General features: G+C 69.4%; 64 protein-coding genes and 3 tRNA genes (1 of these 67 only partly in view). 43 read left to right on the forward strand and 24 right to left on the reverse strand.

Translation table 11 applies throughout. The features are described from left to right. Positions 1-197 precede the first annotated feature (197 nt). Positions 198-980: a carbonic anhydrase family protein gene (locus tag ACYQ78_RS33245; protein ID WP_459804919.1), complete on the reverse strand. Its 783-nt coding sequence runs from the start codon at positions 978-980 to the stop codon at positions 198-200. Between the two features lie 1,296 nt (positions 981-2,276). Here ACYQ78_RS33245 and thpR point away from each other — a divergent pair. The 3 genes from thpR (at position 2,277) to ACYQ78_RS33260 (ending at position 5,328) form a co-directional block, all read left to right on the forward strand. After that, positions 2,277-2,828: an RNA 2',3'-cyclic phosphodiesterase gene (gene thpR / locus ACYQ78_RS33250; protein WP_459804920.1), complete on the forward strand. Its 552-nt coding sequence runs from the start codon at positions 2,277-2,279 to the stop codon at positions 2,826-2,828. Between the two features lie 232 nt (positions 2,829-3,060). Further along, the gene (locus tag ACYQ78_RS33255) at positions 3,061-4,608 is read left to right on the forward strand and encodes a condensation domain-containing protein (protein WP_459804921.1); all 1,548 of its coding nucleotides are present in this window, start codon (positions 3,061-3,063) and stop codon (positions 4,606-4,608) included. 84 nt (positions 4,609-4,692) lie between these two features. Continuing rightward, entirely contained in the window at positions 4,693-5,328 is a 636-nt protein-coding gene (locus ACYQ78_RS33260; protein ID WP_459804922.1) for a DedA family protein, read from the forward strand. A 44-nt stretch (positions 5,329-5,372) separates the two neighbouring features. On the opposite strand, the gene ACYQ78_RS33265 is transcribed toward ACYQ78_RS33260, so the two are convergent. Further along, positions 5,373-6,839, reverse strand: a complete 1,467-nt coding sequence (locus tag ACYQ78_RS33265; RefSeq protein ID WP_459804923.1) for an alkaline phosphatase PhoX — start codon at positions 6,837-6,839, stop codon at positions 5,373-5,375. A gap of 133 nt (positions 6,840-6,972) precedes the next feature. Then, positions 6,973-7,806 (reverse strand): helix-turn-helix transcriptional regulator, encoded by an 834-nt coding sequence (locus ACYQ78_RS33270; protein WP_459804924.1) that lies wholly within the window; start codon positions 7,804-7,806, stop codon positions 6,973-6,975. Between the two features lie 150 nt (positions 7,807-7,956). Here ACYQ78_RS33270 and ACYQ78_RS33275 point away from each other — a divergent pair, with 150 nt between their 5' ends. Further along, a complete protein-coding gene (locus ACYQ78_RS33275) occupies positions 7,957-8,727 on the forward strand; it encodes an SDR family oxidoreductase (RefSeq protein ID WP_459804925.1) in 771 nt (256 codons plus the stop codon). A 3-nt stretch (positions 8,728-8,730) separates the two neighbouring features. On the opposite strand, the gene ACYQ78_RS33280 is transcribed toward ACYQ78_RS33275, so the two are convergent. The 3 genes from ACYQ78_RS33280 to ACYQ78_RS33290 all read right to left on the reverse strand — a co-directional run bounded on the left by ACYQ78_RS33280 (position 8,731) and on the right by ACYQ78_RS33290 (position 13,089). Beyond that, positions 8,731-11,796, reverse strand: coding sequence for a hypothetical protein (locus ACYQ78_RS33280; protein WP_459804926.1), 3,066 nt, complete (start codon positions 11,794-11,796; stop codon positions 8,731-8,733). Positions 11,797-11,878: 82 nt separating this feature from the next. Next, on the reverse strand, positions 11,879-12,850 hold the full coding sequence (locus ACYQ78_RS33285) for an NAD-dependent epimerase/dehydratase family protein (RefSeq protein WP_459804927.1): 972 nt from the start codon (positions 12,848-12,850) through the stop codon (positions 11,879-11,881). A gap of 95 nt (positions 12,851-12,945) precedes the next feature. After that, positions 12,946-13,089: a hypothetical protein gene (locus ACYQ78_RS33290; protein ID WP_459804928.1), complete on the reverse strand. Its 144-nt coding sequence runs from the start codon at positions 13,087-13,089 to the stop codon at positions 12,946-12,948. 162 nt (positions 13,090-13,251) lie between these two features. On the opposite strand from ACYQ78_RS33290, the gene ACYQ78_RS33295 reads away from it, so the two are divergent. Beyond that, a complete protein-coding gene (locus tag ACYQ78_RS33295; protein ID WP_459804929.1) occupies positions 13,252-13,809 on the forward strand; it encodes a hypothetical protein in 558 nt (185 codons plus the stop codon). Between the two features lie 51 nt (positions 13,810-13,860). Here the strand turns inward: ACYQ78_RS33295 and ACYQ78_RS33300 are convergent, their stop codons facing one another. Beyond that, on the reverse strand, positions 13,861-14,634 hold the full coding sequence (locus ACYQ78_RS33300) for a hypothetical protein (RefSeq protein WP_459804930.1): 774 nt from the start codon (positions 14,632-14,634) through the stop codon (positions 13,861-13,863). 11 nt (positions 14,635-14,645) lie between these two features. Continuing rightward, positions 14,646-16,310, reverse strand: coding sequence for an aminotransferase class I/II-fold pyridoxal phosphate-dependent enzyme (locus tag ACYQ78_RS33305; protein ID WP_459804931.1), 1,665 nt, complete (start codon positions 16,308-16,310; stop codon positions 14,646-14,648). A 46-nt stretch (positions 16,311-16,356) separates the two neighbouring features. Here ACYQ78_RS33305 and ACYQ78_RS33310 point away from each other — a divergent pair, with 46 nt between their 5' ends. Continuing rightward, the gene (locus ACYQ78_RS33310) at positions 16,357-16,911 is read left to right on the forward strand and encodes a CGNR zinc finger domain-containing protein (RefSeq protein ID WP_459804932.1); all 555 of its coding nucleotides are present in this window, start codon (positions 16,357-16,359) and stop codon (positions 16,909-16,911) included. Here ACYQ78_RS33310 and ACYQ78_RS33315 read toward each other — a convergent pair. Further along, positions 16,891-18,135, reverse strand: coding sequence for an ROK family transcriptional regulator (locus ACYQ78_RS33315; RefSeq protein WP_459804933.1), 1,245 nt, complete (start codon positions 18,133-18,135; stop codon positions 16,891-16,893). The two genes, ACYQ78_RS33310 and ACYQ78_RS33315, sit on opposite strands and share 21 nt — an antisense overlap. A gap of 125 nt (positions 18,136-18,260) precedes the next feature. On the opposite strand from ACYQ78_RS33315, the gene mmsA reads away from it, so the two are divergent. From mmsA to ACYQ78_RS33330, 3 genes are read left to right on the forward strand one after another with little or no spacing between them, the layout of a single operon-like run. Then, positions 18,261-19,781, forward strand: coding sequence for a multiple monosaccharide ABC transporter ATP-binding protein (mmsA, locus tag ACYQ78_RS33320; RefSeq protein WP_459805080.1), 1,521 nt, complete (start codon positions 18,261-18,263; stop codon positions 19,779-19,781). Then, entirely contained in the window at positions 19,778-21,085 is a 1,308-nt protein-coding gene (gene mmsB, locus ACYQ78_RS33325) for a multiple monosaccharide ABC transporter permease (RefSeq protein WP_459804934.1), read from the forward strand. Before mmsA ends, mmsB begins: the two co-directional genes overlap by 4 nt. Positions 21,086-21,092: 7 nt before the next feature. Beyond that, on the forward strand, positions 21,093-22,202 hold the full coding sequence (locus tag ACYQ78_RS33330; RefSeq protein WP_459804935.1) for a substrate-binding domain-containing protein: 1,110 nt from the start codon (positions 21,093-21,095) through the stop codon (positions 22,200-22,202). A gap of 253 nt (positions 22,203-22,455) precedes the next feature. On the opposite strand, the gene ACYQ78_RS33335 is transcribed toward ACYQ78_RS33330, so the two are convergent. Next, entirely contained in the window at positions 22,456-22,578 is a 123-nt protein-coding gene (locus ACYQ78_RS33335) for a hypothetical protein (RefSeq protein ID WP_459804936.1), read from the reverse strand. Positions 22,579-22,918: 340 nt separating this feature from the next. After that, positions 22,919-23,317 (reverse strand): hypothetical protein, encoded by a 399-nt coding sequence (locus ACYQ78_RS33340; RefSeq protein ID WP_459804937.1) that lies wholly within the window; start codon positions 23,315-23,317, stop codon positions 22,919-22,921. 92 nt (positions 23,318-23,409) lie between these two features. Here ACYQ78_RS33340 and ACYQ78_RS33345 point away from each other — a divergent pair, with 92 nt between their 5' ends. Further along, the gene (locus ACYQ78_RS33345; RefSeq protein ID WP_459804938.1) at positions 23,410-24,546 is read left to right on the forward strand and encodes a hypothetical protein; all 1,137 of its coding nucleotides are present in this window, start codon (positions 23,410-23,412) and stop codon (positions 24,544-24,546) included. Continuing rightward, positions 24,540-26,078: a vWA domain-containing protein gene (locus ACYQ78_RS33350; protein ID WP_459804939.1), complete on the forward strand. Its 1,539-nt coding sequence runs from the start codon at positions 24,540-24,542 to the stop codon at positions 26,076-26,078. The genes ACYQ78_RS33345 and ACYQ78_RS33350 overlap by 7 nt, the downstream gene beginning before the upstream one ends. 297 nt (positions 26,079-26,375) lie before the next feature. Here the strand turns inward: ACYQ78_RS33350 and ACYQ78_RS33355 are convergent. Continuing rightward, a tRNA-Val gene (locus ACYQ78_RS33355) sits at positions 26,376-26,450 on the reverse strand. Positions 26,451-26,463: 13 nt separating this feature from the next. After that, positions 26,464-26,535 (reverse strand) — tRNA-Gly (locus ACYQ78_RS33360). A 121-nt stretch (positions 26,536-26,656) separates the two neighbouring features. On the opposite strand from ACYQ78_RS33360, the gene hutH reads away from it, so the two are divergent. Continuing rightward, positions 26,657-28,198: a histidine ammonia-lyase gene (gene hutH / locus ACYQ78_RS33365; protein WP_459804940.1), complete on the forward strand. Its 1,542-nt coding sequence runs from the start codon at positions 26,657-26,659 to the stop codon at positions 28,196-28,198. Between the two features lie 86 nt (positions 28,199-28,284). Here the strand turns inward: hutH and ACYQ78_RS33370 are convergent, their stop codons facing one another. Next, positions 28,285-28,668 carry a RidA family protein gene (locus tag ACYQ78_RS33370; protein ID WP_459804941.1) on the reverse strand — a complete coding sequence of 128 codons (384 nt, stop codon included), beginning with the start codon at positions 28,666-28,668 and terminating at the stop codon, positions 28,285-28,287. Then, entirely contained in the window at positions 28,665-29,486 is an 822-nt protein-coding gene (locus ACYQ78_RS33375) for an NAD(P)-dependent oxidoreductase (RefSeq protein ID WP_459804942.1), read from the reverse strand. The genes ACYQ78_RS33370 and ACYQ78_RS33375 overlap by 4 nt, the downstream gene beginning before the upstream one ends. Before the next feature lie 89 nt (positions 29,487-29,575). Here ACYQ78_RS33375 and ACYQ78_RS33380 point away from each other — a divergent pair, with 89 nt between their 5' ends. The 4 genes from ACYQ78_RS33380 to ACYQ78_RS33395 are packed head-to-tail and all read left to right on the forward strand — an operon-like array spanning position 29,576 to position 32,936. After that, positions 29,576-30,517 carry a LysR family transcriptional regulator gene (locus ACYQ78_RS33380; RefSeq protein WP_459804943.1) on the forward strand — a complete coding sequence of 314 codons (942 nt, stop codon included), beginning with the start codon at positions 29,576-29,578 and terminating at the stop codon, positions 30,515-30,517. Beyond that, positions 30,469-31,467 carry a chorismate-binding protein gene (locus ACYQ78_RS33385; protein WP_459804944.1) on the forward strand — a complete coding sequence of 333 codons (999 nt, stop codon included), beginning with the start codon at positions 30,469-30,471 and terminating at the stop codon, positions 31,465-31,467. Before ACYQ78_RS33380 ends, ACYQ78_RS33385 begins: the two co-directional genes overlap by 49 nt. A gap of 9 nt (positions 31,468-31,476) precedes the next feature. Continuing rightward, positions 31,477-32,310 (forward strand): aminotransferase class IV, encoded by an 834-nt coding sequence (locus tag ACYQ78_RS33390; protein ID WP_459804945.1) that lies wholly within the window; start codon positions 31,477-31,479, stop codon positions 32,308-32,310. Then, positions 32,307-32,936 carry a DUF305 domain-containing protein gene (locus tag ACYQ78_RS33395; protein ID WP_459804946.1) on the forward strand — a complete coding sequence of 210 codons (630 nt, stop codon included), beginning with the start codon at positions 32,307-32,309 and terminating at the stop codon, positions 32,934-32,936. The genes ACYQ78_RS33390 and ACYQ78_RS33395 overlap by 4 nt, the downstream gene beginning before the upstream one ends. On the opposite strand, the gene ACYQ78_RS33400 is transcribed toward ACYQ78_RS33395, so the two are convergent. The 3 genes from ACYQ78_RS33400 to ACYQ78_RS33410 are packed head-to-tail and all read right to left on the reverse strand — an operon-like array spanning position 32,920 to position 35,390. After that, positions 32,920-33,591, reverse strand: a complete 672-nt coding sequence (locus tag ACYQ78_RS33400) for a sulfotransferase family protein (RefSeq protein WP_459804947.1) — start codon at positions 33,589-33,591, stop codon at positions 32,920-32,922. The two genes, ACYQ78_RS33395 and ACYQ78_RS33400, sit on opposite strands and share 17 nt — an antisense overlap. After that, positions 33,530-34,726 carry a sensor histidine kinase gene (locus tag ACYQ78_RS33405; RefSeq protein ID WP_459804948.1) on the reverse strand — a complete coding sequence of 399 codons (1,197 nt, stop codon included), beginning with the start codon at positions 34,724-34,726 and terminating at the stop codon, positions 33,530-33,532. The genes ACYQ78_RS33400 and ACYQ78_RS33405 overlap by 62 nt, the downstream gene beginning before the upstream one ends. Continuing rightward, positions 34,719-35,390, reverse strand: coding sequence for a response regulator transcription factor (locus ACYQ78_RS33410; RefSeq protein WP_459804949.1), 672 nt, complete (start codon positions 35,388-35,390; stop codon positions 34,719-34,721). Before ACYQ78_RS33410 ends, ACYQ78_RS33405 begins: the two co-directional genes overlap by 8 nt. A gap of 87 nt (positions 35,391-35,477) precedes the next feature. Between ACYQ78_RS33410 and ACYQ78_RS33415 the strand changes: the two genes are divergently transcribed. Continuing rightward, complete coding sequence (locus ACYQ78_RS33415; protein ID WP_459804950.1) at positions 35,478-36,008, forward strand: M15 family metallopeptidase; 531 nt, start codon at positions 35,478-35,480, stop codon at positions 36,006-36,008. Next, positions 35,957-36,985, forward strand: coding sequence for an endonuclease/exonuclease/phosphatase family protein (locus ACYQ78_RS33420; protein ID WP_459804951.1), 1,029 nt, complete (start codon positions 35,957-35,959; stop codon positions 36,983-36,985). Before ACYQ78_RS33415 ends, ACYQ78_RS33420 begins: the two co-directional genes overlap by 52 nt. On the opposite strand, the gene ACYQ78_RS33425 is transcribed toward ACYQ78_RS33420, so the two are convergent. The 3 genes from ACYQ78_RS33425 to ACYQ78_RS33435 all read right to left on the reverse strand — a co-directional run bounded on the left by ACYQ78_RS33425 (position 36,982) and on the right by ACYQ78_RS33435 (position 39,235). Continuing rightward, entirely contained in the window at positions 36,982-37,281 is a 300-nt protein-coding gene (locus ACYQ78_RS33425) for a hypothetical protein (RefSeq protein ID WP_459804952.1), read from the reverse strand. The two genes, ACYQ78_RS33420 and ACYQ78_RS33425, sit on opposite strands and share 4 nt — an antisense overlap. Positions 37,282-37,355: 74 nt before the next feature. Then, positions 37,356-38,765 carry an LVIVD repeat-containing protein gene (locus ACYQ78_RS33430; RefSeq protein WP_459804953.1) on the reverse strand — a complete coding sequence of 470 codons (1,410 nt, stop codon included), beginning with the start codon at positions 38,763-38,765 and terminating at the stop codon, positions 37,356-37,358. Between the two features lie 53 nt (positions 38,766-38,818). Beyond that, positions 38,819-39,235 carry an SsgA family sporulation/cell division regulator gene (locus tag ACYQ78_RS33435; RefSeq protein ID WP_061295511.1) on the reverse strand — a complete coding sequence of 139 codons (417 nt, stop codon included), beginning with the start codon at positions 39,233-39,235 and terminating at the stop codon, positions 38,819-38,821. 447 nt (positions 39,236-39,682) lie between these two features. Here ACYQ78_RS33435 and ACYQ78_RS33440 point away from each other — a divergent pair. The 3 genes from ACYQ78_RS33440 to ACYQ78_RS33450 all read left to right on the forward strand — a co-directional run bounded on the left by ACYQ78_RS33440 (position 39,683) and on the right by ACYQ78_RS33450 (position 40,558). Beyond that, positions 39,683-39,757: transfer RNA gene (locus ACYQ78_RS33440), tRNA-Val, on the forward strand. A gap of 108 nt (positions 39,758-39,865) precedes the next feature. Next, on the forward strand, positions 39,866-40,303 hold the full coding sequence (locus ACYQ78_RS33445) for a DUF6247 family protein (protein ID WP_459804954.1): 438 nt from the start codon (positions 39,866-39,868) through the stop codon (positions 40,301-40,303). A gap of 9 nt (positions 40,304-40,312) precedes the next feature. Continuing rightward, entirely contained in the window at positions 40,313-40,558 is a 246-nt protein-coding gene (locus ACYQ78_RS33450) for a hypothetical protein (RefSeq protein ID WP_459804955.1), read from the forward strand. On the opposite strand, the gene ACYQ78_RS33455 is transcribed toward ACYQ78_RS33450, so the two are convergent. From ACYQ78_RS33455 to ACYQ78_RS33465, 3 genes are all read right to left on the reverse strand, one after another. After that, positions 40,559-42,130: a hypothetical protein gene (locus tag ACYQ78_RS33455; RefSeq protein ID WP_459804956.1), complete on the reverse strand. Its 1,572-nt coding sequence runs from the start codon at positions 42,128-42,130 to the stop codon at positions 40,559-40,561. Positions 42,131-42,137: 7 nt separating this feature from the next. Continuing rightward, the gene (locus ACYQ78_RS33460; RefSeq protein WP_459804957.1) at positions 42,138-42,518 is read right to left on the reverse strand and encodes a hypothetical protein; all 381 of its coding nucleotides are present in this window, start codon (positions 42,516-42,518) and stop codon (positions 42,138-42,140) included. A gap of 187 nt (positions 42,519-42,705) precedes the next feature. After that, positions 42,706-43,188 carry a helix-turn-helix domain-containing protein gene (locus tag ACYQ78_RS33465; protein ID WP_459804958.1) on the reverse strand — a complete coding sequence of 161 codons (483 nt, stop codon included), beginning with the start codon at positions 43,186-43,188 and terminating at the stop codon, positions 42,706-42,708. A gap of 170 nt (positions 43,189-43,358) precedes the next feature. On the opposite strand from ACYQ78_RS33465, the gene ACYQ78_RS33470 reads away from it, so the two are divergent. The 22 genes from ACYQ78_RS33470 to ACYQ78_RS33575 all read left to right on the forward strand — a co-directional run. Beyond that, positions 43,359-43,583 carry a helix-turn-helix domain-containing protein gene (locus ACYQ78_RS33470; protein WP_459804959.1) on the forward strand — a complete coding sequence of 75 codons (225 nt, stop codon included), beginning with the start codon at positions 43,359-43,361 and terminating at the stop codon, positions 43,581-43,583. After that, on the forward strand, positions 43,580-43,918 hold the full coding sequence (locus ACYQ78_RS33475; protein WP_459804960.1) for a hypothetical protein: 339 nt from the start codon (positions 43,580-43,582) through the stop codon (positions 43,916-43,918). The genes ACYQ78_RS33470 and ACYQ78_RS33475 overlap by 4 nt, the downstream gene beginning before the upstream one ends. Positions 43,919-43,928: 10 nt before the next feature. Further along, positions 43,929-44,507: a DUF6197 family protein gene (locus tag ACYQ78_RS33480; RefSeq protein ID WP_459804961.1), complete on the forward strand. Its 579-nt coding sequence runs from the start codon at positions 43,929-43,931 to the stop codon at positions 44,505-44,507. Continuing rightward, positions 44,504-44,869 carry a hypothetical protein gene (locus ACYQ78_RS33485; protein WP_459804962.1) on the forward strand — a complete coding sequence of 122 codons (366 nt, stop codon included), beginning with the start codon at positions 44,504-44,506 and terminating at the stop codon, positions 44,867-44,869. The genes ACYQ78_RS33480 and ACYQ78_RS33485 overlap by 4 nt, the downstream gene beginning before the upstream one ends. A gap of 55 nt (positions 44,870-44,924) precedes the next feature. Further along, positions 44,925-45,170 (forward strand): hypothetical protein, encoded by a 246-nt coding sequence (locus tag ACYQ78_RS33490; protein ID WP_459804963.1) that lies wholly within the window; start codon positions 44,925-44,927, stop codon positions 45,168-45,170. A gap of 154 nt (positions 45,171-45,324) precedes the next feature. After that, positions 45,325-45,495: a hypothetical protein gene (locus tag ACYQ78_RS33495; protein WP_459804964.1), complete on the forward strand. Its 171-nt coding sequence runs from the start codon at positions 45,325-45,327 to the stop codon at positions 45,493-45,495. Beyond that, positions 45,495-45,752, forward strand: a complete 258-nt coding sequence (locus ACYQ78_RS33500; RefSeq protein ID WP_459804965.1) for a hypothetical protein — start codon at positions 45,495-45,497, stop codon at positions 45,750-45,752. The genes ACYQ78_RS33495 and ACYQ78_RS33500 overlap by 1 nt, the downstream gene beginning before the upstream one ends. Beyond that, a complete protein-coding gene (locus ACYQ78_RS33505) occupies positions 45,749-46,342 on the forward strand; it encodes a hypothetical protein (protein WP_459804966.1) in 594 nt (197 codons plus the stop codon). Before ACYQ78_RS33500 ends, ACYQ78_RS33505 begins: the two co-directional genes overlap by 4 nt. Continuing rightward, positions 46,339-46,785, forward strand: coding sequence for a hypothetical protein (locus ACYQ78_RS33510; protein WP_459804967.1), 447 nt, complete (start codon positions 46,339-46,341; stop codon positions 46,783-46,785). The genes ACYQ78_RS33505 and ACYQ78_RS33510 overlap by 4 nt, the downstream gene beginning before the upstream one ends. Positions 46,786-46,953: 168 nt before the next feature. Next, positions 46,954-47,649: a hypothetical protein gene (locus ACYQ78_RS33515; protein ID WP_459804968.1), complete on the forward strand. Its 696-nt coding sequence runs from the start codon at positions 46,954-46,956 to the stop codon at positions 47,647-47,649. A gap of 124 nt (positions 47,650-47,773) precedes the next feature. After that, on the forward strand, positions 47,774-48,064 hold the full coding sequence (locus tag ACYQ78_RS33520) for a hypothetical protein (protein WP_459804969.1): 291 nt from the start codon (positions 47,774-47,776) through the stop codon (positions 48,062-48,064). Next, positions 48,064-48,207 carry a hypothetical protein gene (locus ACYQ78_RS33525; protein WP_459804970.1) on the forward strand — a complete coding sequence of 48 codons (144 nt, stop codon included), beginning with the start codon at positions 48,064-48,066 and terminating at the stop codon, positions 48,205-48,207. Before ACYQ78_RS33520 ends, ACYQ78_RS33525 begins: the two co-directional genes overlap by 1 nt. Next, positions 48,204-48,767 carry a hypothetical protein gene (locus ACYQ78_RS33530; protein WP_459804971.1) on the forward strand — a complete coding sequence of 188 codons (564 nt, stop codon included), beginning with the start codon at positions 48,204-48,206 and terminating at the stop codon, positions 48,765-48,767. The genes ACYQ78_RS33525 and ACYQ78_RS33530 overlap by 4 nt, the downstream gene beginning before the upstream one ends. A gap of 83 nt (positions 48,768-48,850) precedes the next feature. Then, positions 48,851-49,813, forward strand: a complete 963-nt coding sequence (locus ACYQ78_RS33535) for a hypothetical protein (RefSeq protein WP_459804972.1) — start codon at positions 48,851-48,853, stop codon at positions 49,811-49,813. Further along, entirely contained in the window at positions 49,810-50,133 is a 324-nt protein-coding gene (locus ACYQ78_RS33540) for a hypothetical protein (RefSeq protein WP_459804973.1), read from the forward strand. The genes ACYQ78_RS33535 and ACYQ78_RS33540 overlap by 4 nt, the downstream gene beginning before the upstream one ends. After that, a complete protein-coding gene (locus tag ACYQ78_RS33545; protein ID WP_459804974.1) occupies positions 50,130-50,378 on the forward strand; it encodes a hypothetical protein in 249 nt (82 codons plus the stop codon). Before ACYQ78_RS33540 ends, ACYQ78_RS33545 begins: the two co-directional genes overlap by 4 nt. Further along, a complete protein-coding gene (locus ACYQ78_RS33550; protein ID WP_459804975.1) occupies positions 50,375-50,680 on the forward strand; it encodes a hypothetical protein in 306 nt (101 codons plus the stop codon). Before ACYQ78_RS33545 ends, ACYQ78_RS33550 begins: the two co-directional genes overlap by 4 nt. 156 nt (positions 50,681-50,836) lie before the next feature. Continuing rightward, positions 50,837-51,211: a hypothetical protein gene (locus ACYQ78_RS33555; protein ID WP_459804976.1), complete on the forward strand. Its 375-nt coding sequence runs from the start codon at positions 50,837-50,839 to the stop codon at positions 51,209-51,211. Between the two features lie 13 nt (positions 51,212-51,224). Continuing rightward, the gene (locus ACYQ78_RS33560; protein WP_459804977.1) at positions 51,225-51,689 is read left to right on the forward strand and encodes a hypothetical protein; all 465 of its coding nucleotides are present in this window, start codon (positions 51,225-51,227) and stop codon (positions 51,687-51,689) included. After that, positions 51,682-52,074 (forward strand): hypothetical protein, encoded by a 393-nt coding sequence (locus tag ACYQ78_RS33565; protein ID WP_459804978.1) that lies wholly within the window; start codon positions 51,682-51,684, stop codon positions 52,072-52,074. Before ACYQ78_RS33560 ends, ACYQ78_RS33565 begins: the two co-directional genes overlap by 8 nt. Then, the gene (locus ACYQ78_RS33570; protein ID WP_459804979.1) at positions 52,071-52,286 is read left to right on the forward strand and encodes a hypothetical protein; all 216 of its coding nucleotides are present in this window, start codon (positions 52,071-52,073) and stop codon (positions 52,284-52,286) included. Before ACYQ78_RS33565 ends, ACYQ78_RS33570 begins: the two co-directional genes overlap by 4 nt. Continuing rightward, positions 52,283-52,507, forward strand: partial view of a hypothetical protein gene (locus ACYQ78_RS33575; protein ID WP_459804980.1) — the 5' portion only. It continues 12 nt past the right edge of the window; 225 of the gene's 237 nt are visible here — the first part of the coding sequence; the start codon lies at positions 52,283-52,285; its stop codon lies beyond the right edge, outside the window. Before ACYQ78_RS33570 ends, ACYQ78_RS33575 begins: the two co-directional genes overlap by 4 nt.

Raw genomic sequence — 52,507 nt, forward strand, 5'->3', positions numbered from 1 at the left:
CGTGGTCAGCCGGGCACGTGGGTACTCGGTCACGCGGTCAGCCGGGCACTCGGGCACTCGGGCGCTCGGGCAAGGCGGCCAGATCGGCATGATCGCCGGATTTCTCCGGGCCGACGATGGCGGCTCCGTCAGGGGCCGGAAAACGGCCACGCCGGCCGGGGCGGACCCCGGCCGGCGTGTACTTGGAACCGCTGCGATTAGTGGTACGAGTAGATGTTCGCGGCGGGGTGGTTCTCCTGCAGCTCGCGGAAGTTGCCCTCCGCGCCCCACAGCGCCCGGTAGCCGAGCACGTTGAGGCGGTGCGCCTTCGCGTGCTGGTCGAAGACGACCCAGTTGACCGGCTGGAAGTAGTTGCCGACCTCGTCCGGGGTGGTGAGCGAGCCGGTGTAGCGGAAGGTGTCGCGGTTCGCGGGCAGCATGTCGTTCAGGTGGATGCCCGTGATGGCCTTCGACGCGCCGAGGGCCGGGGGGTTCTTGATGAGCTTGTCGTGCTCGGTCTGGCCGAGGAAGGTCTTGGCGTCGATCATCACGCCGAAGACGACGTAGCCGGTGCCGGTGGCCTTGGTGTGCACGAAGTGCGCCTCGAGCGGAGCGGTCGCCTGGCCGGCGAACTTGTGCTCGGCGTGCCCGTGGAAGTGCACGTTGTTCAGGTTGTAGCGCTCGCCGCCGTAGGTGATGTACGGCTGGGTGCCGCCGGTGCCGATGAGGAACCGGACGTCGTCGTGCTCGCTGATGTCGCCCAGGGGAGCCTTGTCCTGGAAGAGCAGCGTCCCGTTGACCGAGGCCGGGTAGTGGATCACGATCGCCGGGCCGGAGCCGGGGCACGACTTCGAGCGGTCGATCTCGATCGGGCTCTGGACGGCGGCGTCGGTCCCGGTGCCGTGGCACGGCTTGACCTGGGCCTGAGCCGGAACCGACTGAGCGATTAACGGAAGGGAGAGAACTGCAGCAGCCGCAAGGGGCGCAAGACGGTAACGCACCGATCGCCTTTCATACGAGGGATGCCCGGGGTACGCCGCCAACGGACTGCCAAGGGGGCTATGTCCGCTTTAAGGGCGACATAAAGGCATTCGCGAGGATAGCCGAAAGAAGTGAACCGTCAGCCTGCGGGGTGGTGGCCAAAATGACCAAAAGCGAAACTTTGGTACGAGGAGACAGGTTGACCTGGAACTCCAACTCATCAACGTGAGGAACGCTCAGAACATCGCAGCGCGAACGGGAGATGGCCTTAATTCACCCGCCACTCGTGGGGCGTGCCGGCTATCGGGTGTGCCGAGCGGTCGACGAGGTTCGCCCGGTGCGACGGGAGCTGGAAATTCATCCACGGGACTTGCCGCACTCCGGCTCCGCAGGCCATCGATCGGCATCCATCGATGAGGCCAACGCGACCATGGCGGCGTCCGGCCCGCGGAGTCGCTCTTGAAGTCCTGCCGGGTCACACCTTTGAAGTCCTGCCGGGGCACGACTTGTAGAAGTGCGGTTGGGATCGCGGCAGCTCTCTGACGTGGCGAGGAAACAACTGGTCCTCTCGTGGCGAATGACCGCGCGAGAGACCTGTGGAGAGCCGGCACGCCCCCGTGGTGGCAGCGGGTTGTCGTCGTGGTGACGGTTCGCCGTGAGGCGGAGGTCGGGAAATCGGCTGAGAGGTCCTGACAAATGACCCCGACACTCGGGCTGCTCGCCGTTGCCTTGCGCCGACCATGTAGGTGACGCACCCCGCCGCATCGGCGCCGAGACCGGTGATGCTCATTTTGTTAGGGGCTCTTAAGAGGCCGGTACGTCCGTGCTCCAGGTCAATGGGTTGCGAGCGTGCGCTTCATGGGGCGGGTCGGCCGGTCGGTGAGGCGGGTTCGGTCGGTGGAAACTCCGTCGTTGGCCTATGGGGTGGCTCGGCGGAGGCGGGTGGGTCCGGTGTTCCAGGTCGAGGGGTTGCGGGCGTGTGCTTCGTGGGGCGGGTCGGTCGGTCGGTGAGGCGGGTTCGGTCGGCGGAGACTCCGTGGTCGGCCTATGGGGTGGCTCGGCGGAGGCCGGTGTGTCCGTGTTCCAGGTCGAGGGGTTGCGAGCGTGTGCTTCGTGGGGCGGGTCGGCCGGTCGGTGAGGCGGGTTCGGTCGGTGGAAACTCCGTCGTCGGCCTATCAGGTGGCTCGGCGGAGGGAGGCCGACGGCGGCTGGTCACCGCACCTGGTCGCTGCAAACGGTCACCACCGTCGATCACGGCGCTGGTGACTGCTGTTGGTCACTGCGGCCGGGAGCCGGGAGACCGGGATACTGCGGAGATGAGCCGGATGTTCGTCGCGTTGGTCCCGCCGCCCGAAGTGCTGGCCGAGGTCTCAGACGCCGTGAGGCCCCTCCGTGCCGCCTGGCCGGACCTCACCTGGGTCGAGCCCGCCAACTGGCACATCACCCTGGCCTTCCTCGGCGAGGTCCCCGACCACACCCGACCCGACCTGAGCACCCGCCTGGCCCGCGCCGCCACCCACCACGCCCCGCTCCCACTGGCTCTAAGCCACCCGGGCACCTTCACCGGCCGAGGCCGCACGAACGTCCTGTGGCTGGCCATAAGGGAACCCGGCAGGTTGGGCCGGCTGGCAGGGTCGATCACAGCGGGTGCGCGCCGGGCCGGGGCGGGGGAGCCCGACACGCGCCCCTACCGGCCCCACTTCACCCTCGTCCGCAGCGGCAAGGGCGCCGACCTGACCCCGCTGGCGGAAGCGCTGAGCGGCTTCGCGTCCGCCTTCTGGACCGCCGACCGGGCCGAGCTGTTCGTCAGCCACCTGGGCCCGCCCCTCCGGTACGAATCCGTCGAGACCTTCCCCCTCGGAAATTGAACAGAAGCCTGTCGAATTTCCTGACCTCAACGTCAAGAATGACGAAGTCCGTCCGTAAACATTCCCACCGAATAAACGCCATTATGGACGACACCAAGTCACCCACCAGCCCAAATGGCCAGCGCCACCGTGAAAGTTACACGGCACCTTGACGCCCCTAATTGTGCTCCTTACCCTGCTCCCACCGATATCGGGAGAAAACTCTTAGCCGATTTCTCCAGAGGGAGTGGGCTTGAATCAGCCGTTCGGCCACCGTGTTCCGTGCGACGACCTCAAGATCCGCTTCTCGGGCCCCAGGTCCGGCCGATGGCCCCTCACGGTAGGCCAGAAGAACGTCCTCGAATGGATCAGGCCGGACACCCCCGGCCCCGCCGACATCCTCTCCGCCACCGTGAGAGCGCCGAAGGGAAGCACCGTCGACTCGGTGGGAGCCGCCCTGAGCGAGCTGATCGGCCGTCACGAGGCGTTGCGAACGGTGCTGAAAGATGGTGAGCAGGTCGTCCACGCGGAAGGGACGTTGCTCGCCGAGGTGGTCGAGGCGACCGGCACCGATCACGACTGGCAGCTGTCGGGTGGGCGGCCGTTCGATCCGGCCGTCGATCTGCCGATCAGGGCGCGGGTGGTCACCCGGTCGGGGGCGCCGTTCCTCGTCGTGCTCCACGTCTCCCACGTCGCCGCCGACCTGTCGGCCATGACGGTACTGCGGGCCGAACTGACCGCGTTGCTGGCGGGGCGCCCGCTTCCGCCCGCCGCCTACCATCCGGCCGACCGCGCCACCTACGAACACGGTCCAACCGGTCAGCGGCAGCTCGACGCGTCGGTCAGGTACTGGGTCCGGCAGACGGTCGAGCGGCCCCTCTGCTCGCTCGGGCTGCCGTTCCGGTTCCCCGAGGCCACGGGCCACCACCACCTCCTCCTCGGGTCCCGCGTCGCGGCGGGGGCGCTGGCGACGGTCGCGGAGAAGACGGGGGCGCGGCCGCTGTCCGTCGTGATGGCCGCGTTCGCCGCCCTCCTGACCCGCTGGACCGGCGCGCCCGGATGCCTGCTCAACTGCCTGTGCAGCAACCGGTTCTCGCCGGAGCTGCGCGACTACGTCGGCACCATCTCGCAGGAGACCTGGATCCCGTTCACCGCTTCGCCGTCGTTCCCCGAGGCGGTCGCGCGGCTCAACTCGGCCGCGCTGGCCGCCTACAAATACGGGCGGTACGACTCCGCGAAGCTCAACGCCGCCATGCGCGCCGCCGAACGGGCCCGGGGGATGGCCTGCCACCGTGACGTCGTCGTCAACAACACGACCGGGCACACCCGCGCGATCCTGCCCTCCAGCGGGCTGGAGCCCGGCGCGGGTGACCGGACCTTCGACGCCCCCGTCGAGTTCGACGTCTACCGTCTCGACGGCAAGCTCGGCTGCGGGCTCGGCCTCGACGCCCGGCTGGCCTCCGCCGACGAGACGGCCGAACTGCTCGGCGGGGTCGAGCGGCTCATCGTGGCCGCCGCCGACGGTGACGTCGACCCGGCCGGGTTCGGCCCACCGCCGGTGATCCGGGGACCGGGGTGGGTGCGGGCGCGGTCGTGCTGGGTGGACCTGCCTGCCGTACAGACCGTCGCAGATCTGGTGCTCGGGCCCGGCGGCGCGCTGATCGAGGCGGCCGGCGACCGGCTCGTCGCCCGGCTCGCGCCGGGGGCCGACGCCGCCACCGCGGAGGAGGCCATGGTCACGGCCGTGGTTCGGCAGACGCGCCATGGGGTAGTCGCCCCGGGCCACTACGTCGAAGGTTAGCGCCCGGTTAACGCACGTCTCATCGGACGCTGATCTTCAACCGCCTAGCGTGGACGGAGCCGAATTCCGAGGGGGATCTTCCGAATGAGCAGCGACCTCGGCGGCCTCGCCGGGTGGGTCACCGGCCTGATGGAGACGCTCGGGGCACCCGGCGCCGGCATCGCCATCGCTCTGGAGAACCTCTTCCCGCCGCTGCCCAGCGAGGTGATCCTGCCCCTCGCCGGCTTCGCCGCCGCTCGGGGCGACCTGTCCCTGGTGGCGGTCATCGTCTGGACGACCATCGGTTCGGTCGTGGGAGCCACGGCCCTCTACGGCCTGGGCGCGCTCCTCGGCCTCGACCGCCTGACCCGGATCGCGGCGAAGATGCCGCTGATCAACCCGGCCGACATCGAACGCACCCATGCCTGGTTCGGCAGGCACGGCCGCAAGACCGTGTTCTTCGGGCGCATGATCCCGCTGTTCCGGAGCCTGATCTCCATCCCGGCCGGCGTCGACCGGATGCCGCTCCCGGTGTTCCTCGTCCTCACCACGCTCGGCAGCCTGATCTGGAACACGATCTTCGTGCTGGCCGGATACTTCCTCGGCGAGAACTGGGCCGTCGTCGAGCAGTACGCGGGCATCGCGTCCAACGCCGTCATCGTGGTGGTCGTCGTGGCCGTGGCCTGGTTCATCGTCTCGCGCCTGCTCAGAAGGCGCCGGGCGAAGGAGATGGCGGAATAGGAGAAGGCCCCGAGGCGGTACGCCCCGGGGCCTTCTCACGGGCTTTAGCGCAGGTAGTCCTGCCACGGGCCGGTGATGGCCAGCGTGATGCCGGGGGTCTGGATGTTCACGAAGAGGATCTTGCCGTCGGGCGAGAAGGTCGGGCCGGTGAACTCCGAGTAGGTCGGCTGGCCGTTGCTGGTGCCGATCTGGAGCTGGTTGCGGGCGATCGCGTAGGTCGGGCCGCCGGGGACCGAGCTGAGCACGTGGGAGGCGCGGACGCCGTCTTCGGCCAGGACCAGGGTGCCCCACGGGGTGACGGTGACGTTGTCGGGACCGTCGAAGGTCATGTCGGTGTACTTCGGAGCCGCGCCCTCGCCCTCGGCGAACGGGTTGTGCGGGAAGTACGTGACCAGGGTGATTGTCTCGTCCTTGTAGTTGTAGAACCAGACCATGCCGTCGTGCTTGGCGGCGTCCGGGGGCAGGTCGGCGGTGGCGAAGGCGAAGCTGTTGACGATGTAGCAGCCCTCGCCGTTGCTCCAGACACCCTCGAACTTCTTGCCGCGGGTGACGGTGCCCTCGGCGAACTGCTGGCGCGTCGGCACGGTCTTCGCGTCACGGTCGGGGACGTTGATCCAGGTCACCTGGAACGGGCGGCCGAGCTGGGCCGAGGTGATGTAGGAGACGTCGGTGATGATGCTGCCGTCGTCGGCGCGGATCTGCATCGCCTCGAGGGTGCCCTCGGTGTCACCGAGCTCCTCGGCGAAGCCCTTCTCGAGCTTGCCCTGGGCGGCGGTCCAGCGGTAGAACAGCCCGTTCGGGCCGCTGGCGTCCTCGGAGAGGTAGACGCGGCGCTGCTTCGGCTCGACCGCGAGGGCCTCGTGGTCGTAGCGGCCGAACGCCTTGATCGGCTTGGGGAGCTGCGAGCCCGAGGCGTCGGGGTAGACCTCGAAGACGTAGCCGTGGTCCTTCTGGTAGACGCCCGACTGGCCGCCGCCCGACCAGGAGGTGCCGGCCTTGTTCGAGGCCTCCTCGCAGGTCAGCCAGGTGCCCCACGGGGTCACGCCGCCCGCGCAGTTGCGGACCGTTCCCGAGATGCCGACCCACTGGCTCACGAGGGCGCCGTTGGGGTCGGTGTTGACGACGGTGCAGCCGCCGGCCAGGGGCGCGCCCGGGTCGTAGACGGTGCCGGGGATGTGCGGGACGCCGTTGGCCGAGCCCGGGCCGAGCTCGTGGTTCAGGATCAGGGTGTAGCCGGCGTGCTTCTGGCCGACGACGCCGGTGCCGTCGTGGAGGCCGGGGGTCTTGCCCTGGCCGAACGACATGTCGGTCTGGCCCTCACGGGTGACGATCTTGTAGGAGAAGCCGTCGGGAAGGGCGAGGATCCCGTTGGGGTCGTCCTTCAGCGGCGGGAACGGGCGCAGCGGGCGCCCGGCGGTCCCCGTGGAGGAGACGGCGGCGGAGGCCGGGGTCGCGCCGAGCGTCGGCAGCACTCCGCCGACAGCCAGCCCAACGGCCGTGCTTCCGAGCATTTGACGACGAGAGAGGCTCATTCTTAACTCCTGCGGTACGCCCGTAGGCGGTGGTTCCCCGACCGGAAGAGTGTTTGAGCTTCACCTTAACCGGAGGCCAACAACCCGTGGCCACAGAATGTTCATCGGACGATCACTTTGTGGAGGAGAGCAGCCGCAGTCTCCGCTCGCTGGGCGACCCCGGTTCGACGTTGAAAACGCACATCGACTGATCGGGGTCGCCGGGCGCCTGGAGGCACTCGTAGAAGAACTCCAGCTCCCCGGCGACCGGATGGTTGAACCGCTTGGTGCCGTGGGTGCGCCGGAGCACGGGGTGGTCCTTCCACCAGCCGGTGAACTCGGGGCACTCGGCGCTCAGCTCGGCCACCAGGTCGGCCAGGATCGGGTCGTCGGGGTGGCGCCCGGCCTCCAGCCGCAGCATGCCCACGGTCTCGATGGCGCACCGCTCCCAGTCGATCAGCCGCTCCCGCGCCTCCGGGTCGAGCAGGCAGTGGCGGGCGATGTTCCGCCGACGCACCGGCAGGGCGTCGAAGTCGGTGATGACCAGGCGGGCCAGCCGGTTCGAGGCCAGGACGTCGGTGCGGCGTCCCATCACGAACGCCGGAACCTGGTCGAGCGTCTCCAGCATCATGTGCAGCCCCGGCCGCACCCGCTGCGGCGCGACCACGACCCGGCGGGGCGCCGACACCCGGGTCAGCAGCAGGTCGGTGAGGTGCTCCTGCTCGGCCGGGTCGAGCCGGAGCGCCCGGCCCAGCGCCGCGACCACCTCGGGCGAGGGGTGGCCGCCGCGTCCCTGCTCCAGCCGGGTGTAGTACTCCGTGCTGACCCCGGCCAGCCGGGCCACCTCGTCGCGGCGGAGCCCCGGCACCCGCCGGATCCGCCCGTCGCCGGGCACCCCGGCCGTGTCGGGCCGGAGCCTGGCCCGGCGGTTGCGCAGGAAGTCGGCGGTCTCGTGACTGCGGTCCATCCCCCCAGTGTCACCGCGCCCGGCCGATGCCCGGACCGCCAGGGTGGCCCTGCCGGTACCAGCCGGGGCAGACCCAGGTGTACGCCTCCCGCGCCCCGTCCGGCCTGGTGGGCTGGAGGCACGAGTTCCTCCGTGAGAAGGCAGACGATCATGTCAGTGAACCCCCTCGGCCTCGACGGCCGGATCGCCGTGATCACCGGCGCCTCCAGCGGCATCGGCGAGGCGACCGCGGAACACCTGGCCGCCCGGGGCGCCAAAGTCGCCCTGCTGGCCCGCCGCCCCGACCGCCTCGACGACCTGGCCACCCGCATCGCCAAGAACGGCGGACAGGCGATCGCCATCGTGACCGACGTGACCGACGCCGAGGCGGTGACCGCCGCCGCCGACCGGGTCAGGTCGGAGTGGGGCCCCGCCGACCTGCTCTTCAACAACGCCGGAGTGATGCTGCCCGGCCCCGTGGAGTCGCTGCCGGTCGGCCAGTGGCGCCACCAGATCGACCTCAACATCGGCGGCCTGATGAACGCCATCGCGGCGTTCGTCCCCCAGCTCGTCGAGGCCGCCGCGGCCAAGGGCGTCGCCGACCTGGTCAACACCTCGTCGATCGCGGCCCGGAGCCTCATGCCCACCTTCGCCGTCTACTCCGGCACCAAGGCCTACGTCACCCACCTGTCCCGGCACCTGCGCGCCGAGCTCGGCGCCAAGGACGTCCGGGTCTCGGCGATCGAGCCCGGCATCGTCGGCACCGAGCTCATGGACCACGTCACCGATGAGGACGTCCAGGCCAGGCTGGCGGGCTTCCAGGAGATGATGACCTTCCTGGAGCCGCAGGACGTGGCCGAGACGGTGGGCTTCCTCGCCGCCCTGCCGCCCCGGGCCAACCTCCAGCAGGTCACGATCATGCCGACCCGCCAGCCCGGCTGATGGTCAGTAACGCTCGCTCAGGCCCGTGTTGATCTCGTCGAGCAGGAGTGAGGCGTCGAGGTAGCGGATCGTGTTCTGGAGGTTGGCGGGCACCTCCAGGGTCGCGAACGTGTGCCGCACCGCGCCGCCCACGGTCGTCACGTCGAGCTTGTGGGTGACCAGCGAGCTGACGCGGGTCGAGGCGTTGATCCTCCGTTCACTCAGGTTGAGCAGGGTGGTCAGGAGCTTGGTCTTCAGCGGCTTGGGCTGCAGGCCGATCGCCGTCAGGGCGGCCAGCGCCTCCTGGTCGGACAGGCGGCCGTCGCCGTTGCCGTCGAAGCGCTGGTCGGTGGCCTGCACCCGGGCCAGCAGCTCGGGGGTGCGGGCGTTCGGCCAGAGGGTCCAGTAGGTGGTGATGCGCGGGTCGCGTCCCGGGCTCACTTCGGTGACGCCCGTTCCGCTGGTGGCGGTCGCGGGGTCGTACACACACCCCTTGCCGTTCTTGTACGTCGCCCGCGCGCTCCCGGTCAGGGTCGCGCCCGCCGTGAAGAGCAGGCTCGGCCGGGCGGTGTACTCGACGGACTTGGTTTGGGCGGCGGTCAGGGAGCCGACGGTCCAGGTCAGGGTCGTGGTGCCGTCGGGGTTGCGGGTGACCGTGCCCGGCTTCGGACCGGCGCCCTGGTCGAGGGCCTGGCTGTAGTAGACCTCCTTCGGCAGGACGTCGGTGATCACCGTGTCCTGCGCGGTCGCGCCGCCGACGTTGGCCGCCTTGAGGGTGACCTTCACGGCCTCACCGGCCTTGACAGTGGCCGGGGTCGTGCGGGTCAGGGTCAGTTTGGGGGCGTGGACGGTGGTCCGCGCGGTCGCGCTGTTGTTCGCCGTGTTGGCCTCGCGCCCTCCCGCGCTGTCCTCGGCCGTGACGGTCGCCCGGTTGGTGATGACGGTGCCGTCGGCGGTCGTGCAGGGGACCAGGGACGTGAAGGTCTCCGTGGCGCCGCCTCCCGCGGCGAGGTAGGGGAGCGAGCGGGTCTCCGGGGTGTCGGTGATCGCGATGCGGTGGGCGCCGCCGGGGCCGACGTTGTCGAGTTTCACCTGGTAGGTGAGCTGCTCGCCGGGTTCCGCGTCGGCCTTGTCGACCGTCTTGGCGACGGCGACGTCGGGGTCGTACTGGTTGAAGAACGCGATCTCCCGGTTGGCCACGGTCGCGTAGTCGAGCTCCTCACCGTTGCCCGAACAGCTCGCCGAGGCGGTGAGGTAGCCGCTGCACGCGCTGGTGGTCGCGTCGGCCGACCGCGCGGCCCGGTAGCGCAGGGCGGTCCAGTCGTTGTGGTCGGTGAAGGTGTTGCTGGCCCCGTTGGCGTTGAGGTCGACGTTGACCGTCGCGGTCTCGTAGATCGGCGCGCCGGTGGCCGCGTTGACGGTGTCGTTCCAGTTCAGCGGCCCGTTGCCGGGCCCCGACCGCAGCGGCCTGACCGCGCTCGCCGGGTCGCGGAGGTTGTCGGTGAACCAGAAGGTGAAGTCGCCTCCGTCGCCGATGCCGGCGCTCTCGTTCAGCGAGCTCTCCACCAGCCGGGGCAGCACCCCGTCGGAGTAGTCGAAGCGCACCGCGCCGACCCGCCAGATCTTCGCGTCCTCCACCAGCAGCGGCGGCGGCGAGTTCGGGATGCCCGTCTGGAAGAAGTAGTTCATGACGCTCAGGTAGTTGGGCTTGTTGTTCACCCCGGAGTCGCCGCCGTGCGCCAGGTTCAGGGCGTGGCCGAGCTCGTGCATGATCGTCCCGGCCTGGTCCTGGACGGTGCCGACCTCGGCGTCGTCGGCCCCCGTGTTCACCGTCAGGATCTGCCGGTCGGTCGGATCGGTGCTGGGCGTGTCACACGTGCGGTTGGGCCCCGCGTTGATGATCGTGCCGTTGGTGAGGTCGTCGCCGACGGCGGTGGTCTGCAGCATGCCGTCGCCGCCGTAGTCGACACCGAAATCGGCCACGCACTGGGTCCGCCACGACCCGAGGGTGACGATGAAGTCCTTGTTGTTGCCCCGCGTCGGCTCGCAGCACTGCCCGGAGACGCCCCGCCTGATGGTGCCCGGGGTCCCCGAGCCCACGACCAGGTCGTGGCCCATCATCCCGTAGTGCGCGTAGGGCGCGAGTTCGGCCGGGAAGTTGGCGTTGCGGGCGTTGCGGTAGTCGTTGTCGTCGTCCATTCCCATGGTGTTCTGCTCGGCGATCTGCACCCCGCGGCGGTAGACGAACTCGATGCCGTCCTGCCGCGGCCCCGCGTAGGGACAGCTCGCCGCGGACGGTACCGGCGCGTTCCCGAAGGCGTCCCTCACCAGCGTGATGGCCTGCGCCTTGGGCTCGTGGCTGTGCGGCCCCGTCCCGGTGTCGTTCATCCAGTCGAGCTGGAGAATGATCGTCTTGCGGCACGGGTCGGACCCGGCGACCAGCACGTTCCCGCCGGCGTCCTGGATGCCGGAGAGTTCGACGACGTCGGGGATGCCGTCCGCGTCGGTGTCCGGCAGCGTGGTCGTGACGCTGACGCCGATCCGGGTGATCCGCCCGTCGTTGTCCCTCGGGAAGCCGTGGTCGCCGTCGCCCTGGATGCAGTAGTCGCCCTGGTCCACGCCGGAGGAGCTGACGCACGGAGCGGCCGCCGGGATCTGGTCGCCCGAGAGCCGTCCCGTCTTCACGTCGTAGACCAGGTTCAGCTCCACGTCCTGGTCGACCGGGCTGATGTCCATCCGGTCGTCGTTGCTGTTGATCCCGCTGTCGTAGTCCCACAGGGTGACCGTGATCGGCACGGTCGCGACGTCGCCGGGCAGGTCGGCCTTGGTGAACCTCCACCCGTTCGGCGCCTCGGGCAGGCCGTAGGGGCTGAACTCGTCGTCCTCGATCCGCGGCCCCTGCTCCAGCGGGCCGTCGGCGATGCGGACCCGGGGGAAGTAGTCGCCGGTGCCGTCGGGGCTCTCGATCTCCTTGAGATAGTCGATGCTGAAGGTCAGCGAGATGGCTGGTGCGGCCGCCCACGCGGGCAGCGCGGAAAGTAACGACAGGAACAGCGCGGCGATGCTCATGACCGCCAGGCGTCTTCGCATGGTCCCCTCCTGAAGGTGTGCTCCATCGGGGATGCTGCGCCGACGCCCGGCTCACGTCTTGAGTAGGGCCCTACTCGCCTGGTCAGACGACGAGGGGGCCGGCGACCTTCAGTTCGTCGTGGTCGATCAGCCAGCGGACGGCTTCCAGGATGGCCTCCTGCGGCTGGTAGCTCGGGGCGTAGCCGAGGAGGGTCCTGGCCTTCTCGATCGAGCAGACGTGGCTGCGGACCAGGTGCTCCCAGCTCGCCTGGGCGTGCTCCGCGGGGTTCTCGCCACGGAACTCCTCCCAGGTCACCGACTCCAGGGTCGCGGTCCGGCCGAACCACGCCGACGCCTGGTGGGCGTAGCCGCGGACGTTCAGCGCGGTCGGGGCGACGACGTTGAAGTCCTGGCCCGCCGCCGCGTCGCGGCGTTCGATGGCCAGCTCGAAGGACTGGGCGACGTCGTCGGCGTGGACGTGGTGCATGAACTCGGCGCCGATCCCGGGAATCCTCAGAGGCCGGCCGGACGAGATCGTCGTCCACACCGAGGGGTCGAGGTTGCCCAGGGCGCCGATCGGATGCCAGCCCGGCCCGACGATGTGCCCCGGGTGCAGCGTCGTGGTGACCAGGCCGCCCTTGAGGGTCTCCTCCTTGAGCATCCGCGCGATCAGGTCCTTCTGGGTGCCGTAGTCGCCGAGGGGGGCGGTGCCCATGCCCTCGGAGATCGGGGTGGCGTGGCTGGGACCGTACCGCCAGATGGAACCGCAGTGCAGGAGGTGGCCGACCTCGTCGCGCAGCCGTTCGACGAGCGCGACGGCCGATTCGAGGGTGAAGCAGACGAGATCGACGACCACCTCGGGGTTCAAGGCGGCCACGGTGTCCCCGAAGGTGCCGTCGAGGTCCTGCTGCTCCCGGTCGGCGACGACCTGCCGCACCTGCTCCCACTCGGGAGAGCCGGTGTAGGCGGCGCGCGAGCCACGGCTGATGTTGATGACCTCATGGCCCGCCCGGACCAACCGGGGGACCAGGTAGGTGCCGATGTGACCGCTACCACCGATGACGACGATTCTCATGCCTGTACCCATCCGTGCCGGTTGCTCAGTTGTGTCCCACCTTTCCGCAGACGGGCGTGGCATGGCACCCCCCAGAGCGAAAACCTTTTCGGCGCTCAGACCTCCAGCGATGCCCGAAGGGCGTCGAGTCCACCGCTCAGGACGCGGTGGACGATCGCGACCGCCTCCTCTTCGGTGACCCCCAGCGGCGTGAAACCGGCCGACCAGTCGACCCGGGACCTTTCCGGCTCGTCGGGCATCCCGTGGACGGCGAGGTCGATGGACGCGGTCGTAGTGGCAATGATGCGCTCCTGAATAGTGGCCCTAATTTGGGTAGCAGGTATTTCGACGTACTTCGCCCATGGCGATCGGGGTGTACTTCCTGACGCGACGACCGTCGCATTCTCAGGAAAGGGACCATCGTGACACCCAACATTAAGAAGGGTCTCCGCGCGCTGGCAATGGGAGCCCTGCTCGCCATTCCTCTCGCGGCCGTGAGCGCCACTCCCGCAATGGCCGCCACCAATGTGACGGCGACCGGCGGGCAACTGTCCGTCAGCGCGGGCCTCGCCGGTGACGACATCTCCATCAATGTCGAAGGCGGTTTCCTCGTCGTCAGGAATTTCGGCGACGGCATCTTCGCGGGCAGCGTCACCTGCGCCAACGTCGATTCCCGTACGGTCCGGTGCAACAGCGCGGGCATTTCCAGCATCCTGGTGCGCACCAATGCCGGGGCCGACACCGTACAGAACAACACCGCCCTGCAGACGCAGGCCTTCCTCGGCCCCGACGGCGACGTCTACTCGGGCGGCTCGGCCCGCGACGTCGTCTCCGGCGAGGGCGGCAACGACCTCCTGGAGGGCAACGGGGGCAACGACGTCCTCATGGGCGACGCGGGCGGCTTCGACCAGGTCTTCGGCGGCGCCGGCACCGACCTGTGCACGGCGGAGGCGGAGAACACCTGCGAGGGCGACGCGTAGGGCGGGCCCGGGCCTGCGGGCCATCTTCCCGCGGGCCCGGGTCGCGCCATGTCATTCCTGGCTCAGCACCTTCGAGACCGTGCCGGCCGGAGGCGCCTTGACGGAGATCTTCGAGCCCCAGGCGGAGTAGGTGGTGACGGTGTGGAGGACCACTTTGTCCCAGTCGCCGCTGTGGAACAGGTAACCCCCGCTGAGGTCCGTCACCAGGCTCTTGGGGAGCGAGCGGGGGTCGAGCGTGAGCTTGAAGCGCACGTGCGCCCCGGCCACGAACACGGTGCGGCCGGCGCTCAGGCGGAACCACGGCGAGACCTCGGCCAGTTCGGACAGGTCGATCGATCCGGTGTACACCCGGCCCGACCGCTTGGCGTTGGCGATCAGCGCTTTCAGCGTCGCCGGTTCACCGGGATTGACGAGCTGGCTGTAATACGTGGCGCTCCCGCTGGGCTCGCCGTTCTTCTCGACGAACCACTTCTTCCCCGCGGGCACCTCATAACCGAGCCCCTGGGTGTAGAACGTCTTCCCGATCATGATCGCCCGGCCGGGCGTCAGGAGTTTCGGATTCCGCTGGGGCAACGGTCCGAAGAACTCCGCACTGATATCGGACGCGGCGACCCGCCCGCCGCGGCCGAACTGCAGCCGCCCCTTGCGCGTTATGAACTTCTCGGAGGTTTCCCGCACCATCGTGACGGTGTCGGCGAATGCCATTCCGTGCCCGGTGCTCACCCGTTTCTTCACCGCGGCCACGGGATCGGCGGCGGCCTCGACCGGTGTCACCGGGAGAACAACGGCTAATGCCACAAAGGCACTGACGATCAAGCGTTTCATGCCGAGGATTCTCACCCACGTTGATCGAAAACGGTAGCGGCCTCCATTCGGTCGAGGATCAGATCGAGGATTTCGCGGGTGGTGGCGAAGTTCAGCCGCGCCCGCGACCCGGGGACGAAGCCGTCCGTGCCCGAACCGAACTCGCTGGCGGCGCTGAGCTCGACGCCCGCCTTCCGGCGGAACCAGTCGGCGGCCTCCTCTTCGAACCCGGCGCCCCGGCAGTCGAGCCAGGCCAGATATCCGGCTTCGGGGGTGAGCAGGTCGAGGCCCGGCATGGCGGCGATCCGCCCGGCGAGGTGGTCGCGCTGCCGGGTGAGGTGGGCGGTGACGGCGGCCAGCCACGCGTCGCCGTGGGACCAGGCGGCGCGGGTGGCCTCCACGCCGAGCACGTTGGTGGCGCCGAACAGGTCGGGCGGCTGGGCGTCCCAGGCGCTGCGCAGGACGGCCGGGCCGACGTGGGCCAGCGCGGTGCGCAGCCCCGCGATGTTGAACGCCTTGGACGCCGACGTCACGGTGACCGTCCGGGCCGCCGTGCGCGCGTCGAGGGCGGCGAAGGGGAGGTGGCGGTGCGGGGCGTGGACGAGGTCGGCGTGGATCTCGTCGCTGATGACGATCAGGTCGTGCCGCTCGGCCAGGTCGGCGACGCGTCGCAGTTCCATGGCGGTGAAGACCTTGCCGGTGGGGTTGTGCGGGTTGACCAGCAGCAGGATCTTGGCGTTCTGAGTGCGTACCCGCTGCTCCAGCAGGTCGTGATCCCAGGTCCAGCCCCCGCCGGGGCCGGGCTCCAGGGGCGCCGCGACGAGCGGGCGCCGCATCGTCTCCAGGGTGCGCAGGAACGGCGGGTAGTTGGGCGTGAAGGCGACCACGCCGTCACCGGGTTCGGTGAGGAGCGTCAGGGTGAGCTGGAGACCCTGGATGAGGTCGGTGATGCCGCGCACATGGCCGGGGTCGGGCTGCCAGCCGTGCCGCCGGTGCATCCATTCGGCGAACGCCCCGGCCAGCGGATGGCCGTCCCAGTCGGGGTAGCCGAGGTCGCCCCGGTCGAGGGTGGCCCGGATCGCCTCGGCGATCGGCGGCGCGAGGGGGAAGTCCATGTCGGCCACCCACGCGGGCAGCAGTTCGGGCCCGGGGCGGTGCCACTTGACGCCGCGTTTCGCCCGCAGCCACCCGATCGGCGCGTCGATCACACCGGCCGGGCGGGCCGCGAGCAGGCAGTCGCGCATGACCTCCATCTGGCCGTGATGCTGGGCGATCTCCTCGTAGAGGTGCTGAAGGGCGGAGTCACGGGTGAGTTCCCGGCGGGGCCCGAGCGCGCCGGGGTCGGGTTCGGCGTGCAGGGGCGCCCCCGGCCGGGAGGACCGGACGTCGTCCCGGAGCGTCTCCACCGCCTGGGCGGCCCTGTCCCGCAGGGGGCCGACCGGCCCGCTGGCGTGGAACTCGGCCGCCCGGTCGCGCCGCACCGGGCGTCCGGCCACCAGGTGGCCGCCCCAGTACTCCATCACCCCGAGACAGTGCGTGAGCAGCGCGAACGGGGTGTTGGCCCCGGGCAGTGCGGGCCGGGTGTTGGCCAGTTCGTCGCCGAGCTCATCGAGGATCGCGCTCATGCCGCCGACCGCGCGATCGGCGAAGAAGAGGAAGTCCTCGCCGGTGATCGTCACCGTGTAACCGTCTTGCATGGTTACACGATTGCACGACACTTCCGTAACCTGTCAAGATGGTTACATGGGTTTCGTGTTTGTGAGCGGCCGCCGGTGTCTCGACTTCGCCGGCACGCGGAAGTGGCGGCGCAGCGAGGCGCCGGAGGAGCAGTTGCTCTCTCCCGCCGACCTGTCCGCATGGGTGGAGGCCGCCGGGCTGTTCGACGCCGCACCGGCGTTCGGCGCCGCCGACCTCGCCGCCGCGATCGAGCTGCGGGAGGCCGCCTACCGGGTGGCGTCGGCCCGTCTCGACGACCGGCGACCGGAAGGGGGCGACGTGGCTCTGCTCAACGACCGCGCCAGGCGCCCTCGGCTCGTCCCCACGCTGCTGCCCGACGGGACCACCCGGCGGTCCGGCACCCTCGACGAACTGCTGGCGACCCTCGCCGCCGACCTGATCGACCTGCTCGCCGCCCCCGGCCGCCCCAAGCGCTGCGCCAACCCCGAGTGCACCCGCCTGTATCTCGACACCTCGCGCGCAGAGAACCGGCAGTGGTGCGGCATGTCCGAGTGCGGCAACCGCGCCAAGGTTAGGGCCTTCCGCCGGCGGAAGACGGGGTCAGTGCGACAGGAAGGCTGACAACTGCGGCGAATACGTCGTGTGCAGGACCAGCGTCGCCGCCCCCACCACGGCCGCGTCCGCGCCCAGGGGGGAGGCGGCCACGTCCACGACCCGCAGATGCCGTGAAAGCGGCCGGGCGGAAAGCGCGGCCGCGACCGCCGCGACGAAACGGTCCTCGACGTGTTCGATCCCGTGCCCGCCCAGCACGATGAGGTCCACGTCGACGAAGTTGGCGATGGTGACCGCGACCGAGGCGACGTGCCCGGCGGCCTCGTCGATGACCTCGACGGCGAGCGCGTCCCCATCGGCTGCCGCGCGCAGCACCGAGGCGTGGTCGACGGAGGCCGGGGCGAGCACGCTGGCGCGCCCGGTGGCGAGCCGCTCGCGCGCCTGGGCCACGAGCGCAGGCGGATTGACGAGACGTTCCAGGCAGCCGTGGTTGCCGCAGTAGCACTCGGGCCCGTCGGCGAGCACGGTGGAGTGGCCGAACTCGCCGGCGTTCAGTGAGCCGCCCCGGTAGACCTGATGGTTGAGGATCAGCCCGCCGCCGACGCCCGTGCCGAAGAAGAGGTACGCGAAGTGGGCCACCCCCTTGCCCGCGCCCGACCATCGTTCGCCGACGGCGGCGGCGGTGGCGTCGTTGTCCAGCGTCACGGGCAGCCCGGTGGCCTCGGCGAGCATGCGCTGCACCGGCACGCGGGTCCAGTTCGCCAGTTGCGGCGGGGCCACGATCAGGCCGCGGTCCTGGTCGAGCGGGCCCGGCGCGGCCAGGCCCACGCCCAGCACCCGGCCGGGCGGGACCTGTGACTCGGCCAGCACCTCGTCGACGAGCGCGGCCATCGCGGCGACGACGTCGGCCGGGTCGGTGCCCGGCGCCACCGGCCTGCGCCGCACGGCCAGCGGCCTGCCGAGCAGGTCGATCACCGTGCCGGTGAGCTTCACGGGGTCGAAGTGGACGCCGATCGCCGCCCGCGCGTCGGGGTTGACCCGGAGGGTGGTACGCGGCTTGCCGCCGTTCAGGACCCGGCTGGCGCCGTCCTCCCGCACCATGCCCTCGTCGATGAGCCGCCGGACGATGCCGGAGATGGTCTGCGGGGTGAGCCCGGTGCGCTCGGCGATCTCGACCCGGCTGATGCCGTCGGCGAGCTGGATCTGATCCAGCACCACCGCCTGGTTGTACCGCCCGACCTTCGGAAGATTCGTGCCGGCCTGCCGCACTCCGACTCCCTCGCGCAAGAACATTGACCAAGTAAATCAAATGGATTTATGGTCTTTCGATAGTCCTAACACCTAAGCCATGAAGTAAGTGAGAAAGTCAAGGGAGGCGAGCTGTGTCCACCACACGCCGTGCCCCGGTCCTGCTGGAGATGCGGTCGATCACCAAGACGTTCCCCGGCGTCACCGCGCTGGCCGACGTGAACCTCGACGTCCGGCAGGGCGAGATCCACGCGATCTGCGGGGAGAACGGCGCGGGCAAGTCGACGCTCATGAAGGTGCTCAGCGGCGTCCACCCTCACGGGACCTACACCGGCGACATCGTCTACCAGGGCGAGCAGGTGAGGTTCTCCGACATCCGCGCGAGCGAGCACGCGGGCATCGTCATCATCCACCAGGAGCTCGCGCTGGTGCCGGGCATGTCGATCACCGAGAACATCTTCCTCGGCAACGAACCGCGCAGGCGGGGCGGCATCGACTGGAAGGCGGCGCAGCGCCGGGCCCTGGAGCTGATGGCCGAGGTCGGGCTGAACGAGGACCCCGACACCCTCATCAAGGACATCGGCGTCGGCAAGCAGCAGCTCGTCGAGATCGCCAAGGCGTTCGCCAAAGACGTCAAACTACTCATCCTGGACGAGCCCACCGCGGCCCTCAACGAAGCCGACTCCCGGCACCTGCTCGACCTGCTCCGCGGCATCCGCGAGCGGGGCGTGACCTCGATCATCATCTCGCACAAGCTGAACGAGATCGAGGCCGTCGCCGACACCATCACCATCCTGCGCGACGGCCGAACGATCGAGAGCCTCGACGTCCAGGCCGACGGCGTCAACGAAGACCGCATCGTGCGCGGCATGGTCGGCCGCGAGCTGAGCAGCCGCTTCCCCGAGCACACGCCCGACATCGGCGAGGTCTTCTTCGAGGTACGTGACTGGACGGTCCGCCACCCCATCTCGGCCGAGCGCCTGGTCTGCAAGGGGTCGAGCTTCACCGTCCGGCGCGGGGAGATCGTCGGCTTCGCCGGGCTCATGGGCGCCGGCCGCACCGAGCTCGCGATGAGCCTGTTCGGCCGCTCCTACGGCGTCTACCTGGGCGGCCGCGTCTTCAAGGACGGCGAGGAGGTCCAGCTGCGCACGGTCTCCGACGCCATCGACCACGGCCTCGCCTACGTCAGCGAGGACCGCAAGGCGATCGGCCTCAACCTGCTCGACGACATCAAGACCTCGATGGTCGCGGCCAAGCTGTCCAAGGTGTCCACCCGCGGCGTCGTCGACCCGGTCCGCGAGTACCGCGCCGCCGAGGAGTACCGCCAGAGCCTTCGGGTCAAGACGCCCAGCGTCGACGAGGGCGTCACGAAACTGTCGGGCGGCAACCAGCAGAAGGTCGTCCTGGCGAAGTGGATGTTCACCGACCCCGACCTGCTGATCCTCGACGAACCCACGCGGGGCATCGACGTGGGCGCCAAGTACGAGATCTACGGGATCATCCAGCGGCTCGCCGACCAGGGCAAGGGCGTCATCGTCATCTCCTCGGAGCTGCCCGAGCTCATCGGCCTGTGCGACCGCATCTACACGGTCTTCGAGGGCACCGTCACCGGCGAGGTCCCCCGCGCCGAGGCCGACCCCGAACTCCTCATGAAGCAGATGACCTCTACCAAGAAGACGCCGACCCGATGAGCCGAATCAAAGACCTGCAGAAGAACCTCTTCGGGGGTACGACCTCCAACGCCCGCCAGTTCGGCATGATCTTCACCCTCGTGGCCATCGTGCTGCTGTTCCAGATCTGGACCGACGGCCTCACCCTGACCTCGGGCAACCTGATCGCGGTCGTCAGCCAGTACTCCTACATCCTCATCCTGGCCATCGGCATGCTGATGGTGATCGTGGCCGGGCACATCGACCTGTCGGTCGGCTCGGTCGCCGCCTTCACCGGCATCGTGGTGGCCAAGGCCATGCAGGAGTTCTCCCTGCCCTGGCCGGTCGGCATCCTGCTCGGCCTGGCCGTCGGCGCGCTGATCGGCGCCTGGCAGGGCTTCTGGGTCGCCTACGTCGGAGTGCCGGCGTTCATCGTGACGCTGGCCGGCATGCTGCTGTTCCGCGGCGGCAACCAGTACATCGGCAACGCCGACACCGTCCCGGTGCCCGAGGGTTTCCGGACGATCGGCGCCGGATTCCTCCCCGAGGTCGGCCCCGACACCGGCTACAACAACCTGACGCTGCTGCTCGGCCTGGCGGCGTGCGCGGGCGTGGTCTGGCGGGAACTGAAGTCGCGCCAGACCCGGCGCGAGATGAACGCCGACCTCGCCCCGATGTGGATCTCGGTCCTGCGGATGGCCGTCATGGTCGGCGTCATCGTCTTCGCCACGCTGCGCTTCGCCGGCGGCCGGATCGGCACGAGCCTCCCGATCTCCGGCATCATCCTGATCGTCCTGGTGCTGGCCTACTCCCACTACACCCGCAACACCATCGGCGGCCGCCACATCTACGCCGTCGGCGGCAACTCCCGCGCCGCCGAACTGTCCGGCGTGAAGCTCCGCCGCGTCAACTTCCTCGTCATGATGAACATGTCCGTCCTGGCCGCCCTGGCCGGAATGATCTTCGTGGCGCGGTCGTCCGCCTCCGGCCCCCAAGACGGCCTGAGCTGGGAACTCGACGCCATCGCGGCCGTCTTCATCGGCGGCGCCGCCGTCTCCGGCGGCCTGGGCACCATCAGCGGCTCGATCGTCGGCGGCCTGGTCATGGCGTTGCTGAACAACGGCCTGCAGCTCGAAGGCGTCGGCTCGGACATGGTCCAGATCATCAAGGGCCTGGTCCTCCTCTTGGCGGTCGCCTTCGACGTCTACAACAAGAGCCAGGGCCGCTTCTCGATCATCGGGACGCTGATGCGCCCCTTCCGCCGGGACGATCCGCCCCCGATCGGCGGTTCATCCCCCGCTCCGGACGCCGACAAGGCCACGACAGTCACATCCCAGAAGGGCTAGTTTCACCATGCGGAAATTTCTGATGATCGGCGCCGCGGCGCTCCTCATGCTGAGCGCGTGCGGCACCGAACGAGAGGCCGCCGCCCCCACCGCCACCGGCGGCAGCGCCGCCGCACCGGCCAAGGGCTTCGCCGCCGACGCCCTCATCGGCGTCGCCCTGCCGTCCAAGACCTCCGAGAACTGGGTCCTCGCTGGCGACCTGTTCACCAACGGCCTCAAGGAGGCCGGCTTCACCTCCGACGTCCAGTACGCCGGCGCCTCCACCACCGTCGCCGACCAGCAGGCCCAGATCTCCGCCATGGTTACCAAGGGCGCCAAGGTCATCGTCATCGGCGCCACCGACGCCGCCCAGCTCACCACCCAGGTCAAGCAGGCCAAGGAGGCGGGCGCCGTCGTCGTCGCCTACGACCGCCTGATCACCAACACCCCGGACGTCGACTACTACATCGCCTTCGACAACTTCAAGGTCGGCCAGCTCCAGGGCCAAGCGCTGCTGGACGGCATGAAGGCCAAGAAGCCCGAAGCGCCGTGGACGATCGAACTGTTCTCCGGCTCCCCGGACGACAACAACGCGGGCGTGTTCTTCAACGGCGCGATGGACGTGCTCAAGCCGCTCATCGACAGCGGCGACGTGGTCGTCGGCTCCGGCCAGACGGACGTGAAGCAGACCGCCATCCAGGGCTGGAAGGCCGAGGGCGCCCAGCAGCGCATGGACTCGCTGATCACCTCGACGTACAACGGCGACAAGAAGCTCGACGGCGTCCTTTCCCCCAACGACACGCTGGCCCGCGCGATCATCACCTCGATCAAGGGCGCGGGCAAGGACATTCCCGTGGTGACGGGGCAGGACTCGGAGGTGGAGTCGGTCAAGTCGATCATGGCTGGGGAGCAGTACTCGACGATCAACAAGGACACCCGCAAGCTGGTCGCGGAGACCATCACGATGGTCAAGGCCCTGCAGGCGGGCAACGAGCCGACCATCAATGACAAGGAGTCGTACGACAACGGGGTGAAGGTCGTGCCGTCGTACCTGCTCCCGCCGGTCATCGTGACCAAGGAGAACGCCGCAGAGTCGTACGCCAACGACCCGAAACTGGCACCCCTGACCCAGGGCTGACCATCACCGGTTACGAAGGGCCTCACCCAACGGTGGGGCCCTTCAGCCGTTGATGAGTCCATCCAGTTTGTGGACCGACTTCGGCGTGCCCAACATGGATCAACTTGCCCGCATGATGAACTGCTCCGAGCCGTCGACCGGGGCGAATATGTCCACCAGATCATCGTCGGACATCGGCTTCACTGCTTGGTGGGCGTAGGCCAGTCGGCCGTCCGTCATCTGCCTGGTGGTCAGTGGCCAGATTGCGCAAGGATCACCGGATGCGGATCCGGCTTTTGAGGCAGGTCGAGCAGTACTGCACCACCACGTTGCCGATCCGCTCGGTGTCCTGCCAGTCGTGACGGAAGTGGAACCATAATCGACGCTCACGTTTCATGGGTGATCGCTCGTGATCTCTCTTTCGCCTGCTCTGCGGACATCAGGTCGAGCCGGTTCCGACCTCGTAGATGCTCCGTGCTCGTCAGGTGCCGTGAAGGCATGAGAGAGCCGTCTCCGAACGGGAAGGAGCAGGGAGGTCCCCTGTCCGTTGTCCCAAATGTCGCAATCGGATGATCTTCGAAGCGGACATTACGGTACGGACCCGCGCGCGGCAAGATCACTTTCGTATCGACTTCATCTGTCGCGGACGTCGCGCTCGATCGTCAACAGGCGCAGAAGATGGGCATGCGGATGCGCCGAACTCCCATCACTCCCGTCGGGACCGTCCGCGTTCCCCTTCAAATCGCGCTGACGGCGATCAGCGAGCCGGTGGCCATCAGGGCGCCGAAGATTCCCAGGGACGCCGTGTCGTGGTCGCGCGTGATGGCGACCCAGCTGCCGTGGACGCCCATCCAGGCCGTACCCGCCGAGAGCAGAAGGACCACGGTGCGCAAAGGGGAATCCCGGACGAGCGCCTGACCGCCGAAGTGCGTATAGGCGATGACGAAGGCGACCACCAGAAATTCAAGTGTCCCGAAGGCGACCGCCAGCCAAATTCCTGGAATTGCGGCGTCTTTCGCGGTATCCGACACGTCGGCCTGCGTTTTGTGCCTCTTGTCGATGAACGCCTGGATCAGGATCGGAAGGATTCCCAATGTGCCTACCGCTGCCACCCAAGGCAGGATTTCTGTATCCATAGCGCCAGATTGACACATCTGAATAGTTCGTCGGCTCTGCTTCGGATACCGTGATGCGGCTGACGATGGGCGATACGGAATGAGATGGGTCGTTGATCGCGACGAGCCGGAGAAATCGGCGCAACCTTCGGTCCCCATGGTCGTACCGGCTCATCAGCGCGGCGATCGTGCTCGATCTCCTGCTCGTGGCGGCGGCGATCACCGTGCCGGCGAAACCGATCCTCATCCAGTCCGCCGGGAACGACTCCTTCTTCGCCCATCCCGAGATCAGGGCGCTGCTGCTGCGGAACGGGTTCGACGTGCGGGCGACGGCGTCCGGGTCAGGGCGGATCGCCGATCTGGATCTGTCCCGGTACGACCTCGCCCTGCCCGCGGGGCGGTATTTCGCCGACCTGATCGAGGCGAAGCTGCCCACGACGGTGGAGGCGATTCCCGTGTTCAGCACCACCGTGGTGGTCCAGACCTGGAAGCCGCTCCTGCCCCGTCTCGCCGCCCTCGGCCTGGCGACCCGCGAAAGCGACGACACCTGGACTTTTCACGTCGACAAGTACTTGGAACTTGTCACGACCGACGTCACATGGGACGACATTCCGGGGTACATCGGATTCGGCGACAAGCTGGTACGACTCCAGTTGGTCGACCCCGAGACCTCCAATTCGGGGGCCATGTTCGTCGCCGCGGCGAGCATCGCGTTGAACGACGGGCGGGTGCTCTCCGACGGTGAGCGGGTGGCGTCGATCGCGGCGGACATCGTCCCGGCATATCGCGACCTCGGGCAGCTCCCCACGTCGACGAACGAGGCGCTCACCGACTATCAGACCAAATGCATGGCGGGCGCGCCGCTGGTCCTCGGGTACGAATCGGATTTCATCGTCTCGTACAACAAAGGACCGGAAGGGCGCCTGTGCGACGGCGCGGAGAAGGCGATGCTCTACCTCTCGCCCGGGATCATGGCCGATCACACCTTCATCCAGCTCAAGCCCAGCCTTCCGGCCAACGCGGACAAGAGGACCCTCCGCGACCTGCTCCGAGAGGACACCGAGATCCAGCATCTGGCTGCGGTGCGGCTCGGCTACCGGAACACCCAGCACTACTATCCCGACACCGAGGTCCCCCTCCGCCGGAATCTGACGGCCTCGCCGATCCCGGCCGCCTGCGTACTGCGCGGCCTCATCGACGAGGTCCGCCGGGAGCTCCGGCTGCCCGTAGCGGAGCGGCCGGCGTGTTGATCCGGGTGGCGCTGACGGTCGCGCTGGTGGCGGGCGGGTGCGGCGAGGCCGCGCCGGAGGGGCTCACCGGTCAGGCCGTCACCCTGCGCGTCCTGGCCGGTGACGGTCTCGCCGACATGGGGCCCGTCCTGCGCGATGCGGCCGGGGCGATCGGCGTGACGGTCGAGCTGACGACCACCGACGACCCGGCCAGGTTCGGCGCGGCCGACGGGGACTTCGACGCGGTCTGGCCCGCATCCGAACACCTTTTCCGGCCGGGTGCGACCACCCCGCTGTTCGACGGCACCACCGAGATCATGTACTCACCGGTGATCCTCGGTGTGAAGCCGCAGGCGGCACGGCGGCTCGGGTGGGACCGCCGGCCCGTCGCATGGGCGGACGTCGCGGCGGCGGCGGCCTCGGGACGGTTCACCTTCGGGATGGCCGATCCGGCGAGATCGGGCGACGGCCTCAACGCGCTCGTGGCCGCGGCGACCGCCCTGGCCGGCCCCGGTGCGCTCCAGCCCGGCGAGGAGAGCAGAACCGCGCCCCGGCTGGCGGGCCTGTTCACCGGCCAGACGCTCAAGTCGAACTCGACGTCCCGGCTCATCAGGGCCTACCGCGACGCGGGCCCCGGCGGCACCGGCTTCCCGGCCGACGGGCTGGTCGCCCACGAGTCCGAGATCCTCACGTCCAACGCGAGCGCGCCACCGGACCGCCGCCTCGTCCCGATCTATCCGGCCGACGGAGTGGTGACGGACGATCATCCGCTGTCCCTGCTGGCGAGCGCGCCGGAGGCCAAGGACGCGTATCAGCGGCTCACCGCCTGGCTGCGCACGCAGGCCGTACAGGAAAGGATCTCCCAGCTCACCCACCGCCGCCCGATCGTCGGCGGAGTTCGCGTGTCCGGCGACCTCGCGGCGCACCAGCCCTTCCAGATCCCCTTTCCCGCCGATCCCGGCAGCGTGGACGACCTCGTCGACACCTACAACGACAGCCTCCGCCGCCCCGGGACGACGGTGTACGTCCTCGACACCTCGGGCTCCATGAAAGGGCGGCGGCTGACCCTGCTCAAGAACGCCCTGTCGGCGCTGACGCGACCGGACACCTTCCGGCGCCGGGAGCGGATCACCTTCCTGCCCTTCGCGTCCGGGCCACGGCCGCCGACGACGTTCGACATCCCCGAGACCGGGCCCACCGCCCGATCGCTGCGGGAGATCCGGTCGTTCCTGGGGAACCTCACGGCACACGGGGGCACCGCCATGTACGACGCGCTGGTGCGGGCGTACGAGATCGCCGGTTCGGAGAAGGGGCGGATCCGTTCGATCGTCCTGCTCACCGACGGGGTCAACAAGAAGGGCCGCGACTTCGCGGCCTTCTCCCGCTACCACCGGGGGCTGCCCGGCGCCGCCCCGCCCGTGTTCACCATAGTGTTCGGCGATGCGAACCACGCCGAGCTGCGACGCGTCGCCGAGCTCACCGGAGGCGTGACCTTCGACGGGACCTCCCAGGCCCTGTCGCCGGTATTCCGGGAGATCAGGGGCTACCAGTGATCGGTTGTCCCGCCGGATGGCCGCCCAGGTAGCCAAAGGTGCTGAAGTAAACGAATCGAGCGGAGCGAGAGCAGCCCGAGCGGAGCGAGGCCTTGCCTGGGAGCGCGAGGGGCGGAGCCCTTCGCCAGGAGCGCAGCGACCCGGAGCGAATGCGACGTCGGGGCCGCGATAGCGGACCAGGGGGAGCGTGAGGGGGCGAAGCCCCCTGTCATCGGGGGGTTCGGGGGGTCGTCCCCCCGTACAAACGAAGGAGACCCGCCGAAGGCGCTAGGCGCCGACCGCAGGTCTCCCGTCTCCTGGTGGACGATACAGGGATTGAACCTGTGACCTCTTCCGTGTCAGGGAAGCGCTCTCCCGCTGAGCTAATCGTCCAAGCAAACTTCCGAGCGGAAGACGGGATTCGAACCCGCGACCCTCACCTTGGCAAGGTGATGCTCTACCCCTGAGCCACTTCCGCTTGCGTTCCCGGTTCCCCGGGCCACGCAGAGAACACTAGCGAATCTTCGCCCGACCCCCAAATCAATCCGCCGAGTAAGGAGCTAACATGCTCCACGATAGTTACATCGCAAGGGAGTGCCATGAGCGACAACGAAGTCGTCCAGATCGGAGACCTGACCTTCGACGACGTCGTCCACGTAGCCCGCCGAGGCGGCCGCGTGCAACTACAAGAGGACTCCATCGCCGAGATGGCAGCCTCCCGAGGCCGCATCGAGGAACTGGCGGAAAGCGACACCCCGTCCTACGGCGTCTCCACCGGCTTCGGCGCCCTGGCCACCAGACACATCGACCCGGCGTTGAGGGCCCAGCTCCAGCGCAGCCTCGTCCGCTCCCACGCCGCCGGCAACGGCCCAGAGGTCGAGACCGAGGTCGTCAGAGCCCTCATGCTGCTGAGACTCCGCACCCTCGCCACGGGTCACACAGGAGTCCGCCCCAAAACGGCCCAAACCCTAGAGGCCCTCCTCAACGCCAGAATCACCCCGGTAGTCCACGAATACGGCTCACTAGGGTGTTCAGGCGACCTCGCCCCCCTCTCCCACGTAGCCCTCACGCTCATGGGCGAAGGCCAGGTAAGAAACGAAAAGGGCACCCTCAAGCCGACGAAAGAAGCCCTCAAAGAGGCAGGCATCGAGCCCATAGAGCTCGCCGCCAAAGAGGGACTGGCGCTCATCAACGGCACCGACGGCATGCTCGGCATGCTCATCCTCGCCCTCGCCGATCTCGACAACCTGCTCAAAACGGCCGACATCTCCGCCGCGATGTCCGTCGAGGCGCTCCTCGGCACCGACGCCGTCTTCGCCGACGACCTCCAGAAGTTGCGGCCCCACCCCGGCCAGCGCGCCTCCGCCGCCAACCTCCGGGTCCTCCTCCACGGCTCCGAGATCATGGAGTCGCACCGCGACGGCTCGTGCACGCGCGTCCAGGACGCCTACTCGCTCCGCTGCGCCCCCCAGGTCGCCGGTGCCGCACGTGACACCGCCGACCACGCCGCGCTCGTGGCCGGGAGGGAGCTCCAGTCGGCCGTCGACAACCCCGTCGTCCTCCACGACGGCCGCGTCGAGTCGAACGGGAACTTCCACGGCGCCCCCGTCGGCTACGTCCTCGACTTCCTCGCCATCGCGGTCGCCGACGTCGCGTCGATGGCCGAGCGCCGGACCGACCGGATGCTCGACGTCGCCCGCAGCCACGGGCTGCCCGCGTTCCTCGCCCACGATCCCGGCGTCGACTCCGGGCACATGATCGCGCAGTACACCCAGGCCGCGATCGTCTCCGAGCTCAAGCGCCTCGCGGTCCCGGCGAGCGTCGACTCGATCCCCTCGTCGGCCATGCAGGAAGATCATGTCTCTATGGGCTGGTCGGCCGCGCGCAAGCTGCGCAAGGCGATCGACGGCCTGACCAGGGTCCTCGCCATCGAGACGCTCACCGCCGCCCGCGCCCTCGACCTCCGCGCACCGCACCGGCCCGCCCCGGGGACCGGCGCCGCGCTCGCGCTCCTGCGCACCGCCGTCGACGGCCCTGGCCCTGACCGGTTCCTCGCCCCCGAGATCGAGGCGGCGGTGCGGCTGGTCGCCTCCGGTGCGGTGGTCGAGGCCGTCGAGCGCGTGACGGGCCCGCTCGCTTAGAAGATCTTTCTTCCGTTACGGCTCCGCCCACCCTGGCACCGACCACCGCTGAAGCCCCCACCGCAGCCGAGCGCCGACCGGCCGCGCTACCCGCGCGCCGCGACGTCTGCCACCAGTTCGACCTCGACCACCAGCCCCGGCATGAACAGCCTGGACACCTCCACCGTCGTGCTGGCCGGGGGCGGTGACGGCATGTACCGCGCCCGCACGGCCGCATGGTCGAGCAGGGCGTCCATGTCGGTCAGGAAGGTCCGGATGTGGGCGACGTCCTCGAAGGTGCACCCCTGATCTTCGAGGATGAGCCGGAGGTACTCGTACACGACCTCCGACTGCTTGGTCATGTCGCCCGGCGCGATGACCTCGCCGTCGGCCACGGCCACCTGGCCGGAGACGAAGAGCAGGTCACCGGTTCTGACGGCGTGCGAGTAGCGCCCGTTGGTGGCCGGTACCGTCGAAGGGTTGATCTTCACGGCAGTTCCAGCACCGCGGGCACGATGCCCGTGATGTCGCCTTCACCGCGGCCGGAAGCGGCGGCCTCCGCGAGACGGTCCCGCGCGGCGGCGGTCAGCGTCTGAACCTCGCCGGGGCCTTCCGTCGCCAGCGTGAGGTCCTTGGCGGCCAGGGACAGTTTGAAGCGCGTCTCCGGCACACCCTCCTCGACCACCGACCGCAGCCGCGCGCCCACCGCGCCGAGCAGTGTCGCGTCGAGCAGGTCGAAGTAGTCGCCGGTCGAGAGGCCGAGCCGCTGCACGTAGGCCAGGTTCTCCGCCATCAGGACCTGCACCGACAGCTGCCCGGCCATCACGGCGAGCTTCATCTTCGCCCCGGCGCCCAGCGCCCCATAGTGGTGAACGGTGCCGAACACCCCCAGCACACCCTGAACCCTCTCGAACGCGGCCGTCTCGCCGCCCGCGATCACCCGCAGCTTGCCCTCGGTGGCCGGGCCGACCGTGCCGAGCACCGGCGCGTCGATCAGCTCCACCTCGGCGGGCAACTGCGCGCGCAGGGTGGCCACGGCGTCAGGGCCGATGGTAGACATCTCCACCCAGATCGTCCCGGCCGACAGCCCGGACTTCGCCGCCTCGGCGACCTCGGCCACGGCGAGCGGGTTGGACAGCATCGAGATGACGATCTCCGCGCCCGACACCGCCTCGGCCGCGGAGTCGGCCACGGACGCGCCGGGGAGCTCCTTCGGCTTGCGGTTCCAGACGGTCACCTTCTGGCCCGCGGCGACGAGGCGGCGGGCCATGGGGGAACCCATGTTCCCCAATCCCAGAAAAGCGATCACATTTCGACCCTAGCCCCGGCCAAGGTATTCCACCAACGCGTACATTTCATGGAAGGCATGCGTCCACGGAATACCCAAAAGGAGTTCCTGTGTTCGACACCGACTCGCTGCGTCTGATCGACGCGGTGGCGCGGCTCGGCTCCTTCACGGCGGCGGCGATGGAGCTCCGGTACACGCAGTCCGCCGTCTCCCGCCGCGTCGCGGCGCTGGAGGTCCGCGCGGGCGGCCCGCTCTTCGAGCGGCTTCCCCGGGGTGTACGACTCACTCCCGCCGGCGTCACCCTCCACAAGCACACCCGTGACGTGCTCGAACGCCTCCAGCGGGCGGGGGAGGAGCTCGCCGCCATCCACCGGGGGACCGGCGGGCGGCTGCGCGTCGGCGCGTTCGCCACGGCCAACGCCGCGCTGGTCCCGGCCGCGCTGAAGGACTACCGGGCCGAGTTCCCCGACGTCGACACCACCCTCATCGAGGGGCTGACCGGCCATCTCGTCGATCGGCTCGAACAGGGCGCCATCGACGTCGCCGTGGTCAGCGACTACCCGGCCGGGCTCGACGCGCCGCCGTCGATCGTCCTCGAACCGCTGCTGGAGGAGGAGTTCCTCATCGGCCTCCCCAGCGACCACCGTCTGGCATCGCAGCAGGTCATCGACCTGCACGACCTCCGCGACGACAACTGGATCGAGGGCGCCCGGCCCGGTCAGGGGCTCATGCTGGCCGCCGCCTGCGCCGAGGCGGGGTTCACTCCGAAGGTGAGCATGCGGGTGGGGGAGTGGACGGGGAAGCTCGGCTTCGTCGCGGCGGGGCTGGGCGTGACGCTCGTACCGGCGCTGGCCATTCAGGGCATGCGGCCCGACCTGGTGCTGCGCCCGATCGCCCAGCGGGCCCCGCGCCGGACCGTGTTCGCCGCGTCGCCCCGCGTCGCGCTGCCCGCAGCGAGGGAACTGACTCGAGTGCTCGCCGGGGCTGCTGGGAGAATGGCCGGATGCACGACGCCTTCGCCCACGTCGCGGGCCGCCTGGCCACCGGCCTGAGCGACGTCGCCACCGACCTGGCCGCCCTCGACTCGGGCGGCTGGTGGGCCGTCGTGGTGGAGTTCGAGGGGAAGGTCACCCTCGCCCGGTTCGACGACGTGCGTCCCGCGCCGCTTCCGGCCCCTCGGGGGCCGTGGATCGGGCCGCGTCCGTCGGAGTGGAGCTCGTCCCTCGATCAGGAGGGGTACGAATCGGGCGTCCGCGCCATCCGCGAGCACATCGAACGGGGCGAGGTCTACCAGGCCAACCTGTGCCGGGTGCTGACCGCGCCCCTCGCGACCAGGAGCGATCCGCTCGCGCTGGCAGGTCTGCTGGCCGAGGGCAACCCGGCGCCCCACTCGGCGGTGATCCAGATCCCCGGGCTGACCGTGGTGTCGGCCTCACCCGAGCTCTATCTCGGACGGTCGGGGCCGGTGATCACGTCGAGGCCGATCAAGGGCACCGGGGTGACCTCGGCCGACCTGCTGGAGAAGGACTACGCCGAGAACGTGATGATCGTCGACCTGGTCCGCAACGACCTGGGCATCGTCGCCGATGTGGGATCGGTCACGGTTCCCGAGCTCTGCGTGGTGGAGGAGCATCCGGGGCTGGTGCACCTCGTGTCGACCGTCCAGGCCAGAACGGAAAGGTCGTGGCCGGAGATCTTCGCGGCGACGTTCCCTCCCGGTTCCGTCACGGGTGCGCCGAAATCGTCGGCGCTGAGCATCATCAATGCGCTCGAACCAGCGCCCCGGGGGCCATACTGTGGGGCGGTGGGCTGGGTCGACGCCGATCGGCGTGAGGCCGCCCTGGCGGTGGGCATCCGCACCTTCTGGATCACCGGTGAGGAGATCCGCTTCGGCACCGGTGCCGGCATCACCTGGGGCTCCGACCCCGGGCACGAATGGCGCGAGACGGAGCTGAAGGCCTCCCGGCTCATCGCGCTCGCATCCCGCTCAGACGAAGGGTAAAACGGTCAAATGGCGGTTCCCATCTGGGTCAACGGCGACCTGATCGCCCCCGAGAAGGCGGTCGTGTCCGTCTTCGACCACGGGCTCATGGTCGGCGACGGCGTCTTCGAGACGATCAAGGTCATGAACGGTGAGGTCTTCGCCCTCACCCGCCACCTCGACCGCCTCGCCCTCTCGGCCAAGCGCATGGACCTCCCCGAACCCGACACCGCCGCCATCGCCGACGGCGTCCGCGCGACGGTCGCCGCCGCGCCGCAGTGGCCGCTGGGGCGGATCCGCATCACGTACACGAGCGGTCCGGGCCCGCTGGGCAGCGACCGCGGCACCGAGGGCACCAACACGATCATCATCGTCGGCGAGCAGAAGCCGTTCCCGCTCACCGCCGACGTCGTCGTCGTGCCGTGGCCCCGCAACGAGCGCGGCGCCCTGTCGGGCGTGAAGTCGACCTCTTACGGCGACAACGCCAAGGCCCTCGCCTACGCCAAGGAGCGCGGCGGCGGCGAGGCCATCTTCGAGAACCTCGCCGGCAACCTCTGCGAGGGCACCGGCAGCAACATCTTCATCGTCAGCAAGGGCCGCCTGATCACCCCGACCCTCTCGTCGGGCTGCCTGGCCGGCGTGACCAGGGCCCTGGCCCTGGAGTGGTACCCCGACGCGATCGAGGAGGACGTCCCCCTCGCGGCGCTCTACGACGCGGAAGAGGCCTTCCTCACCTCGACGACCCGCGACATCCAGCCGATCGGCCTGGTCGACGGCAAGGCCCTCCCGGTCGGCCCCGGCCCGGTGACCAAGGCGGCCATGGAGGCCTTCGCCGCCCGCGCGGCCGACGACCTCGACCCGTGAGACGCGCTTTAGCGGCCATCGCCCTCACGGCGGTGGCCGCCTGCTCACCCGGCGTCGACGAGCCCCGGCCGGTCGTCGCCGGTTCGGGGCCCCCGGTGGTCCTGCCCGGGGAACCCGGTTCGAGCGGCACCGTCGCGACCCCCGGCCAGACCCTCGGCACCTACGGCGCCGAGGTGTCGGCGGCCGACGTGCGCTTCGCCGAGGGGATGGTGGGCCACCACCGGCAGGCGCTGGAGATGACCGGCCTGGTTCCCGACCGCGCCTCCGACGCGCGGGTGAAGGCCCTGGCCGGACGGATCACCGCCGCCCAGCAGCCGGAGATCAAGGTGCTGACGGGGTGGCTGACGCGGCTCGGACGCGAGGTCCCGGCCGGGCACGCTCACATGAGCGGTTATGGGATGGCGTCCCTGGCCGAGATGAATCGGCTGCGGGAGGAGCGGGGGGCGGCGTTCGACGCGCTGTTCCTGAAGCTGATGATCCGGCACCACGAGGGGGCGCTGGAGATGGCGGGGGAGCAGCTCAAAGAGGGCCGCGACCGCCTGATGAAGACCCTGGCGATGGACATCGTCTCGGGCCAGCAGATCGAGATCGGCCGCATGCGCTCGATCCTCAACGCCCCCGGATGAGCAGCCGCAACTCCCGCCACGGCTGCCGCCGGTTGAAGTGCGTCCGGTCGTTGACGTGCGGAAACGGCACCTCCGGAACCGGTACGCCCAGGAACCGGCACAGCGGCTCCCACCCCTCCCGGCACTCGAAGACCAGCAGCCGCTCCGCCGGGATCGTCGCCCGGACCTCCTCGATGTGCCGCCGGAACACTCCGATGCAGTACTCCCGGTCGTCCAGCCGCCCGTCGAACACCCGGTCGGCCACCGTCGCGCGGGCCATCTGGGGGAACAGCGCGTACTCCGGCACCCGCCACGTCACCAGCCGGTGCAGGAACCCCTGCGGCGCGTCGTGCTGGCGACGGAAGATGGTCTCCCGCGCGCTTTCGTACCAGCGCTCCGGGTCGCGCACGGTCAGGATGACCTTCGCCGACGGATAATGGTCGGTCAGCTCCCGCCAGTAGGACACCGCCGGGAAGTCGACCGCCGAACGGAACCCCCGGAAGATCATGTCCCAGTCGGTGGTCTTCCCGTCGCCGACGTCGAGCCACTGCCCGATCCGGTACGGCTCCTCGATCACATCGGCCATGTGGTAGCACGGACCGAATCCCAGCAGCTCAAGGGCCGCTTTCAGGGACAGGGTGCCGGTCCGTCCGAACCCGGCGCCGACGACGTCCACGAACAGCCTCCCCGGTGGTTGTCCCTTGATCGTCACCGATGGGCGGGGAGCCGTTCGGGAGCCACGCCGTCGCGGGGAGTTCAACGGTCACGCGCATCCCTCCGGAGGGGCGCGCGGTGAGGGTGAGAGTCCCGTCGTGGGCGTGGGTGATGGTCTTGACGATCGCCAGGCCGAGGCCGACCCCCGCGTCGTCGGTCCGGATCCGCCCGCCGCCCCGCCGGAACGGCTCGGTGAGGGTCGAGATCAAACCAGGGCCGAGCGTCTCGCCGGTGTTCTCCACCGCGAGCACCACGGTTGTCGAATGAACCCTGGTGGTGACCCACACGGTGCCCTGACCTGGCAGATTGTGAACGATCGCGTTCTGTACGAGATTCGTCACCACCTGCAGCAGCAGGGTCGGCGATCCGGCGGCAGGCGCGATGTCACCGGAGGTCTTGAGGGTGATCCCGCGTTCCTCCGCGAGCGGCAGCAGCGTCTCGGTGGCCTCCTCCGCCAGGAGCGACAGGTCCACGTACTCACGAGTGAACGACCGCTGGTCGGCGCGGCTGAGCAGGAGCAGCGCCTCCGTCAGGTCGATGGCGCGGGTGTTGACCGCGTGGAGGCGCTCGATGACCTCGCCGGGGTCGTGGCCGGGGCCGGTGCGGGCCACGTCCAGCAGCGCCTTGGAGATCGCGAGCGGGGTGCGCAGCTCGTGGGAGGCGTTGGCGGCGAACCTGCGCTGCTCGGCCACATGGGCCTCAAGACGTTCGAGCATGCCGTCGAAGGCGTCGGCGAGTTCGCGGAACTCGTCGGCCCGGCCGGGCAGGCGGATCCGGTGCGACAGCGAGCCCGTGGACGCCAGCCGGGTGGCGTCGGTGACGCGGGTCAGCGGCGCGAGCATCCGCCCGGCCAGGAACCACCCTCCCGCGAGGCCGACCACCAGCAGGAAGAACAGCAGCACGCCCGCGGCCGACCCGAGATCGCGCACGAGGTCCGCCCGCGGCAGCACGCCTCCCTCGACGTTCGTGTATTCGGGCAGGTGGCGCAGGGTGAACACCCACACGGCCGCGAGCAGCAGGGCGCCGGTCAGCAGGAGGAACCCGGCGTAGCTGAGGGTCAGCCGGAGCCGCACGCTCAACCCGGGTGCTCTAGTCACGTTCACCTCCGTCGATGCGGTAGCCGACGCCGGGGAGGGTGGCGATGATCGGGGGTTCGCCGAGGCGTTTGCGCAGCGCCGAGACGGTGATGCGTACGGCGTTGGTGAAAGGGTCGGCGTTGGCGTCCCATGCGCGTTCCAGCAGCTCCTCGGCGCTGACCACCCCACCTTCGGCCGCGACGAGCACTTCGAGCACGGCGAACTGCTTCCTGGTCAGCGCGACATAGCGGCCGTCACGGTAGACCTCCCGGCGGAACGGATCGAGCCGCAGCCCCGCGATCTCCCGCACCGGCGGCCTGCTGCGGCCGCGCCTGCGGTCGAGCGCCCTCAGTCTCAGGACGAGTTCGCGCAGCTCGAACGGCTTGGTGAGATAGTCGTCGGCGCCGAGCGCGAAGCCGGACGCCTTGTCGTCCAGGCGCTCGGCGGCGGTGAGCATGAGGATGGGCAGGCCACTGCCCGTGGATACGATGTGCCGCGCGATCTCGTCGCCCGACGGCCCGGGGATGTCGCGGTCGAGGACGGCGATGTCGTACACATTGACGTTCAGCAGTTCGAGCGCCGTGTCGCCGTCGCCGGCGATGTCGGCGGCGATGGCGTCCAGCCGGAGGCCGTCGCGGATGGCCTCCGCCAGATAAGGTTCGTCCTCGACGATCAGCACGCGCATCCTCGTGATGCTACGAACCGATGCGTATCGTCAGCGTATCGAAAACCGCATACGCGCTGGTAACAGCCTGTTCCGTTCACTGGCGCCATGCTTCGAGCACCTCTCGCCCTCAGCCTCGCCGTGATCACCGTGGCCTGCTCGCCCGTCGCCGCCGCCCAGCCTGCACGCGGTCCCGACGGCGGCCTCCCCGGCGGGGTGACGGTGTTCGACGACGAGTTCGCGGGGGTCACCAACCTCGACCCCGACCTGCTCCGCGCGCTGCGCGCCGCCGCGACCGACGCCGCCGAGGCCGGGATCGTCGTCTACGTCAACAGCGGCTGGCGTTCGGCGAAGCGTCAGACCCAACTGCTGCGGGAGGCGGTGGAGACGTACGGCTCGGAAGAGGAGGCCGCCCGATGGGTGGCCACCGCGAAGACCTCCCGCCACGTACGCGGAGACGCGGCCGACCTCGGAGCATCCGACGCCACCTCCTGGCTGTCCGAGCACGGCGCCGCCTACGGGCTCTGCCAGATCTACGAGAACGAACCCTGGCACTACGAACTCCGCCCCGCCGCGATCGACGACGGATGCCCGCCCCTGTACGCCGACCCCACCCACGACCCGAGGATGCACCGGTGACCACCACGTGGAAGCGCGGCCCCGTGTTCGCCGCCCTGGCGCTGTCGCTCGGCCTGCTCCTGCTGCTGCACACGTCCATCACCGACCGGGGCGGCCTCGGCAGCCTGGTGGACACCTTCCTGCCGTGGTTCGGGGTGTTCGTCCCGGTACTGCTGGCCGGAGCGTGGTGGCGCCGCTCCGCCACCACGGCGGTCGCGCTCCTGCTCCCCGTGGGAGTGTGGCTGAGCCTCTTCGGCGGGCTGCTGGTCGACAAGTCGCAGCCGGGCGGCGACCTCACCGCGGTCACCCACAACGTCGGCGCCGCCAACCCCGACCCGGCCGGCACCGCCCGCGCCCTGGCCGCCTCCGGCGCCGACCTCCTGGCCCTGGAGGAGATCACCCCTCAGATGAGACCGCTCTACGAGAGGGAACTGGCCGCGGCCTACCCCCACCACACAGTCGAGGGCACGGTCGGCCTCTGGAGCAGGCTGCCCCTGACCGGCCCCCGCCCAGTCGACCTCGCCATGGACGCCGGACCCCTCGCCGACACCATCCCGGCCGCCGCCAAGTCGGCCGACACCCGGGCACTGCGCGCCACCGTGGCGACGGAGCACGGTCCTCTGGGGGTGTACGTCGCCCACCTCGGATCGGTGCGGGTGTTCCCCCGCAACGGCTTCTGGACCGACAGCCGCGATCGCGGCGCGCGGGCACTCGCCGAGGCCGTCGCCGCCGACGAGAACGAGCGGCTGGTCGTGCTCGGCGACCTCAACGGCACCACGAACGACCGCGCCTTCGCCGGTCTCACCGCACACCTGCGTCCCGTCCACGACGAGGTGGGGCACGGCTTCGGCTTCACCTTCCCCGCGGCCTTCCCGGTGGCGCGCATCGACCAGATCCTGGTACGCGGCGTACAGCCCAAGAGCTCGTGGGTGCTCCCGGCCACCGGCAGCGACCATCTGCCGGTCGCGGCCAGAATCGGCGTCGTGGTTTTCGACTAGGCCAGCCAGAGGGCGTGGCGCCGGTGGCGGGGATCACCGAACTCGATCTCCGCCGTCGGATCGGCCCGGAGGACCTGAAGCGCCATCCGGGCGGTCACCCGATCGGCCGCGCGCCGCCGCCGTTGAAATTGGATCGCCTCGTCCGCGACGGAACGACGGTGGAGCTTCCGGATGACGACGACGCGGGTGACCCTTGACGGCGCCGAATTCCCGCGCGAATAACGCAGCGCGAAAATCCAGTGCCGGGATTCGGCCCGGAAATGCCTCTGCCGGATGTGGTGGATGGTGCGGGACATGCGCGACCTCTCGGCCCCGCCAGTACCTCTGGCGTGGACCTAGAAGTCCGCGCCGGTGAAACGGCCGCTCATGCTCAGAACCTCCGCTGGCTCTGGACGTTGAGTTCGGGCATCTTCACGCTCTTCGCCGGGTCGGTCAGCGGGTCGTTGATCTCCAGGATGTCGAGGCCCTTGGTGATGTCGCTGGAGTAGATGAACCCGTTGTAGTAGTAGGCCGACCACGACCCGCCCAGTTCGAGCCCCGCCCGCAGCGGCCCCCGCTCGAAATAGGCGATCTCCTTGGCGTTCGCCGAATCGGTGAAGTCCCACACCGAGACGCCGCCCTGATACCAGCCCTGGACCATGATGTCCTTGCCCTCGACCGGGATCAGCGAGCCGTTGTGCGCGACGCAGTTCTCCTCCGGCGTCTGTTCCCGGCCGATTTTGAAATAGCCGCGCCGCTGAAGGGTGCGCTCAGGCGTCAGATCGTAAATGGCGTTCGCGCCCTCCTGCATTCCGGAACCCCGGTCACAGGTCGCCGAGGTGCCGCCGCCGAGTTCGTCGCTGAACACCAGTTTCGTGCCGTCATTGTTGAAGGTGGCCGAATGCCAGACAGCGAAATTCGGGTCCTGTACGACCTGGAGCACCTTCGGCACGAGGGGATTGGAGATGTCCATCAGCACGCCATCCCCGAAACAGGCCCCCGCGGCGAGCTTCAGCTCCGGATAGACGGTCACGTCGTGGCAGCCCCGAGGATCGGTCATCTCCGCGCCCTCCTCGAGGGGCCGCGCCCCGAACACGGGAGGCTTGGCCGCCACCCGGGCCTTCTCGGGGGCGTCGACGGGCACCTCGATGATGTCCATGGCGGCGTGCGGAGGCGGACAGGTCTCCGAGCCGGGAACCGGGCCGGAGGAGGCGACGTAGACGTACACGGTCTTCTCGCCCGGCAATACCGCATGGGTATGGGAGCCGCACTCGGTCTGGATCGAGGTCACGTACTTCGGCTGCTTCTTGTCGGAGACGTCGAAGATCCGTACGCCCTCCCACGACGAGGCCGACCCTTCTTCACCGGCCCCCGCCGCGCAGGACGCGCCGTCCATGGGGTAGTCGACCGAAAGGAAGAGAAGATTCCCGGTCACCGAGATGTCGTTCTGGCCGCCGTCGCACACCGTACGGGAAACGACCGAAGGTTTTTCCGGGTCGGAGATGTCGACGATGGTGAAACCGGAGTAATTCCCGACGAATGCGTATTCGCCCTGAAAGGCGAGATCAGTGCCCCAGTCCTGGGGACCGTTGAAAGGAGCGTCGAGAGGGACGTTCGCGACGACCCTGATGTTGTCGCTGTGCCCGACCGCGTCGACCGCCAGCTTCGGCGCCGAAGTCGCCGCCTGCGGCGACGACCGGGGAACCGCCCGGGAAGGCGACGTCTCGGGAGGAGTGTCGCCGCCAGTAGAACACCCGGCGAGCAGGAGGGCCACCACCAGGGCGCCGAAGATCCGCCTCATATGGGAACGCTATGGCACGGATGCCCCGGCTACGTGGGGAATGCGTAACGGTTTCACGAGCTCCACAGCATGTTGGTCAGCTCTTCGTCGAGATCCATGAAGTCGACCTCACGCCCGGCCGGCACCAGCTCGTAGGTCCGGTGGAGGAACTCGGTCAGCGGCGCCAGCGGCACCTCGAACAGAGCCTGCCCGAACGGAGAGGTCAGGCTGATGTGCAGCGTGCGCTCCCCATCGGACCGCGCCGGCCACACCTGGACGTCACCGTCACCCACCCGCCGGACGATGCCGACGGTCAGCAGCTCGCGCGCGAAGATCCACTCGACCGGCTCGTCGTTCCCGACGTGGAAGGCCATGCGGATCGCATAAGGATCTTCGGCGGTGTAGCTCAACCCCGCCAACAGCGGGACGGTCGTGCGGTCTGGGACGACAAGCCGAAGGCCCAGCTCGGCAGAGACGGTGGTGCTGTTCATCGTCAGCCAAACCTTTTCGTCGTCGGGACCCCCTGCGGGGCTTTCACTGCTCAGACGGACCACGTCCCGAGCTATGACGCGGAACGAAGAAACCTTGCAGGGAAGATTCCGCTGTCAGGCCGTTCTGTAACACACAGCGCAGCCGAACATTTTGGCATCTACCTGCGCAAACACCATAGACAACCCGGTGTTTGCGATGGTTTTGCGTGTCCTCCGAGACGTGGATGGGCTTCAGGTGGTGCTTATTGGTCGAGTGTGGAGCATCACGATGCTATGCCAACAGACCGCCACGCCGCCCGTTCCTGGAGAACCTTTCGATGACGATGCGGGGACGGAGCCGAGACACTGCGGGTACTCCAGGGGTCCGGCGCACTCGTCGCTTCGCGTGGAGGGGGCGGAGTGGGGTATGGTTTTCCCTGTCGGGCCCCGCAAGGGGGCGACGATCCCGGGCGATTAGCTCAGCGGGAGAGCGCTTCGTTCACACCGAAGAGGTCACTGGTTCGATCCCAGTATCGCCCACCAGCTCACAGGCCCTTTCCACTCCACTGGAAAGGGCCTGAGGTCTTTCCGGGGAGAATCCGGGGAGATCACGAGTTGTGGCCGTCGAGGGAAATCCCGGAGAGTGCCGTCATGACTGCTCAGCACCATGAGCCTCAACGCAGCCCCGCCGAGACCCTCGCCATCCTCCACAACGACCGCAGCCCCAAGACGATCCGTGCAGCACTGCCGCCCGGAGACCGCGACCTGTTCGACCGCGAATACCGATCAGCTCTTGATCACGCCAAGGTCTCCTACGACCTCACCCCCATCAAGGCCTTCCAGGATCGATGGTGGGCGACGGCGGTCCTCAAGGCCGACCCCGCCGAGTACGACGACACCCTGAGCCGGGCCGAGGCCGCCATGGAGCACCTCAACCGCGGCGACACACCTCCGGGCGCTGTCCCGTGGGACGACGACCTGAAGGCGCGCATGCAAGATCGAACCCGGTACGGCCCGGGGCGCCCCCCACTGCCGTGGACCGGCGAGGCCACAGCACAGGCCAAAGATCGCATCGAGCGTGGCGAGTAGCCCGACCGCGTGTACGCCATCACCTTCGACCCCGTCGCCGAGCAGCAACGCGACGCACTGCCGACCCCAGCGGTCGCCAGCTACATGGAGGCGTGTGCCGTCCTGGAGGTCGCGCCGTGGAGCGGAGAGCCGCCGGCGAACAACCCCGTCGGCAACATGCTCACCAAGACCTTCGGCACGAGCGGCCTGCTCACCTACCTCGTTCTTGAGGAGAGGCGCCTGGTCTACGTCATCCGCATTCACTGGCTCGGTTGATCACGCGGGCCGGATCAGCGTGATCTCCCCGCCGCCGGTTCCCTCGCGCCAGCGGGCGAGCTCCGCGTCCAGCGCTGGCACCGGGGAGTACGGCCAGATCTGGTAGCGCTGAGCGATGCCCAGCTCCCACAGGCCCTGCATGAGCCCCTTCAGATCGGCGACCATCTTGTCGGTGATGTGGCCGTAGACCCCGGACATGCTCAGGTCCTCGTGGCCCATTTGGGAGACCACCAGCGCCTTCTTGATGCTCCCGTCGTCCATCCACGTCTGGTAGCCGTGGCGCAGGCCGTGCGGCGTGAGCTTGGGCAGGATCGGCAGCCAGCTGGCCAGGTGTGGCTGTTCCCCTTCCGGCCACGCCGCCCAGTTGGGGCGGCCGCGCCCGCGCGGCGGCTCGAAGGGCTGCCCCTTCTCGGCTTTCGGCCACGGCCAGTACACCGGCCGGCCTGGCCATGCGGCGGCGGCCGAGACGTCGACCACCAAACGGCCGTCTCGCTCCTCGGAGCGGGGCGTGTGAGCGGCGACGTCGACGAGCACCGGCCGGGCTGGCCGGGCGCGGGCGCCCTTCTTTGCCGGGTACTCCCCGTCGGCCGCCGGGCGCATGACTCGGGCTGAGAACGCCCCCCGCTCGTAGTGCGCGTGCCCCGGTGTCCGGAACAGGGTGGGCGCGCCGGTGCACCACTCGATGGCTTCTTCCCCGTCGACGCGCGGCAGTTCCTCATCGCGGCCGGTGCATGTGCACGTCGACGCCGTGGCGGCGGCTGCCCGCACCCGTAACCGCGCGAGTAGGAAGTCGGGGATGTGCAGGTAGCGGATGGAACCGTCCTTGGGGAAGCCCCAGTAGAAGTCGCCCGACATCTCGTACAGCTTCCACCGCACGTAAAGCCTGCCGTCGGGGGTGATCGCGTCTGGCTTGAGGGCGAGCATCTCCGACCACCGCATGCCCGTCCAGCCGAGCGTGACCAGAGCGTCGAAGACGTCGTCGCTGCCGGCCAGCATCGCGGCCCGCTCGGCGATCAGGATCGCCTGCAGGGGAGTGCCCCACGCCTTCTCGGCGCGAAGGTGCGCTTGGACCCGGCGAGTCCCCTTCTTACCCTTACCGCGCCGGCGTGCCGCCGGGTTGAAGGGGATGTATTTCGGCACCGCGTCGCCAAGGATGTTGATCAGCAGGGAACGGGCGTCGTACGCGGTGCGCGGCGCGTACCCGGCCGCCACGATCGACCGCTCCCAGGGAGCCATCTCTTCGACGCGGAAACTGTCCAGAGCCCGCGCGGCGAAGACGGGGATCAGGTGGCCCTGGAGCATGAAACGGTAGTTACGCATCGTGCTGGGCTCCAGGTCCTGCCCGGCGATCCACAGGTTCGCCCACTCCCCGAAGGTGATCTTCGACGCGTCGGGGTCGACCCACTTGCCCCGCCGGATCAGCTCCTCCTGGTAGTCGCCGAATCGCTGGGCGGCCTCACCGTCGTCGCCGAAGATGTTGCCCTGGTCGTCCATGATCGTCTTCTTGTAGCCGCCGTCGGGCTTTTTGTAGATCGCCCGCCACTTGTCGCGGTGCCACTCCTTGTGGGCCATCACTTCCTCACTTCGCGGGGGCGAAGAGCTTCATCCGGTCGGTGCCGACCTCGATGATCTGGTCGACTAATCGTTCCCGGATCGCGCTCTTGGGGACGGGGATGTAGAAGCCGGCGGAGGTCAGGGACCACTCGACCTCGCGCACGGCCATGTCCTCGCGTTCGATGCGCAGTACTCCGAATGGCGTGTCGGCCGGGACCGCGAGGTCGACGAGCCGGGCCACCGCCGGACCGCCGATCCGGGTCAACCGCGCGGCAAGTTCTCGAGAGATGAGGGTCTCGTCGACGAGCCACGTGCTGCAGCACTTTCGGTCGATGACGAGAGGTCGATTGTCCGGGAGGCGAGAGGGCGGAACGGGCTGGAAGATCAGATGACGGTATACGGACATACGGCTGCCTTGTGCCTTGCCTTGCTACGTACGTACCTACATCGCGCCCCACACGCGTCCCGGGAGCATCACACGAACTGCACCGTTCGTCACGTTCCAATTCGAGTTAAATACGACATATGCGGGCACTTCTATTGCGAGGTTAGCTACTTCTTACCGAATGGACAGAGGCCGCTGGCGCGATTAGTCAATGGCCATGCCCGTGACCGCTGCCGTCGCTGAAGTACTCATCCGCCAAGTCTTGGACCAGCTTTTCGGCCATGCGCCGTAGGCGTGCCCTGTCGGCCGGACTGGCGTCCTTGGGCACCATGTACGTAATCCGTTCGCCGCCGCCCAAGTCCTCGGTCACGACCTCCGTTTCTTCCTGCTGGCGCGCGATGATCATCTCTTCCAGGATCTGGGCGGCATCATTCCGGTCTGCGGACTTCAGATCGCCCGGCTCGATGCCGAGTGCGAATGCCGCGTGGGCCAGAATCTGCGCAGACGCCGAGAACGGTGTGGGCGGCTTGCCGTGCAGTCCGGGTTTGTAGCCCCGTTCGATGTGACCCCAGGTGCTCGCGCTCATACCGGCGCGTTCGGCGGCAGCGGGAACAGTGAGACGCGGCACCGCGCTCTCCCGCTTCCTTCGAATTAGTGCACCTTCGGGTGTGGGAGGCAGGTCCCTCGCCATGGCTCCTGTCGGCCCCTTCACGCGAAGTTGAGGAACAAGCAGTCACGTACAGGAACACACTGGCCTACCCCCTGGTTGCGAGCAAACTCGGCACCCCCCAACCGTGCGCGAGTAACAAAAAGCAAGAAAGCATCTTGCTTGTGCTTACTTGTGACTGTACGGTCTTGCTCATGACAACGACGAAATCACGTCGATGGCCGATCTACCAGAACGGTGCCGAAGTTCGTTCGCGTCGTCTGTCCAAAGGACTCGGACAAGAGCAACTCGCGGTGAAGGCCGGAATCACGCACGGGCACGTCTCGCGCATCGAACGCGACGTTGCGTCGGCTGGTGCCGACGTCCTCAAGCGTCTTGCTGAGGCGCTGGAGTGTGAGGTCAAGGACCTTCTGGCATGAGCGCGGCGGCCGAGGAGGTTGAGGTCCCGCGCGTCTACACCCACGAAGAGGGCGCTCGGCTGATCGACCCTGGCGGAAAGATCGTCCGCCCCTCGACCCTCGCTCGCCTCGCCCGCAACCACCTGGTTCCTTGCACCCGTAACGGGCGCAAGTCCGGCTGGACAGCAGCTCAACTCGTCGGCGTCGTCGCCCATCTGGCGACCGCGAACCAGTCCCCAGAGTCTTCGGCACCGCCCGCGGAGAAGCGCAAGCGCGAGGCCTCCCCGCCGCCGAAGCGCGGCGCCATCGCCCCCCTGGAATCCCGGCCTGGCCGTCGCTACAGCCAGGCCCACTGAACGGAGCACCATGACCACCCCCGCAACGACCGTGACCCCGGGCCACGTGCTGCGCGCCGCAGCCAACCTGATCGAGCACTACGGATTCCACCGCGACTTCCCCCTTGCCCCTCCGGCCGACGGCCCGGAGCTCACTGTCATCGGTGCGATCCGCAAGGCCGTCGGCCAGGACCCGGCCGGCGAGGAGCCGCTCAACGACCTGGCCCTGCCCGCCCTGCGGCGCCTGGCCCTCAGCCTGCGCACCATCCGCCGCGACCTGTGGGACTACCGCACCAAGGGCGGCAAGCTCCCGGACGACATCCTCACGCCGATCGCCGCCTGGGCCTGCGGCCTGGACTCGACCGGCGTAAGGGCCGGCCTCGAACTGGCCGCCACCGCCGACGACCACCACCGCGCCCAGGAGGACGCCACCCTCGCCAAGGAGATCACGCTCCTGGACGACTGGACGCTCGACCAGCTCCGCGCCGACCTCGCCAAGTGCGAGCACTCCGGCGACATGGACGAGTGGGACACCATCTACCGCGAGCACCTGATCGCCCGCATCGCCCGGGTCGAGAACGGCGAGCTGACCGCCCCGGTGCAGCCGTGACCTACCAGGTGCCGGTCGACGTGGCCGACGACGGCCCGGTCGACGAGCTGCTCGGCGACCTCGCCGACGCTTCGCTCTACCGCATCGAGTGGCCCGGCGTCGACGGCCGCCCTGGCGGCTACGTGATGGCCCGGATCGGCGGCGAGGCTGACCCGGTTCCCATCGCCATCGAGCACCCGGGCCTGCAGGCCCGGCTCACCCTCCCGCGCGAGGTCGCCTGGGGGATCGCGTCGGTCCTGACCGACGGCCTGATCACCAGCCCCGACGCGATCCCCGAATGGGCGCTGACCCCCGCGATCCCGCGCGACGACGACGGCACCCCCTACCCCGGGATGCCCGCCTTTCCTGATCTCCCGACATGACGAGGTCCCTCGGCGGTGCGCGCCGAGGGACCCGACAAGCCCTCAAGGACTTCCGATGATGATCAAGCGTAGCGGCCGGGCCAGACAGGCCCCGCCGTGCACGACGGTCGACCGGTCGGCGACACGCATGCACGACGGCCGCCCGGTCGCGGGCATCGTGCTGCACGCCGACGACCAGGACGCCGAGCTCACCGTTACCAGCATCGCCGAGGCTGACGCGCTCGTGTCGGCCGTGATCGCGATGCGGACCCAGCTGGCCGTCGCCCTCGACCTCAACGCCCTGCACGGCGGTGGCCGGTGAGCCGCCACGAGCAGCAGATCACGGCCGCCGTGCTCGCCAACCTGCTGACGCTCGACCTGCCCGTCGGAAACTGGGACCTCCACACGCGGATCCGAAGCGGTTGCACTGCCACATCTCCAGGTCCGGACGTCTGGTCGCCGATCGGGTCACCGACGTGCGCGCATGGGGCGACGCGCTCAACGCGACGCCGACGGTCCTCAAGGTCTCGTCTCTCCCCAACGCCACTTACATGGTGGACGGCACCTACCAGGGGGTCGACATCCGAGTGTGGACCGAGGTCCAGGACGACGAGCTCGCCGCCCTGGACACGGTGAAGGCCGGCTGATGGCCGAGACGTTCACCCTCACGACGATCCGGAATCCGCGCGTCGGCGAGATCCACCTCGAGGCGGTCGGCGGCCGCGGCCTGAACCTTCAGCTGTGCACCGGTGACCACGCCATCGCCATCGAGCTCGGCGCCCGGTCGGCCGACCGGGCCGCCGACGCCGAGGCGATGGACTGGCTCGCCGACGTCGCCCGCCAGGCCGCCGTACGGCTGCGCAGCTCCTCACCGCCCAACGAGTTCCCTGGGAGTCGGCTGTGACCGTCGCGAACGACTACTTCCTCAAGTCGGTCTCACACCAGGACGGGTGCAAGAGCCCCGGCTGGGACCTCCAGACCGACGAGTCGGAGCTGGCCACCGCCCGGAAGCTCACGATCCGGGCTGTCTGCCCGGCCGACGGCGGGTGCGGCATCTACACCACGTGGCAGGTCGAGGTGCCGCTCGACGACGACCGGGCGGGCTGGTCGCACATGCGCGGCCCGGTCGAGGACATCGGCTACGGCTCGCGCCCGATCCGGGTGGGCGAGGCCTGGCTCCACGCGGGCCGGGCCAGCTACGTCGGCGAGCCGAACTACTGGATCGTCTCCCGCTCGCGCGAGCGGCCCGCCTCCTGGGCCGACGTCGCCGGTGTCATCTCCCGCTACCGCACGGGCAACGGCCGGTTGTCCAAGTCCCGGTGGATCGCCGCGGCCGCCTACCGGCCCAACACCTTCGGCATGGTCCCGTCCGTGACCGACGAGCACCAGACCAGTCGCGCCGCCGCCGTGCGGTGGGTGCTGGCCGACCACACCCCCGATCTCACGGCCGCACCGCACGCGGTCGTAGCCCTCACGCCCTCGGAGAGTTCATGAGCACGATCGAAACGTCCCTCGCCTCCCGGCTGGGCCCCATCACCCCGGGGCCCATCCACGCCCCGGACGGTCCGGCCGGGAGGACGCCCGCGGTCGCGATCGACCTCGGAAAGTCCTTCAGCCTCTGGTTCGACAACGTCCCCGACCTGGACGCGCTGATCACGGCGGCCCAGGCGCAGCGCCACCAGCTGGTCTGGCTGCTGGCCTCGCGTGACAGGGTCCCGGCTCCTGACCTCGACGGGCCGAACCCGCCCGCCCTGCCCGCGCCGCCGGCCCCGTACGTCCCGGCGCCCGCGACCGCGCCGGCGGGCGGGGCGCACGCCGCGCCGCACGAGCAGTGGCCCCAGCCCCAGCCCGATCCGCAGCTCGGCCGCCCCTACGTGGAGCACCAGGCCGGGCTCGTCTCCAACGGGCAGGCCTCGGGCCCTCAGCCGCCGAGGTGACATCCCGGCGTCGTCACCTCGGCCGCCGTTCCCACCCACCGCGCCGGTCCTTCCGCGCACTCATCAGGGCTGCGGGCCGCTCGTCGGTCACGTTCCTGCGGAGCGCGCTGGGGGTTCCGCGCTGGTGGGAGTAAGCCCCCTCACCATCTCCCTACACAAGGAAGATCCATGAAGACCGACCAACGCCCCTGGCACACCGCCCTCACCGAGAACGTGTGGGTGCTCGGCGAAGCGGCCCGCAGGCTGCGGGCTGCCCAGAAGGCCGCAGAGGGCATGCTCTGGGTCAACGACGAGTTCCGCGTTCAGGACCTTCGGGGTATCGCCGTGCGCTCGGGCACCCGCTGGGCTGACGCCGAGTGGCAGCCTCACGTGAGCGCCGTCACTATCGTCGCCGACGCCTTCCGTGCCCAGCGCGACAAGCTGGAATCGGCGGCCCACGACGCATCGGTGGCGTACGCGACCGGCACCGTGTCGTCGGTCATCAGCGTGCTGGCCGGCGAAGAGCGCCGGATCCCGATCGTGCTGGTCGACCAGGACGGGAAGCCCCTGCTGCACCCGCTGGACGTCCCGGCTCCAGATCTCGTGTCTCCCTCAGGCCAGCGGTGGTCGGGGGAGCCGAAGTTCAGGGCCGCCTACGACCGGCTGGCGCGCATGATCGGCGCGCGCCACGCGGCCGCAGAGCTCGCGTCGGAGAGTTACCTCGCGGACCACGAGGCGGCTGAGATGCACAAGTTCTTGGACGAGGCGCGCGACCTGCCCGACGCGGCCTACGACTACGGCACGCACGCCGAGAACGCCTTGCGCTTCGCCCTGCTGCCTGTCACCCGGTTCAACGCCGGGGCCGACTTCAAGCCCCAGGAGTAGCCCTCTGAGTTCCCGGGCCCGCTGTGGGGGGCGAGGCCTGGGTTCGCGCGGGGCCGCCCTGTCACAGGACCAGCGGCGGCCCCGCCACAACACCTTCACGACCAGCAGAAAGGCCGCACCCTCTATGAGCACCAACGCCCTCGCGGGTCACGCCGAGCCGCACCCGCTCGCGGGCTCCACGATCTACCTCAAGAGCGGCTCCAAGTTCGTTGTCGAGGACTGGTGGGATCGCCTCGCTGAGCCGTGGCAGGCCAGCGGTGCGCCCGTCGCGGTCGCCTACAAGGTGCGCGCCGAGGCCGCCGGGCTGCCGCTCGACAACGAGGTCATCTACGGCAAGATCGGCAACGGCCTGCTGATCCACGAGACCGAGATCGACTGGAAGCGCGGCGTGGTCGACGAGGCCGGCGAACAGTGATGGCCACGGCCTCCCTGCTCCTCATCGGCCTGCTGTCCGGCGTCCGCCTGAGCAGCCCCGTTCACGCGGCGCTGTTCCTGCTGTCGCTGCTGACCGGCTTCCTCGGTGTGCTCTTCCTGCTCGCCTTCGGTCAGCCGTCATGACGCGGGCAGCCACCCGCCAGGCGCCAGGCCGAGACCAGGGCAAGGCCCCGGACAAGCCTCCCGCGCGCAAGCTCAACAGCCGGGACCTGGCCGTCATGGGCGACGCGGTGGACCGCCTGGTGCGGCAACGCCTTCGCGACTCCACCGCGCCCCAGCCGGGAACGATGGGTCTGCGACTGCTCGTAGGTCGCCCACCCGCCGGGGCAGACCACATTCTCCTCATCGCCTTCAACCTCGATGACATCGGCGCCGACCCGCTCGACATCCAGCACGTCATCAACTGGGCCTCCGTCGTCCTGGCCAACGCCGGATGGTGGGCCACCCCCCACCCCGGCAAGCGCGCCCTGATCGTGCGGCCGCGGATGTACGGCACCCCGGCCGAGCTCGTCGACGCCGTGCGCGCCCGTCTGGACGCCCTCGGCGCCGACTGGCCCGACCTGCCCCGCCTGGCCCGGATCCGCCGGGACGAAGCCCTCATGCTGCGCAACCACCGAATCGCCCGCGGTGTGCGCGGCCGACTGGAGATCTGGTTACGCAGCACCGCCTCCGCCCCCCACTGAGACCTTGAAGGAAGGCGCCCGATTCCCATGACCGCACGACGCCGGACCCGCACCGTCCGGCCTCACGTCCCGGCAGGTGGCCTATGGCCCTGACCGGGACGTTCGTGTTGGCGTTCCAACACGACACCATCGGTGCCGTCGTCCAGGCCGCCCGCGAGCTCAGCGCAGCCGCGATCGGCCTCCTGGTCCGCTACCTCGCCTGCCCGCCCGCTCCCGGCAGTAGCCGGGGGAACGTGGCGGCCAACTATCAGGTGAGCATCGGCGGGCTACGCGCCGGCAACACCGAACTGGCGGAGGCCGGTCACCTCGTGCAGCACCGCCGGGCGGTGGGCCGCAGTTGGCAGCACCTCATCCTCGTGACCGACCAGCCGGGAGACCTGCCGGCCGAGCACGAGGCCTGGGCGTTGCTGGACGCCGCCCTCGCGGCCGAGAGCGCCGCTGATCCCACCTACGACCCCGGCGACATCTCACCGAATCCCGCACATGTTGCGACCTGCGACGATGCGGTGGAACACCAGGTCACAACATGCGTCGAAAAAGCGCACATAAAACCAGTTAACTACTTCCCCTCGGATCCCACAGACCACAAGCCGGTCGCGGTCCGCACCGTCGCAGACCTCAAGGCCCTGGCCACCCTCCCGCCACTACCTGCTCCCGAGGAACAGAGTCAGTTCTGGCTCACCCCCGGCCAGGTGCTCAGCCTCATGAGCCACTACCCGCCCCGTTACGGCGAGCTCGCGCTCACCGTCCTGGCCCGGGCCGAGGCGCCGTGGTACCTCGCGCCGAGCGTGATGGCGCTGATGATCCAGGGCTACAGCACGGCCCACCTGGCCCGGGCCCTGGCCGGTGTGCACGAGGCCGAGCACCCGGCGGCCGTCGCCCGGTGGCGGCTCGACCAGATGCTGCTGCAGCCCGAGCCCGACCACGTGCCCTGGGCCGCGCCGTCCACGGTCATCCGGGACGGCCCGCCCCCCGATCCCAAGCGCGCCGGCCTCGGCGCGGCTGAGGCCCGGGCCCACCTTCGAGCGAATGGAGTCGTTGTATGAGCAACCAGGAAGACGCTGCCCGGCGGGGCATGGGCCCCGACCTTCCACTCATAGGCATGAAGCTGGCCGTCACGCTGAACCTGGCGCTGAACCCCTGGCGGGATCTCCGCCACACCCCGGCCGCCGGGCAGGGAGTGGTCGAGCGGATCGGCCTGGTGCCCGGCCGGACAGCCAAGGGCCGACCGACCGTCGCGATGATCGTGCGTCTCGCGGACGGATCCCACGCCGTGGCCGAATGCACGTGGGCCCTGCTGGAGAGCGCCGTCCGCGCGATGGCGGCCAGCCCGGTCGCTGAGCTCGACCGCCTGGAGAACCCATGATCCACAAGCCTCGCTGGCTGCCGGTCGACCAGATCGGCGACGTCACGGTCGAGCGGTGCGGCAAGACCCGCATCAACCCCTCGGGCGCGAAGGTCGACCCGGCCGCCGTCGCCCGGAAGGGTATCGCCGAGGCGCTGCTCCTGGCGTGGCCCAACCTGACCCGGGATCCGGTCCTCGGCGAGGCCTACGTCGACGCGCTGGCCGACATCGCGGTGCGCGCGGTCCGAACGGAGCTCGGCTTATGACCGCCGGCCTCGGGCTGCTGCCTCTGGACCTACCGCCCCTGGAGCTCATCGAGGAGGAGGAACGCCGACCTCGTCGCGGTCGGCGGCCACTCGTCGACCGGCCCCGCTGCAAGCGGTGCCGTCACCCGGTGCGGACCGACCTGTCGCTGCACTACCGGCTCGGGCCCTCGTGCGCGAAGCGGCTCGGTGTGACGCGCAGTCGTCAGGCCCTGTGTCTCGGCCGGGCCGGCAGGGTGCGCTCGCCCGGGCACATCGAGGGCCAGGAGGTGCTGTTCGTCCCGGCTCAGATCGTTCGAACATGATTCGAACGCTATTCCGACTGAAGATTCGCCGCGCCCGGTGGATCATGAAGATGCGGCGTAAACACCGACGTCAGCGCCGTCGTAGCTGCACTCACCCCCGACATGACCCGCCCGAGCAGATCGGCCCCATCCGATTCGAACAGTGTTCGAATTGCGGTGAGCCCCGCATCCGGACCTGACCCGACCTGGGAGGCCCCCGTGCTGCCCACCCGCCACGACCTGACCCCCTGCCCCAACGTCGGCTGCGAGGAGCGGATCCTCTGGACGCGCACCGAGTACGGCGAGCGCCTGGCCGTCGACGCGCGCCCGCATCCCGACGGCAACCAGGCGTGCATGAAGAACGGGCTGGGCATCTGGGTCTCCCGCTCGCTCACCAGCCCCGGCGCTCTGCGCCCGGCGCAGATCGAGCACGTCTACAAACCGCACTTCATCAAGGGCGGGTGCGCCGCGCTGGCCGATGTCCAGCCCGAGATACCCGGCCTGGCCCTCGTCGGCGCTGCCCGCCCGCGCCGTCGACGCGCCCGACGCTGAACAGGAACCGCCCATGACACCCGAAGAGATCCGCGACATCGAGATGCACCTCAAGCACGGCACCGCCGAGGTCCCCCTCGAGGAGGTCCTCCGCATGATCACCGAATACCACCGGCTGTGGGAGTGCCACCAGGACCTCTCCCGCGACCGCGACCAGCTCCGCCAGGCCGCCGAGTGGATCCACACCATCTCCGGCGGCGGCGGCCCGCTGCCGCTGGAGTGGGGCACACCGTGGCGACTGCGGGCCGAGCGAGCCGAGAGCGTTATCACCGGCGCCCGCGAGAACACCCGGCGGCTCACCGCCCGCCTTGTCGCGAACGCCGCCTACCTCGACAAGCCGTTCACCGACGCCCCCGACCAGAGCCCCTGGATCGGGATCCACGACGACCTGGCCCGCCTTCGGAGGTCGCTGGGCCTCAGCGCCAAGACCAGCGCCCCGGCCGACGCCCTGGTCGGCGAGGAGCGACAGGGTGGGTAAGCCCCGCAAGAACAGCGCCGACGAGGCCGAGGAACTGCGCGCCGTCATCCGCGAGGGGCACGAGCTCCTCCAGGATCTGCGAGCAACCCACAAGGATCTTCGAACGCTCCACACCGAGGTCATAGGCATGATCGACGGCATCCCCGCGAAAGTTGATGCCCGGATCGAGACCGCCGTCGTCGACGGCTTAGAGATCCTCGGCCGAGAGATGAAAGCCGCCATGGAGCAGAACGTCGCCGGGGTCGGCAAGCAGTTCGAAAGGCTGGAATCCATCCTCATGGGCACGGACAAGGACTCTCAGAGAGAGGGGAAGCCTTCCCTCGAGCAGCTCCTCAGGGAGCGCCGCGCCCTCGCACTGCAACGAGACCGGATCGTGAGCCCGTGAGCCGGCCCTTTCCCCCGCCCCGGGCCGCCGGTCGGCCGTGCGGCTGGGACACAGGATGCGGGCAGGCCTCGACCGGCTGGCGCTGGGTGCGCGGCAACCCCACCTGGACACCGGTATGCATCGCCCACCGCGGTCCGCCCGCCGCGCTGCGCACCGGCGACTACGTGCCCGACATCGCCGCCGTCCCCCGCACCGACAGGAACCCCGCATGACGACGACGGCCGCCGACCTTGACGCCCTTGTGGGACGCGAGGTCGTGCTCACCCAGCCCGACGGCACGACCGCCACCGGCATCCTTCAGGCCGCCGCCGGCGGCTGGTACATACCCGTCGCGGAGATCCGGTTCGGCCCGCAGACCGGGACCATGCTGCGATTCACCGAGGCCGATGGCTTCACCGTTCAGCCCATGGACCCCGTCCCTCGAAGTGACAGG

This window comes from Herbidospora sp. RD11066 (assembly GCF_054661255.1).

Coding starts and splice junctions, on each gene's coding strand:
- thpR (WP_459804920.1), top strand. CDS start 2,277: ATGAGCCGGATGTTCGTCGCGTTGGTCCCGCCGCCCGAAGTGCTGGCC.
- ACYQ78_RS33260 (WP_459804922.1), top strand. CDS start 4,693: ATGAGCAGCGACCTCGGCGGCCTCGCCGGGTGGGTCACCGGCCTGATG.
- ACYQ78_RS33265 (WP_459804923.1), bottom strand. CDS start 6,839: ATGCTCGGAAGCACGGCCGTTGGGCTGGCTGTCGGCGGAGTGCTGCCG.
- ACYQ78_RS33270 (WP_459804924.1), bottom strand. CDS start 7,806: ATGGACCGCAGTCACGAGACCGCCGACTTCCTGCGCAACCGCCGGGCC.
- ACYQ78_RS33275 (WP_459804925.1), top strand. CDS start 7,957: ATGTCAGTGAACCCCCTCGGCCTCGACGGCCGGATCGCCGTGATCACC.
- ACYQ78_RS33280 (WP_459804926.1), bottom strand. CDS start 11,796: ATGCGAAGACGCCTGGCGGTCATGAGCATCGCCGCGCTGTTCCTGTCG.
- ACYQ78_RS33285 (WP_459804927.1), bottom strand. CDS start 12,850: ATGAGAATCGTCGTCATCGGTGGTAGCGGTCACATCGGCACCTACCTG.
- ACYQ78_RS33290 (WP_459804928.1), bottom strand. CDS start 13,089: ATGCCCGACGAGCCGGAAAGGTCCCGGGTCGACTGGTCGGCCGGTTTC.
- ACYQ78_RS33300 (WP_459804930.1), bottom strand. CDS start 14,634: ATGAAACGCTTGATCGTCAGTGCCTTTGTGGCATTAGCCGTTGTTCTC.
- ACYQ78_RS33305 (WP_459804931.1), bottom strand. CDS start 16,310: ATGCAAGACGGTTACACGGTGACGATCACCGGCGAGGACTTCCTCTTC.
- ACYQ78_RS33310 (WP_459804932.1), top strand. CDS start 16,357: ATGGGTTTCGTGTTTGTGAGCGGCCGCCGGTGTCTCGACTTCGCCGGC.
- ACYQ78_RS33315 (WP_459804933.1), bottom strand. CDS start 18,135: ATGTTCTTGCGCGAGGGAGTCGGAGTGCGGCAGGCCGGCACGAATCTT.
- mmsA (WP_459805080.1), top strand. CDS start 18,261: ATGCGGTCGATCACCAAGACGTTCCCCGGCGTCACCGCGCTGGCCGAC.
- mmsB (WP_459804934.1), top strand. CDS start 19,778: ATGAGCCGAATCAAAGACCTGCAGAAGAACCTCTTCGGGGGTACGACC.
- ACYQ78_RS33330 (WP_459804935.1), top strand. CDS start 21,093: ATGCGGAAATTTCTGATGATCGGCGCCGCGGCGCTCCTCATGCTGAGC.
- ACYQ78_RS33335 (WP_459804936.1), bottom strand. CDS start 22,578: ATGAAACGTGAGCGTCGATTATGGTTCCACTTCCGTCACGACTGGCAG.
- ACYQ78_RS33340 (WP_459804937.1), bottom strand. CDS start 23,317: ATGGATACAGAAATCCTGCCTTGGGTGGCAGCGGTAGGCACATTGGGA.
- hutH (WP_459804940.1), top strand. CDS start 26,657: ATGAGCGACAACGAAGTCGTCCAGATCGGAGACCTGACCTTCGACGAC.
- ACYQ78_RS33385 (WP_459804944.1), top strand. CDS start 30,469: ATGCACGACGCCTTCGCCCACGTCGCGGGCCGCCTGGCCACCGGCCTG.
- ACYQ78_RS33390 (WP_459804945.1), top strand. CDS start 31,477: ATGGCGGTTCCCATCTGGGTCAACGGCGACCTGATCGCCCCCGAGAAG.
- ACYQ78_RS33410 (WP_459804949.1), bottom strand. CDS start 35,390: ATGCGCGTGCTGATCGTCGAGGACGAACCTTATCTGGCGGAGGCCATC.
- ACYQ78_RS33415 (WP_459804950.1), top strand. CDS start 35,478: ATGCTTCGAGCACCTCTCGCCCTCAGCCTCGCCGTGATCACCGTGGCC.
- ACYQ78_RS33420 (WP_459804951.1), top strand. CDS start 35,957: ATGCCCGCCCCTGTACGCCGACCCCACCCACGACCCGAGGATGCACCG.
- ACYQ78_RS33425 (WP_459804952.1), bottom strand. CDS start 37,281: ATGTCCCGCACCATCCACCACATCCGGCAGAGGCATTTCCGGGCCGAA.
- ACYQ78_RS33430 (WP_459804953.1), bottom strand. CDS start 38,765: ATGAGGCGGATCTTCGGCGCCCTGGTGGTGGCCCTCCTGCTCGCCGGG.
- ACYQ78_RS33435 (WP_061295511.1), bottom strand. CDS start 39,235: ATGAACAGCACCACCGTCTCTGCCGAGCTGGGCCTTCGGCTTGTCGTC.
- ACYQ78_RS33445 (WP_459804954.1), top strand. CDS start 39,866: ATGACTGCTCAGCACCATGAGCCTCAACGCAGCCCCGCCGAGACCCTC.
- ACYQ78_RS33455 (WP_459804956.1), bottom strand. CDS start 42,130: ATGGCCCACAAGGAGTGGCACCGCGACAAGTGGCGGGCGATCTACAAA.
- ACYQ78_RS33460 (WP_459804957.1), bottom strand. CDS start 42,518: ATGTCCGTATACCGTCATCTGATCTTCCAGCCCGTTCCGCCCTCTCGC.
- ACYQ78_RS33465 (WP_459804958.1), bottom strand. CDS start 43,188: ATGGCGAGGGACCTGCCTCCCACACCCGAAGGTGCACTAATTCGAAGG.
- ACYQ78_RS33470 (WP_459804959.1), top strand. CDS start 43,359: ATGACAACGACGAAATCACGTCGATGGCCGATCTACCAGAACGGTGCC.
- ACYQ78_RS33475 (WP_459804960.1), top strand. CDS start 43,580: ATGAGCGCGGCGGCCGAGGAGGTTGAGGTCCCGCGCGTCTACACCCAC.
- ACYQ78_RS33480 (WP_459804961.1), top strand. CDS start 43,929: ATGACCACCCCCGCAACGACCGTGACCCCGGGCCACGTGCTGCGCGCC.
- ACYQ78_RS33490 (WP_459804963.1), top strand. CDS start 44,925: ATGATGATCAAGCGTAGCGGCCGGGCCAGACAGGCCCCGCCGTGCACG.
- ACYQ78_RS33500 (WP_459804965.1), top strand. CDS start 45,495: ATGGCCGAGACGTTCACCCTCACGACGATCCGGAATCCGCGCGTCGGC.
- ACYQ78_RS33510 (WP_459804967.1), top strand. CDS start 46,339: ATGAGCACGATCGAAACGTCCCTCGCCTCCCGGCTGGGCCCCATCACC.
- ACYQ78_RS33515 (WP_459804968.1), top strand. CDS start 46,954: ATGAAGACCGACCAACGCCCCTGGCACACCGCCCTCACCGAGAACGTG.
- ACYQ78_RS33520 (WP_459804969.1), top strand. CDS start 47,774: ATGAGCACCAACGCCCTCGCGGGTCACGCCGAGCCGCACCCGCTCGCG.
- ACYQ78_RS33525 (WP_459804970.1), top strand. CDS start 48,064: ATGGCCACGGCCTCCCTGCTCCTCATCGGCCTGCTGTCCGGCGTCCGC.
- ACYQ78_RS33530 (WP_459804971.1), top strand. CDS start 48,204: ATGACGCGGGCAGCCACCCGCCAGGCGCCAGGCCGAGACCAGGGCAAG.
- ACYQ78_RS33535 (WP_459804972.1), top strand. CDS start 48,851: ATGGCCCTGACCGGGACGTTCGTGTTGGCGTTCCAACACGACACCATC.
- ACYQ78_RS33540 (WP_459804973.1), top strand. CDS start 49,810: ATGAGCAACCAGGAAGACGCTGCCCGGCGGGGCATGGGCCCCGACCTT.
- ACYQ78_RS33545 (WP_459804974.1), top strand. CDS start 50,130: ATGATCCACAAGCCTCGCTGGCTGCCGGTCGACCAGATCGGCGACGTC.
- ACYQ78_RS33550 (WP_459804975.1), top strand. CDS start 50,375: ATGACCGCCGGCCTCGGGCTGCTGCCTCTGGACCTACCGCCCCTGGAG.
- ACYQ78_RS33560 (WP_459804977.1), top strand. CDS start 51,225: ATGACACCCGAAGAGATCCGCGACATCGAGATGCACCTCAAGCACGGC.